The sequence below is a fragment of the Pseudoalteromonas sp. OF7H-1 genome, from assembly GCF_022347825.1.
GTDB classification, from domain to species: Bacteria; Pseudomonadota; Gammaproteobacteria; order Enterobacterales; family Alteromonadaceae; genus Pseudoalteromonas; species Pseudoalteromonas maricaloris.
On sequence record NZ_JAKRFX010000001.1, the window covers coordinates 403,701 to 461,371 of the forward strand.

Below are 57,671 nucleotides of genomic sequence, written 5' to 3' on the forward strand. Positions count from 1 at the left end.
CTATCGTAGTCAAGGTCAACATAGGCTGTATTATCTTGGCCATATGCATTCATTAGCTCCAAAATTAGCTTGCCATCGAGACCAAATAATTCTGTTTTGCGTTCAAAACGAATATCTAGGCGGTGATAAGTGTCAAAACGCTCTGAGAATGGGTCGCCATACACAGGCAAGTAGCGGTTTGCAAATTCAGGGTTCTCTTTTACACCCACAATTGGGGTATAGGCTTGACCGCTGCGAGCGGTAAAGTTAAAGCCTCCAGACCACTTTTCGCCAAAGTCATAGTGAAACACGGCATTCAAAATAAAAGGGGTATCGGCATAATAGTCACGCTTAATACCGGTTAGCTCATCCTCACGCTCACTTTTTGCAAGGCTTACTGCAATCCAACCATACCAGTCATCGGTTTTGTTTTTGTTAACAATAAAATCAACACCGTAGGCTGTACCGGAAGTCCCATTGATGTAGTTTACTTGAGATAAGGGGGCGCTTTTTGGCAGGTCATCCATGGTTTTATAATAGGTCTCGACGGAATATGACCACTCATTTTTCAACTCTTGTTTAAAACCTAAGGTATAGTGAGTTGAACGCTGTGCTTCAAGTTCCGGGTTACCAACAACAGGTAAAATGTATTCAAGGTCTTGAATGCGGCTGTAAGTGCCAGCCTTAGCTGAGATCACTGTGTCATCGTTATAGAAGTAATTGAGCGCAAGGCGTGGATGGACAATCGTCTCATCACTGTAGTCATAATATTCACCCACTATTCCTAGTTCACTTTGCCAGTTTGGTGAAAATTGCCAAACGTGATTAACCCCAATAAAGGCAGAATCTGTTCCAGCACTCGATGTGCCCTTAATCCTTTCACCTTTATTTAGGTCACAGTCGGGGTCAAACTCGGTGCAAACATAATTAAAAGCATCGTAGCGGTAGGTAGATTTTTTGTCGTAGTAGCCGGCATCTGCAATGACACGTTGCTCTTTATTTAGCTTATAACTGGCTCGTACTTTATAACTGAGTTGTTCTTCTTCAAAATTTTCAAAGTAGCCATTAGATAAAGTCGCGCGTTGACCGTAGCGCATAGTGGCTTGGTGGTTGAGATAACCGACGCCAGCGCGAATATGTAAGTCTTTGGCGTAGTGATCCCACAACATGTTCTGACTATTGAATTTACGAATATAGCGAGCATCGCCCTGATATTCTGGAGTTTTAAGGGCAAGATCTGACGCACCTGAAAACCCAGCCGCAACCGAATCCTCCGCGCCATTGATATTTACCGTTAAGGTATTATTTGCATTGATATCCCACAGCCACTTGGCTTGATAGTCGTGATCATCCGGTGGATCGTTAATGGTGATCCCTGTTGGCTTGCCATCATCGTCCTCAAGTTCCTCGCCATCACTGAAAAACAGCGGTAAGGTACTTTTTCTTGCTGACACATAGAATGCAGAATTTTCAGTTGCTTTACCTTCAACAAAAATACCTGCGTTAAACATGGTTAAATCAAGTGTGGTGGCAATATCTTGGTATTTTGGATTACGCAGCGTGACGTCAAACACGGCACCAGTGGCATTGCTGTAACTGGTACCAAACCCAGCAGAATTTAGCTGAAAATCTTGAATTGTATTGCGGTTGAAAATAGAGCTGCCGAAATCGTGAAAGATATATCCTGCGGGCATAAAGTCCACTTCAAAGATATTGTCGTCAGGAGAAGAACCTCGCACAGCAGGTGCGCCCATAGAGCCACCCGCTGCAACAACACCAGGTAGAGCAAAAGCTGCCCTGAGTGGGTCGCCCATGGCTCCTGGCATGTCTACAAGTTTCTGTGCATCTTCGGTAATTTCTGAAATAACTGAGCTGCGTTTATAGATAACTTCGATGTGTTCAATTTTCTCCTCATCGGCTAATGCATGATTGGCAAGGGTAGTGCAGAGCACGAGGAGTGAAATTTTACTGAGCGTAAAGTGTGGGGCGTGGCGCATGGTCGGCTTCCTATTCATCCTTTGTTAAGATGTGCATTAGCCTAAACGAAATAATTGTTGATTAATTTCAGAGAGTCGTAATTAACTGTAAGCGGTTTACTGAGGTTTCTTACAATCTCGCTCTGATCCCTATTTCGGATGAGTAACCAACAGAGCGCTCAGTTATTTTGAAGTCTTCATCAAGTACATAATATGTAGGGTAAGCCTGCACTTTATACGCTTGTGCCGTGCTCTGATTGCCGAGTAATACGGGCATGTCTAATTGTAGATCGCTGACAAACTTTGTTACTTCTTCGGTGGAACGATAATCCAACGCAATCGCCACTGCTTTGACTTTACCTTGCTGATGTAGTTTATCAATATTCGGCATGCTCACTCGACATACGCCGCACCAAGGCGCAAAAAAATACACGATACTTTGTTGACCTTTAAGCTGGATAGACGAATAAGTTTGCTTGGATTGTAAAATGGGTAGGTGAAATGGCGGCGCCGTTTGCTCTCCCGAGTCGGCAAGCATGTTTCTTTCTTGATAGGCTGAGACGGCGAAAAATACCAGCACAATGATGAAAGCTTGGCCAAGTAGCTTGAGCATACAAATGATCCCGTGATAACAGTAAGCAACAATAAAGACCGCAGTGTAGCGATCTTTATTGCAGCGGATCAATGTATTTGAGCTTAACCGTACGGGTTGTCGCCTAGGTAGCGTTTCGCTTTTTGCTCTTTTAATTTCGCTAAGTCAACGAGTACCAGACCATCGATACAGTTATTAAAGTCGGGATCTATACTAAAGCTCAGAAAGTTCACGCCTTGCTGTTCGCAAAGCTCCGTATATTGCTTAAATAATGTAGGAACTTGCGCACCCATATTAGCAAGAATATGTTTGAGCTCTGCGAAATCTTCTTTGATGTCATCGCCACTAAACATGTGTTGATAACGGTTAAGTTGATCATTACTTAGCTTCATTTCGTTGTTCGGTGTGGCGATACCTGCAAGGTTTGAAAAGTAATGTTGGTAGTGATACACCAACATGGCTTTTGCTTCATCCGGTAACGCGTTTGAGAGGCTGACTGCACCAAACATATAACGGTGTTCTGGGTAGCGCTTTACGAATGCACCGATCCCATACCACAGGTAATCTAGGCTCTTGCGACCCCAGTACTTGGGCTGCACAAAGCTGCGACCAAGTTCGAGGCCTTTTTCAAAGTATGGGGTCATGGCTTCACTGTACGAAAACAAGCTGTCGGTATAAAGCCCGGTTTGCCCGTGTTCTTCTATCACTTGCTTGGCACTTGCAAGGCGATAGGCACCCACCAGCTCAAGTTGTTTCGTGTCCCATAACAATAAGTGGTGGTAGTGCATATCGTACTTATCGATATCACGACGGTTACCACTCCCTTCTCCTACGGCCCTAAAGGCAATTTCTCTAAGGCGTCCAAGCTCTCTAAATATCACTGAGCTGCCGGTGTATTGGTAAACGTATATTTGCATGCCATCGGGTGTTTCACCGATACACTCGCACGCTTCCACTGCCTTTTTAAGTTCTTTGCGATTTTCTGGAACTGCAATCGGGGTTTGCGTTTTGAGTGGCAGTGGCTTTTTACTGGCAAGGCGATAAAGTTGCTTGCGAATAAGTGCTACTATCTCTTTGTCTTTTAGGTTATCAATAAGATAAGACTCTGGAGGAATGCTGGCGCCTATTTCAAATTCTAGCGATTTTTGCCTTTGTTTAAACATCTCTTTGACCAATAATAAACTGGCTAAAGGCTTATAAATCATACTGGTGCCGTAAAAGAGCGGACTGTTTTTCGCTTTGATAAAAATGGGTAAAATGGGGCAATTGGCTTTTTTAGCCATTCTTAAAAAGCCAGAGTTCCATTTGCAGTCTTTAATACCGGTTGGGCTTAAGCGAGAAACTTCACCTGCTGGGAAGATAAGTAGCGCCCCCTCAGATTTTAAATGCTTGTGAATGTTTGCCAGCTCTTGCTTTTTACTGGTTCCTGAGAGGTTATCAACAGGCAGTAATAGTGGATGCATTGGCGTAACTGACATCAACATCCGGTTAGCAACAACCTTTAAGTCAGGCCGTACTTGCGCCAGCACTTTGATTAGTGCCAGTGCATCTAAAGAGCCAATAGGATGGTTTGCGACGATCACCACCGGACCTTCGCTTGGGATATGCTCTATTTGCTTTGGTTTAAAGCGAGCATCAAAATCTAATTCATCGAGCACTTGTTCGACAAACTCTAGCCCTTGCAAATGGGGGTAGGTGTCAGCAAACGCGACAAACTCTTGCTCATGCAAGAGATAACCAAGCCCTTTTTTTACTAAACCTTTTACCTTTGGGGAGTTTTCAAGTTGTGGAAGATTTGCTTCAATGACTTTATCTACACTGATCATTTTTCATCACCTGTTGGCGCTTTTTTGCAAGAGTAAAAACTATTAATGACAAGCATGTTGCATTGGTATGTCATTTATTTTGCAGTGATAGCGTGTAGCGAGAATAAAGGAACAATATGGCTTTACTTATTTGTGTTACTGGTCGTAATAATGACAAGTTAGTTGCTAAGTTAGCAGCACTGTTGCCGCAGCAAACCTTGCTTGAATGGCCCGTTGATGATGTTAGCTTATTAAAGGAGGTTGAGTTTGTGCTGGCATGGAATGCGCCAGAGACGCTATGGTCACAGCTTACTAATTTAAAAGTAGTGCATTCCTACGGTGCTGGTGTTGATAGCATTCCGATGCAGCTATTACCACCACATGTAGAAGTTGCACGTATCGTTGACCCAAATTTAGCGGATGATATGGCTGAATATGTATTAGGCCAACTATTAAGCCATAAGCTTAGAGTTAGAGAGTACGGGGATAACCAATCTCAGCAAATATGGAAGCCTAGGCGCGCAAGAGCAGGTCGCACGGTTGGTATTATGGGGATGGGGCAACTTGGCCTTGCGGTCGCGCATAAGCTACACGTAAATGGATTTACCATCAAAGGTTGGTCCGGCTCTGCAAAACAACTCGACAATATTGAGCACTTCAGTGGGCAAGATGAGCTAGCTGCTTTTCTTTCAGGTATTGATTATCTTGTGTGCCTGCTACCATTGACTGAACATACCAAGGGGATATTGAACGCCCAGCTGTTTGCACTCGCGCCAGATCATTGCGTACTCATTAATGTTGCAAGAGGTGGTCATCTTAATGAGACGGATTTACTCAATGCGCTAGCGGCTGAGACGTTTGGCGGAGCTATTTTAGACGTATTTGACACTGAGCCACTCCCTGCATCACATGCCTTTTGGCAGCAGCCAAACATTAGTATTACTCCCCATGTTGCTGCATTAACCAGTTTAAATACGGCTGCTCAGCAAATTGCTAACAACTATTTAGCGATGCAGGAGGGCAAAACACTCGTTCATTTAGTTCAGAAAAAGCAGGGTTACTAATTGATTAAATGGTTGTAATTAACCACAGAGCAAGGTGTAAAGAGAATAGTATAAACTACTGTATAAAAAAACATCTTGAGTGTTTATGAATGATGCATTAATTTAACAAAAAAACAATAATAAAAAGGTCTAACCCATGAAGCAAAGTCAAGGTGGCGCGAAATTATCACTTGTTGTGGTTTCGGTTATTTTGTTAGGTGTATCGGCTTGGTTTAATCAAGCTAGTGCAAGTGAACTTCAGGGGACGACACCCACCGCAAATAGCAAATAAGCCGAGTATTTCTCGGCTTTTTGTTTTTTAGCGTTTAGCGTGACGCTCTCTATTTTCTTGTTTTTTCTCTTCACTCTTTCTTAGTAGTACGTAAGTAGAGCCGCTACCGCCATGGCATTTTAATGCAGAGTGAAATGCCAACACTTGTGGCATTTCTTGCAGCCATTTATTTGTATAGCTTTTCAGTACAGCGGGAAAGGGTTTACTGTTTAAACCGATACCATGCCTTAATAACAACACTCGGATGCTTTTTGCATGGCAATCTGTAACAAAGTCAAACAAGGCTTTACGGGCATCATGAAATGGTTTGCCATGTAAGTCTAAGGTAGCATCAACTTGATATTTACCTAATCTGAGATTTTTGTATACACCATCTTGGACGCCGCTTTTTTTATAGGCGAGTAGATCGTGTGGATCTAATAGATCTACGTACTCTGTAGATAAGTAATTAGGATCAAACTCAAGTTCTTGCTCGGCGGCCTCGCGTTTTGCGAGTTGCGAAATAGTAGGTTCGTTTTTGTGACGGCGTAATTCTGCTTTTTTGTCTTGGGCGAGCGGAGTGACGTCGCCCATTGAAGCTAAAAATAGCTCTTCATCAGTCATGGCCATACTGCTTCTCCATTAACAAGCAATGATGGCCATGATTTTAGCGCACCGAAGTGAAATAGGGAACTAGTCGCTGCGAACTAGTGAACTTCCAGCTGACCAAAGGTATAGACTTTGAATAGATAAAAAGTATTTATCAAAATCAAGCTAAGGTTAGAAATTACACTGGTGTTCATCAGATCAAGGCTAAACGAGATAAAAAGTACGCCACATGCGCACACAGCAGCTACTCTTAGTAGCGTTTTATGGTTAATAAAAAAGGCACCAAAACCTAAAGTAAGTAATATTAAGTTAAGTAGCCAGTCGAGCTCGTTTGCCATTGTCTGTTTGGTTCTCCAAATGCGTTTAAAGGATCGCCATTATGGTGATCATTTATGCTTCATTCAACTGATAAATTTTATGATTTTTACATTAGAAATTTTAATGGATTAATGGTGGCTGAATACTTATGTAGCAGCGCTTGCATAAGTCGTTACAAATACCCAGACGCACTTTTTATTTCTTTGTGAATAGTCTCAGCTATAGTTAAGTATCTTCATGATTATCATAAACAAGTTGATGAATCAGCGCAGATTAAGAAATGCATACCTATACTTAGTTACATATGTGCAAACCTAAGAGAGTTCCGCATAAGGCGATAATAAAAAGCCGTAGGCGACAAAAATAATTAAGGAAAGGCAATGAAAATGCTCAAGTACTACCTGTTTGCAAGTCTCTGTTTAGCCGCACTCACGATCCACAGTATTGGATCTTGGCTAATGTTGCCGCTTGCGTGGTTTACCGTCTCTATTTCTTTAGTTACTTTTGCTTATGCAACCAACTATCCGCACATATTTAGAAAGCACGGTACAGGCAAAATTCCTTGGTATATAACTTGGCTATTTTGGCCTTATTTAGGCTGTGTACATTTATACAATGCGATTGAAAGAGGTAGAGATGTTGTTGATGCATTTCAGCCGCTTACAGATAATTTATTTGTTGCTTGTCGGTTATTTCCAAGCGATGTGGATATGCTTAAGGCGGAAGGGATTGAAGCCATTTTAGACGTAACTGCTGAGTTCGATGGGTTAAACTGGTCGGCAGAACAGCAAGGCTTACACTACCTCAATATTCCAGTGTTAGATCATCAAGCGCCTACCTCAGAGCAGTTAGCGCATGGCATGGCATGGATAGCGGCGCAGCACGAATTAAAGCGAAAGGTTGTGGTGCATTGTGCGTTAGGTCGAGGACGCTCAGTGTTCTTTTGTACTGCTTATTTACTTGCAACCAACCCCGATTATACCGTCCGTGAAGCACTTGAAAAAATTCAAAACCGCCGTGAAACAGCGAGGTTAAACAAGCATCAGCTCAAAGGGCTGACAAAGCTACATCACAGTCAAAACTTTACCCATAGTGAGCAGGCGGCGTTAGTCATAAACCCTGTATCAGGATCGGGTAAATGGTTTACCTATGAAAATGACATTGTGGGTATGCTGACGGAAAAATATAACTTATCGATTCACTTTACAGAGAAAGAGACAGATGTCGCAGCTTTGGCTAAACAGATCATGTCTGATAAACAGCCAAATATCATCATCGCAGGGGGCGGTGATGGCACATTAGCAAGTGTTGCTCATGGTGTTCATCAACACGATGTACTGTTTGGTATATTGCCTTTAGGTACTGCAAATTCCTTAGCGACCGTGTTACTCGGTTCATTGTCAAAAATAGATCCCATTAACCGTGCCTGTGAAGCAATTTTAGCGGGTAAAACTAAGCCTATTGATATAATGAACTGTAATGGCCGCACCGCGCTTTTAGCGGCAGCCGTTGGCTTTGGTCAGGAAATGATAGAAAAGGCTGGGCGTGAAGAAAAGAATAACTCGGGGCAATTAGCCTATATTCGAGGCCTTTGGCAGGCGGTAAGTGAGAATAAGCCCCTTAATTTTAGAGTGAGCTTTGATGGCGCTGAGCAATCTCAAATAGAATGTGTTAGTCTGGTTGTAGCGAATGCAGCACCAAAAACCACAATTCTTGCTCAAGGTCATGGAGAGCCAATCTATGACGATGGCAAACTAGATATTACGATTTTACCGGTTGAGCCGGATGGTGCGCAGAATCTTACGGTAGCCGAACTTATTTTACCTAAATTAGACGGCAAACCTTCTAATATTCGCACCGAGCAGTGCGAAAAGATAAACATAGAATTTGAGCAAGAACAACACTTTGCACTAGATGGTGAAGTGCTTAGTGCAAAAAGTATTGAAATAGTGATCCAGAAACACGCGCTGAACGTAATGGTTCCGAATTAGGTATTTTGCGGCCATTCATTTAGTGTGTGAGATAAAAATCAAAAGTGGAAGCACTATTGGAGCATTGAGAGAGGGACTCAATTGAAAACCGTTTTATTAGTAGATGATGATCATGATTTTGCAGAGCTGGCCTGTCGCATTGTCGAATACTTAGGCCATGACGCGTGTTTAGCGAATGACTTGGCGTCGGCCAGACAATGGCTAGAAACGCAAAGTTTTGATCATATCTTTCTTGATTTTATGCTGCCAGATGGCAGTGGTTTACATCTAGTTGATGAAATTAGAGCCGCAGGGATCCGTACACCAATAACTATGGTCACGGGACATCCATCAGTAAAGTCTGCATTGTCGCAGCTTTGTCATGATGGGTTAAATTATCTCACTAAGCCCGTTGATGCAGACGATTTTAGAAACGCGTTAAGCCCTTCTAAGAACAAACCCAAGCGAACCGAGAGTCAAGCACATTTTGGTGTGTTGCTGGGCGAGTCTGCCAAAATGAAACATCTATATAAGATGATAGAGCGCGTGGCAGGTACCGACGCTAACGTGATGTTGATGGGAGAAAGCGGTGTAGGTAAAGAAATGTTTGCCCGCGCAATTCACAATGCCAGCACAGTGACAGGGGATTTGGTTAACGTAAACTGTGGTGCAATCCCGAAAGACTTGATCGGTAGCGAACTATTTGGTCACGAAAAAGGCGCGTTTACGGGAGCAAATGCTCAAAAAGTCGGAGTATTTGAGCAAGCAGAGAATGGCACTTTGTTTTTGGATGAGTTAACCGAAATGCCCATCGAGCAACAGCCAAACTTGCTACGTGTACTCGAAACACATACGGTGACACGAGTCGGTGGCACAAAGCCGATAAAAGTTAATTGTCGGGTAATATCGGCTACTAACCGTAGCGTCGAAGATATTGCTACCAATGACGTACTTCGAGAAGATATTTATTTCCGTTTGGCGGTATTTCCAATCCATATTCCACCGCTGAGAGAGAGAAAAGAAGACATTCCATTACTCGCCGAGCATTTTCTCCAGGGTTTGAATAAAAAAGGTAATAGTCAGTATGTAATTAAGGCGGCAGATATGAGCCGCTTGGTTGAATATGATTGGCCCGGTAATGTACGTGAACTCAAACACACAATCCATCGTGCCTATATTATGGCGGATCACGATGACCATAGCTTAGTATTTGATGCGAACTTCGCCTCACCATTCGCACAGGCGAAACGCATGGTGGAGCATGCGCAGTTAAATCGCGCTTCAATTCCACCACAGGTGGGCACGTCAAGCAGAGCAAATGCGATTCAAGTACCAACGCCTGAAATGAAGCCAGGTAAAACGATTGAAGAAGTAGAAAGAGAATTGATCTATCAAACGTTAGAATCAGTAGAAGGAAATAAGACGCTGGCCGCGCGAATGCTTGGGATCAGTACAAAAACGCTCTACAACCGTTTAAACGCCTATGAGGGAGAAACACAGTCATAATTTCGGGGAGGAACAATGACACAACATGATCAAGGTACGCTCGCGAAGTTAGTGCATGACGCACGCAAGCCTTTGAATCAAATTTCAATGAATTCAGAGTTGATCAAACTTATCGCTGAACAACCTGATTCTCAACAACAGATAATCGAGATAGCAAATACGATTATTAAAGCAACCAAAGAGTGTAGCGAGCTGTTACAGACGCTGGTGGAGCAAGGAAATGATGAGTGAACAATGAGTCCAAGTTTAGTTATTTTATGAACTTAAGTAATAAACTTAACTTTATCTGGTTTGCGGTTGTTGTGAGTGTTGGCCTTGTAGCGTCCAATGCCCTAATCGGTTTTAACAATGTTAAAGAATTAAACCAAGTTCAAGAGAGTATCCGAAACACCAGCGAAGTAATGATGTCTCTGGATCAGCTGCATATTGCGATGTTAAATGCGGAGGCAGGACAACGAGCATTTTTAATCTCAAATAAAGAAAGCGATTTAGCACCTTTTATAAAAGCATTGCAAAACCTTGATGAGAGCATAGCGAAAGTTGGTCAGAATCACTCTGAAAGCGATGTACAGCAGCAAAAAATTAATCGTTATATCGAAGGGGTAAAAGCGCGATTTAAAACTTTGCAAAGTACGGTGATTGTTGCACGTAATACCGATACAGGTAATGAAGCTTTATTACTTGACCGAGCTGCGGACTCTGGAGGGGATCTACGAGAAGAGTTCACTCAGATCATGGCCGCAGAAGTGGACATCCGGACTATTCAGCTGAATCAGTTAAAACGTGTCCGCAAAGAAGCGCAAGTTAATATCGTTGTATTTACTTTGCTGAGCGCCGTGATGATTTTTGCTATTTTGCTACTTTTAGTCGTCAATCTACGCAGCGCAAAGAAAGCAAAGAGCGAGTTAGAAGAAGCAAACGATCATTTAGAAGAAAAGGTGCAAGCGCGTACCGAAGCACTAGAACATTACGCTGAAGAGCTAAATCGTAGCAACCGAGAGCTCGAAGACTTTGCGTTTGTTGCCTCTCACGACCTGCAAGAACCACTAAGAAAGATCCGCGCTTTTGGTGATCGCATCGAAAAGAATTATGGCGAGCACCTTGATGACAAGGGCAAGGATTATTTGGCTCGAATGACGAGTGCCGCACAGCGGATGTCAACGCTTATCACTGACTTGCTTGAGTTATCCCGAGTTACCACCAGAGCAAAGCCTTTTGAAGAACAGGATCTCAACCAAGTTTTACAGTTTGTGTTGGACGATTTAGAAATTGCAGTTCATGACAGTAGTGCGAGCGTAAACTCGGACGTGTTACCGACAATAAAATGTGATGCTAGTCAAATACACCAGCTGTTTTTAAATCTACTTTCCAATGCTATTAAATTCAGAGTAGAAGGGCGCGATCCGATTATTACAATCACGGTTGAAAGCAGCCAATTGATGAGTCAAGATGCTTATACTTTTGTGGTAGAAGATAATGGCGTTGGCTTTGATGCTGAATATGCTGAGAAAATATTCTCGCCTTTTCAACGACTACATGACAGAAAAAAATATGCTGGTACTGGCATTGGTTTAACCGTGTGTAGACGCATTGTTGAGCGACACGGCGGAACGATTTCAGCGACCAGTGAAGATGGTAAAGGTGCTAAATTCACGATCACATTACTCGCTGAACCAACACCAATTATTCAGGAACTGAAGAATGAACTATAAAAAAACTCAGCCAATCCATATTTTGATGGCGGATGATGACGAAGATGATCGCTTGTTGGCTCAAGACGCTTTAGAAGAAAGCCGAGTACTCAATGCATTTCAGTTTGTTAAGGACGGGGTTGAGCTTTTGGAATATTTGAGAAATGAGGGAGAGTTTACTGATAAACAACGATATCCAAGACCGAACCTCATTTTACTTGACCTGAATATGCCAAGAATGGATGGTAGAGAAGCGTTACAAGAAATCAAAAAAGATCCAATACTACGTTCTATACCCGTGGTTATCTTAACTACTTCCAAAGAGGAAGAAGACAAACTGAGAGGGTATGACTCAGGCGCTGCATCTTATATTACTAAGCCCGTGGATTTTGATGGTTTAGTTGATTTGATGAAACATTTAGGCAAGTACTGGATTGAAATAGTAGAGCTGCCAAATTAATCCCATCGCGCTTGTGCAAACAAGCGCTACCTCACCGCAAGTCGTCCTATACTTGTTTCAACATAACGTGACGACCCAAACGAATTAATATCACTTCATTTGTGGAGGCTAGTATGACAAAGGAGTCGGTCAGTGAAGTCAATGTGCTGCTCATTGAAGATGACGAAGACGATTATATTTTAACCTTAGATTATTTACAGTCTATTCCTAACTTTAAATTTAATCTCGTTTGGCAAAGCCAATACCATCAAGCGCTAGAAGCACTGGAGAGTAATGGCTTCGATCTCTGCTTATTGGATTATCAATTAGGCCCACAAACCGGTTTGAGCGTGTTAAAAGAAGCCAGAGCAAGACAGGTTCATACGCCGATAATCATGCTGACGGGGCAATCAGATGAAGTGTTAGATAACGAAGCCCTAAAAGCGGGTGCTGAAGACTTCGTGCTTAAGTCAGAAATAAGCAGCGCTCGATTTATTCGTTCCATTCGCTATGCTTTGGCACGCAAAGAACTTGAACGTGAACGCCTGGAGCGATTGCGAGTCGAGTCTGACAGTCGAGCAAAAGACCGCTTTTTGGCACATTTAAGCCATGAGTTGAGAACGCCGTTAACGTCTATTCTAGGTTACACCAATCTCCTCCTGTCTCGGGAAGAGTTGCAGAATGTTAAGCCCGAGCTTTCTATAATCAATAACAATAGCGAGCACTTACTTAACTTATTAAATGATGTACTCGACCTATCCAAGCTAAATGAAAACCGGTTACAGCTAAATAAGCAAAGCACGTGTTTGAATAGCTTTCTAAGTGATTTATATAGTCTGTTTAAAATGGCCGCAGCCAAGAAAGGCTTGAGTTTTAGCATTGAAGCTAAAACACCACTTCCTCAAGATGTAAAGGTTGATAAAACACGACTAAAACAGGTACTTATCAACATTATTTATAATGCAATTAAGTTCACAAGCTCCGGTTTCGTGAAGGTTGAGATCACCTTACAGGCTGATGCAAAACTTGAGTTCAAGGTGATTGATACAGGTATTGGTATTCCTTGCGAGAAGCTTAAACGTATATTTAAACCTTTTGAACAAGTACAAAACGTCACAACGCGCACGGATGAAGGTGCTGGTCTTGGTTTAGCTATTAGCTCTGCACTCATTAAACTGATGGGAGGCGAGCTTGCGGTTGAGTCAACCTTGGGAGAGGGGAGTGAGTTTGGTTTTAGTATTGATCTTGGTGCTATCGATGAAATGACTCTGGCGCCATTGATGCTAGATAAAACCCAAAATGCGACCGATAACTCGCTTCCATCTGATTTGCAAGGGCATATCCTTATCGTTGAAGACATTAGTGAGATCCAGATGTTATTGCGCACCCTGATTGGTCAAACCGGCGCAACCGCTGAAATTGCGGGCGATGGCATTGAAGCGCTTGCGATGCTTAAGGATGATCCAGATAAGTATGACTTAGTCTTTATGGACTTGCACATGCCAAGAATGGATGGTCGAGACACTATTGTTGCGCTCAGAGAGCGTGGTATTGACTTACCTGTTGTCGCACTAACAGCGGCCGCTCAAAAAGGCACAAAAGAAGAATTAATGGCGCTTGGCTTTAGCGATATGATGAGCAAGCCTGTTAATGTCTCTGAGTTAGGAGAATATTTAGCTCACTACTTGAGTGACGAGTTGGCAACATCTAGCGATGATGTGGCGCAAACTACCGGTACTTTGCGGTTTTTAGTGGTAGAAGACGACGCAGATACACGCAACCTGCTTAAGCTGTTAATTAATTCACTGCAAGTGAATGTGGTTACGGCAGAGTGCGCGCAAACTTGTTGGCAGCATTTTGTTGGTCCTGAGCGCTTTGACACGATTTTACTGGATATAGGTCTGCCCGATAAGTCTGGGCTTACGCTTGCGCGAGAGATTAAAGCACAAGATCCTAATCAGCATATCGTGATTGCAAGTGGTTTTGATCCAGAGCCGGAAAAATTGGCCGAGTCACAAGTAGATGACGTGTTGTTAAAGCCTATAACACTGGTGGATCTGAAAGAAATTAAAGAAAAGCTGGTTTAGCTAAGAACCAAAGAATAGCGCAAGGAATTAAATGATACCTTGCGCTATTCTTTGTAGAAGTACGATTTTTCTTAGTGCACCAAACTTGCCATATTTAGCGCTGAGTGCGCCAAACATAAACATGAAGCCCAACCCTTGAGGAGAGCTAATCGCGCCGGTAAATACTTTTTTGGCTTTCACTTGGGTAAGGTGATTAAAATGTCTAGCGGTAATGAGCTTTTTCTTCTCTATCACCACTTCTTGGTGCAACTTATCAGTGATGAATTCAGCGAGCTTCGTCATTACTGGCCTCCTGCTTCGCAACTGAAGTATAAAACCCAGACGTCAGGTCATTTATGCTGTTATTAAAGAGCTTTAGCCCTGTGATGATCAGGTAATAAATCATTGCGATATTGATAGTAAGTACAATACCGGCCGATATAAACCAGCTTAGGCCTGCGTAGGTTAAGGCGTAAGCAAATAACACATGCAAGCTGCCCCATACCATTGCCGTTAAAATTAAAGAAAATAGAATTAACCCGAGCGCGATACATAAAGTTTTTAAATTAGCTCTGAACTTCGCACCTAATAGGTTAATTTGTGCTTCAGCGATTTGCTGATAACTGTCGAATAATAGAGACACAGAATCTTTAAGCTCAGCGAGCGCTGGCGTGCGCTCGTGAGCTGCTGCTTGACGGTCTCTTACTTGAGCTTGGTCTTGCATGATTACTTATTCCTTAACAGCATAGTTGCCAACATACCGAGTGAAAATGCGATACCAGCCGTTTTTACTGGGTTTTCCGTTGCATACTTTTTCACACCAGATGTATTCCACGCACGTTCCCACTCTTTACGCTTGGCACCAATGGCTTCGCTTGAGTTATGACCTTTTTCACGCAGCGAGGTTTCAGTGCGAGATGCTGAAGCGTGCAGTGAATCTACTGACGCATGTAATGTATCTGCAATTTGATCCGTAACTGGGTGACTAGAATCATGGCCATTTGACTGTGGTTTTGCTGTGTTACTTGTCTGTGTTTGGTTTGCTTGGTTACTCATAAACTACTCCTTATTCGTTTAGTTCACTGTATTCGTTGCAAACCCTTTGCCAACTTAAAAGTTGAGTAATATCAGTCTATTAGATTTATCTCATGTTTTGTGTCGGTAGATGCGATACGAAGGGTGTAAATGTTACATAGCAGAACCTACAGGGTGTAGAGTTTAAAAAAAGTGACAGGTTTTATTTCTAGCTGTGAATGGCAAATATTACATCTAGAGTTTTTCTATCTTTAAATGCTGTTTTCTGCAAACAAAGGAATCGCGAGAAAGCACTCACATTATTCAATATGAGAGCCATACGCTGAAAACAAAAAAGGCGCTACCAGTGGTAGCGCCAAAACCAGACTCTTGTGAAAGAGCCAGGACTGAGTCAAAGGGGAAATAATTGGGAGGCTATAAATTAGCCATCATTACTGCTTAAAATTGATACTCGATAGAGACCGCAGCTACGTCCATATCTGGATCGATATCGTCTTCAAGTTCGTAGCGCGTGTATTCTAAACGCATGTTAATGTTTTCGTTAAGGTGAAACTCTACACCGGCACCATAAAGCCAGTCGCCACCTTCAAGGTTAGATGAAACACGACCTACAGCTGGAATATCAGCATAGATATCTGCATCCCATTCAAGCCAACCACCTTTTGCGTAAACTGAAAAGTATTCGTTTAATGGGGCTGAGATACGAGTAGATAAAGAAATACCATCGATTTCAGCAGAGTTGTCTATGTCACTTGCTTCGTCGAAGTTTTCATAGGCCAGTTCAAAACTCCAATATGGATTAATTTTCGTACCCACATACGCTTTTAACATAGAAGAGTCATCGTCGAAAGAGGTGTCGTTCTCACGATCTTCCCACTGAAAAGAGTATTGGCCGTAACCGATACCTGTATAAATTTTATAATCTTCTAGTCCAAAATCAGACTCCGCGTGAGCAGCGGTAGATGCAAGACCTAGAGAAGCTAGTAACGCAGCGGCAATAGTTAATTGTTTCATCTTTACTCCTTAAATCAATATAAATATGGGAGGGGGGAGTGCCCCCTCAAATCAAAATTGCTTATGATTTTTTAGTAACGCGAAGGTTATCTTTTACATCTTTAACGTCATTGGCGTTTTTCGCGATTTGCACAGCAAGTTTGCGCTCAGCTTCGCTACCAACATGGCCGTTTAGTGTTACGACTAAACCTTCCACATCAACATCGATGTCAGTACCATCTACATCCGTGTCAAACAGGTAGCGAGACTTAATTACTGTTGCGATTTTTGCGTCAGTAAAGCCGCTATCGCTTTCGTAGTTACGCTCTTTTTTGCGTTCATCTGACATATCTACGATAGTCAGGTCGTTTTTCACTTCTTTTACGCCATCGATACCTAGTACCAGTTCTTCAGCTAGCTTTTTGTCTACTGAGTGTTCAACTTTACCAGTTAGCACTACAACGCCATTTTTCACATCTGTGTTAATGTCAAAGTTGTTCAGCTCACCGTTGAAAAGTAGCGTCGCTTCTGCTTTACCGTCTATCCAAGCATCGCTTGCTTCTTTTTCCCAAGAATTATCAGCAGCAAAAGCTGAAGCAGTAGTAAGTGAAGATACAAGTACAGTTGCGATTAATGTCTTTTTCATAATTAAACTCCTTTAATTTCGTAGTCGAATTACCTATTGCAGCTGTTGTGCCATGTTGTAAGTTGCTGAATTTTATATTTTTTTTATTTTGTTGGTAAGTTTTAAGGAAGAATTTACCGAGAAAATGTTTACATTACTTTGTAATAATTACCTTTTTCATGAATGGCTAATTAATATCAGTAGGAATGATTACTGCATTCGATCGTTGTTGCGTACTTATATAGGAGTTAGTAATTATGAATTTAGAAAAGTTTTGGACGTTAATTAATGATAAGTTAATCTCTTGGCTTGAATCCGGTGTGCAGTTACTACCGAATATGATCCTAGCCTTAATGATACTAATATTCTTTACAGCGCTGGCTAAAATATCATCTATTTGGTTTTCTAAAGCGATTAAAAAAGCAATAAAGACAGAACAAGTTGCTTCTCTTATTAGTTCCATATTTAAAGTCTCTATTATTGCCATTGGGATTTTCTTCGCTTTAGATATAGTAAAACTATCAGGTGCCGTAATGTCATTGTTGGCTGGGGCGGGGATCATTGGCCTTGCTATTGGCTTTGCATTCCAAGACATGACTGAGAACCTCATCGCTGGATTTGTGATGGGAGTCAGAAAGCCCTTTATGGTCGGTGACATTATCAGAACCAAGGATTGCTTTGGCACGGTAAGCAAAATCAATTTGAGAAATACCTTGGTAGAAAATTTTTATGGCCAGCTGTCTTATATTCCCAACAAAATTCTCTTTAAGAATGAGTTACAAAACTACACCAAGCTTGGTAAGCGAAGAATAGAAGTACCAGTTGGTATCTCATATGCGGATGACCCAGAACAAGCCCGCGAGGTGATTGTTGAGGCCATTAATAAGCTTGATTTCGTAGTAAACCAAAAAGAAACGGATGTCTATGCTGAGTCTTTTGGTGATAGTTCTATCAATCTATTAGTGTGGTTTTGGATAGACTACCCAGCGGATCCCGGCTTTATGGTGGTCAGGCACCAAGCAATTTGTACAATTAGCCGTGTTTTAGCTGATAACGATATCTTAATTCCTTTCCCTATTAGGACGATGGATTTCAATGCCAAAGGCAGTACGACCTTAAGTGCGCAATTATCACAGGAATAATTTACATCTAGTTTGTAATATTTTCACCGCTCTGAAAGTTCTTATATTAAAAATCCTTGTAAAATAATGGTTTATAATTTGGCATTTAATCTGCATTAACGAAAAGGACAGAAATAATATTTGCAAAATGCACTTATTAAATATTTAAGCGAAAGGAGTTATTTATGGCAGATTCAAATTACGACATGGAGCCGGTAAAAGAGCTCATTAAAGTATTAAATGGTGGTGTAGATTTTTACACCGAAGCTAAGAAGAAGCTAGATAATATCGAATTAAACCGCGTATTTGACCAAATGATTGTAGATAAAGCGCAAGCAATCTCGGATCTACAACCATTTGTTCTTATCGACGAGGGTGAAATAGAGACTGATTCAGCACTTAGCATCGACATTCGTGAATCGTACACCAAGTTGGTTAGTATGGTGAGCACCGATAAAGAGCACACCTATATTTCTCAGCTAGAAGAAGTGGAAGACAAAGTGTTGAGCAAGCTTGATAAAGCGCTAAGCAAAGATCTTCCACCTAAATGCAAGAGTGTATTACTGCAAATCCAAACCAGAATGCAAGCTTGTCACGATCAAATGAAGCAGTTGCAAGAGCTAACTGCCTAAGGAGAATGTTATGTTGAGTTGGGCTGTAATGTTTTTATTCCTAGCACTTGTCGCAGCCGTGTTAGGTTTCACCGGAATCGCGGGCGCTGCGGCAGGTATGGCGAAAATTCTATTCTTTGTGTTTATCGCCTTTATGATTATTTCGTTTATTTTTGGCAAAGCACGAGCTCCCAGGTAAAAGGGATTTAACGTACTAAAACGGTTTTAGGAGATAGATTATGAAATCAGCAATTACATTAGCGAAAGCATTTGGTTTTGTTTCAATTTTAGCACTTTTTGGTTGTAGTGAAGGTCCGGCGGAAGACGCGGGAGAGCGTTTCGATGAAACGGTTCAAGAAGTTGAAAACAGCGTAGAAGATGCCTGTGAAGATGTAAAAGAGAACCTGAACGCTGAAAACGAAGAGTGTTAAACACTAGCATTTTTGGCTAAAAAGTATGGTGTAAAAATTTTACACCATACTTTTTTGTTGTTTAAATAACCTGAGGTTTGGATAAGGAATGTTCCAACTCATTGTTTCTAGAGCACAACTTAGTTTTTTCCTTGTCTAGCCAGAGAGTTTTAGGGAAAACACCGCTTCCGCGTCCTGCTCTCGCTAAGGTACCTACATCCTGTAGGCAAGGCGAATTTACGCACCAATAGCTGGCTATTGGAAGTGAATTCAACGCAGTTAGCGCTAAAACTGGCTGCTAGAAAGGCATTAATTATCCGCAGCTCAGGTTAAATACAAACCGTCTGCGAAGAAATAGTAAAGCTAACAATGGCAATTGCCAAAATAAACTTCCTCCAGAGCCATCATCATCCACTCTATCACCATCTTTATCAGAAGCTTTCACATTGAAGGTAACTTCTTGACTGATAATTTCCCTATTCTCAAATGAGCCTATGAGCTTTACTTTTTGGTCACCAGCTTGGGTGAAAGTATATGTGATTTTCTTTCCTTTTTTAGCCGAACCGTCAGGCATATTCCATTGGTAATCAAGCGCTAATGGTTTAACGGATTGCAATTCGGCACTCAGGGTTGTTGGTTTGTTGAGCATAATATTGTTGGATGAAGCAATGTTTAACATTTTAACGAAGGGGGTAACCGCATCCACTTCGTGTGTCTTGCTATAACTAAGGTTCTGATTAGCAAAAACTTCCAGCTGAACTGTATAGAAACCAGGCTGTTTATATTGATACTGAGGCTCTTTTTCTGTGCTGCTTTGCCCGTCACCAAACTGCCACATATAGGAATACTCAGTAGCAAACCCATGATGACTGGATGAAAGAGCAAGTAACAAAAATATCCTTTTAAGGTACATGTTGAACTCCTGTCGATTTTCTTCTCGTTATATTAACCATGATTCAATGCTTAGTCGACAAGTTTGCTACATGTAGAAGGCGAAATTTGTTAATTTATTTGTTTCAATAATGTTTAAATGTGTTTATTTATATAATTAAAATTAACAAAATGTAAAATTAATTGTTGATTTTTTGTGCCTGATAGTGTTTATAATTTATTTAGTTTAATTACTCAAAACACGAATAACTCTTTACATTCACTAAAGAATCATTTGTGCATACTCAAGGAGAGGTAGGTGAACAAAAGGCATACACCCTTCGTGGTTGGGCTTGTTGCGGCGGCGCTATGTGCAATATGGCTCGTAAATAAAATAGACAATAACGCAGATGCAGCCAATGCTGCTGCAAACGTTAATACAGGGAAGCAAAGCAATATAATTGTGTTAACCGAATCTGATACGGCAATACCAAAAGAATCACAATCACTGGAACGCGAGCTTGCATTAGTTCCAAAAACATCAAATTCACTCTTTGATTTCCCGTTAAGGCCATTAGAAGAGCTGCACGATATTCGTGAACTTGAATCTGAATACGATTTTGTACGCGCACAACTTGAATCTAAGCAGGCGGTGGAGAAAGTAAATGATGATGCATTATCTACCGAAGATATCGCAGCCTTAAAGCGTGCATATACGCATTTAAATCAAGTTACTAGAAAACTAAGTGAGCTACAGGCAGAGCACATAGAAAGAGAGTTTACGCATACTTATGGAGAAAATGCGTTTGCTGAGGATATGCGCTTTGTACGTAATACCGTGGCTGAGACATTAGAAAAACGTAAGCAAGCAAGGAGGGAGTGGGAGCGGGAAATAGAGAAAATGGAAAACCAAGAAGTACATGAAGTAATAAACGAAGAAAATGAAGTTCGATAACTCACTAAATGAGTCTGGGGACTCAAATTAATTTATAAGGATGAAGACAGTGAAAAGAACGCTTATAGCATTAGCCATCGTGACGATTCCGTCCACAGCAATGGCGTTACCTAGTTTACGTGAAGACTGCCAATTTAGCGGTGGTACAGTAAATACAGGTGGGGCTGATGTAATGTTTAGCCAAAATTGTAAGACAGCTTATGTCGCTCCGCCAAATACGGGCAGAGCATCATTAGGTGGCCATGTTGAAACACAAGGCATTGAGTTTTGTTCAAATATGGACGTTGCCAAAGATGACTATGACAGTTCACAAGCGCGAGCAAAGGTATGGCGTGATAAGTCAGAAGCATTACTTCTTGAGCAAGCACCTCTTGAAGATGCAAAAATCGAGTCTCAAGTTGAACTGGATACGTTGAAAGCACAAATCGATTATTGGCAGTTTAGTGCGCTTAAACAAAGCTATGAAATTAACTTGATGGAATATAGTAACCGTTATAGTACATACAGTGCATGTTTAAACAATCCGATGCGTACTCGAGACGATTGTATCGCAGAAAAGCAAGGAATTGAGACTGCATATTTTGAAGCTCGTGATGCCTATAATAACTACCGCGCGGAAAACCGCACAAACCTTTATAAAATCGATCAGTTAACAGCTGAAATTGAAGGCTTAAAAGATCAAATCGTGGCGATTGATGACCGCATTATCAAGTACGATAACTATGCAGACGATATTGAAGATCGTTCAAAGTCAAATTACATCGAACTTGCGACCATTTATGGTGCAAATACCGAAATTGTATATGAGCTTGATTATGAAGCTCATGTAGATAATTTACGTCGTTTAAATGGCCATATCCCGCAAATTACTTCGTGGCGTCAAATGCCACTGGTAGCGGCTGAGTTCTTCACAAACATGAACCCTGCGTATATGCAGCAAGCCGATCCAGATGATGCAGTACTGAATAATCTACACCCAATTCACTCTGTGAATGTGGCTAAACAATTGATTAGTTTCCAGCCTAAAGGCTTCTCGAATCTGTTTGAATCTTATGACGGCGAAGATAAGTCAACCGAAGATGGCGCATACATGAATAACATCAACCCTAATGATGTGGATACATTGGTGTATGGTAGCTTTGGTTCTTCAAGTGCGAGTGTTGCAATGAACCTATTCGGTGCCTGTCAGCTTAAGAAGGACAACATTTCCGAAAGTGAACTTGCGTCTAAAATGGACTCTTATATTCAAACGGGTTTACGCCTACAGTGGCTGATTGAAGTGCCATTTGGCTATGAAGCAAAATATAAAGCACATAGTATCATTAGCCAAGTTTCATCAAATAAATCAAGTGGATTTTTATTCTGGAAGAAGCGTAAGAGTAGCTTCTACGAGTGGAGTAAAAACAGCGAAGATTTTGAAATCACATTCACAAATGCACCATATAGTAAGTTTTGGACTGAAGATATGAAAGAAACGGTCCGCGAAGCAATTGCTCGTCGTATAGCGTTTGGTGTGTTAGACAGTGTCTACCCTCGAATTTCAGCAGCTCCACTTAATGATGATGAACATCAGCGTTGGTCTGACGGTGCTAAACAAATTGGTTGTAGCTTCGGTCCTTACGGATGTGCGATTGGTTGGATTGTTGGCACGCTAGACAATCGTCGTAATTACAGCCGCTTCTACAGCGACAAGAGTCGCTTCTACACGGAAAAGTCTACAGAAATTACCTATATGCCAAAGGATAAATACCTAACCTTTGTTGCACAGTAATAATCTCTGATTTACAGGGCCATATAAACTGGCCCTGATCTCAAATTTATAAGGAAAGTTACTTATGTTGTGTAGGTGCTCATATCTATTGCTTGCGATTTGCTTCTCTTTTTCTATTCAGGCGATGGAAATCATCGGCCCGAAATATATTCAGCCAGGTGAAACGGTGATCCTATCTGTTCCAGACTATCAGCAATATGAAGATATCCAGTGGCAAACCTCGAGGTTTCAAGGGGATTTTATGCCAGGTGGTGAAATGCAGCATCTTATACAGCTACATTTAGATAGTCTAAGCCGAGACTCACAAATCTTATTGCGTGCTTTTGGTTTAAACGGTTGGAATTACGATATAGCAAACTCGGAGTTAATGGTTCGTACCGATAAGCCTGCGCTTTTAAATGCCACAATAGCTGGTGCTGATAATTTACGAAAAGGTGAAGCTAGCTATTTCAGTTTGCAAAATTTACCTTCTGATGCTCATGTGATTTGGCAAGTCGCTGATGAAAATGGAGAGCTGCGAGAAGTTATAGTTGAGCAAAATGGTACTCAGATTACATTGTTGGTAACAGATACATATTCGGGGAGCAGCACTTTTAAGTTGTATGCGTTTGTCACAACTCAAGGGTGGCAATATCAAGTTGATAAAACATTAAGCGTTGGGGGTAATCAGCCTAATCCGAAACTAACCTTGCAGCTAGACCCGAATTACACTGCATTAGTTCAGGGAAGCGCTACCGTGCAGCTTGAAAATATTCCCTCAGAGGCTGAGATTTCTTATTTATGGTCGGTGATTAAACAACCTGAAGGAAGTGTTGTCGAGCTGCAGGGGACAGCTTCCAAAACGGTAGGATTGGTTGCCGAGGATGTTGGTGCAAGTACAAAAGCCACGTTATCAATACAAGCTACGATAACCACTCAAACACAACAAGCTGTGTTAGAAAAAGAGTTTGATATAACAATTGAGCCTAACAGAAGTCCGGAAGTTAGTTATCAATTAGAAAGAAATGAGCTTTGGAGCACAGGTTCCGCTTTGTTGGATGTCACGGTTAGTGAGCCTGAGCAAGAAGCATACAGTATTGTTGTTATAAACCCGAATTCACAGCAGTTTTTATTAGAAAAGCTATCAGATACAAGTTACAAGATCACGGCTAAAGCTGATCATCCTCTGCAAGGTAACTTTGAACTTAGAGTTGCCGATATACACGGTCATGAGCGTCTCGAATATATCCCAATTAGTATAAAGGCATTACCCGAGATTCAATTTGAGCATCAATCTACACACTATGCAGGAAGTAACATTCCGTTGATTGCGCATTTAGCGGTTGAAGCTGGAGATATAAAGGAAATACATTGGCAGCAAATAGCGGGTAGCTCAAGAGAGCTATTAAGCTATGTTGAGTTGCAGTCAGGATTTGAATCCTTGCATCTACCTCAACAATATGAATTTGAAATTGCAGTAAAACTAAGTGGTAATGTTGTGGTTTCTGCTGTTACACAAATTCAGACCGTCGCAACTCAAGTGCTTAATGATACCGGTGATAAGCGCCATATCTCCGATCAAGGTGAGTGGACTTCAAATGGTTCTTCGATTTTTTTATTACCACGCTTAGACGCACAGATAGGTCGAGATGTTGATATTGATCTAGTGAAGCTAGGTAATGGCCCTGATGGCTTTGATTTTTCCTTTCTCTCAAGTGACGGTACGATTGTTCCTGACTTTTCAGATACTGCAAGATGTCTTCAAGATAACGCCACAGGCTTTGTGTGGTTAATCAAACACGCACAGCGCCACGCTATCACCCAGCAATTGCCATTAGCCTCTTCGTGTGAGGTGGCCGAGTGTAGTATTGAACAGATCCAGTTGCAACTCAACCGACAGCAGCAATGCGGCAAGTCTGACTGGCGGTTACCAAGCCCTGTTCAGTTGCTTTCTGTATTAAGTTTGAATCGTAATGCTTCGACACTTACTTGGTTGACGAATGACCTAAATGCAGCAATTCCATACCTACGCCTACGTACGACAGCCGTTAAAGATCAGAAGGTCTACACCGTGAATTGGTATGGCACTGAATTAAGCACGTTATGGCGGAGTGAACAGAGTGAATTGCACTTCTTACTGATGGCAGGACAATAGTATGAACAAATTGATGATTACCTTATTGACTCTCGTTTGCAGCAATGTATTTGCTAATTGTGATATCTCGCCTGCAGCACGCTTTCAATCTGACTCGCAGCAGGTAGTACATGATTTAAAGCATCGCCTTAGTTGGGTTAATTGTGTTGTTGGCTTATCACTTAACGAATGTGTGACGCCGACTTTAAACCGAATAAACGTATCTGGGTTTAGTGCAATTGAAACTGCCGCAGCGACAAGTATTGCGGGATATGATGATTGGAGATTACCAAACGTTAAGGAGTTACATGCTTTATTCGAAGATGAATGTACCGCGAGTCAACGTAATTCGGTTTTTGTATTTCCGAGTAATTTGAACCGTGTGTGGAGCGGGACCACAGGTGCATCGGGAGCTTCAGCAGGATTATTACTTCTGAATGTGGATAATTTACAGATCCAATCATGGGATCTTGAGTCTGCAGGGGCAGCAGTAATGCTCGTGCGGGACATGAACAGCCAAGGAATCAAGGAATAGAGATGGTGATAATTAGTTTCAGTGTTGCTATGACAGTCATAAACCCAAACTTACCGGAAAGCTTAGCGCAATTACCGTTTGAGATAAAACAGACTGCATTGATCTATCCGAGACAGTCTTATGACATTGCCAATTTTGTCAATATTCTGACGATTAATGAGCCTGTATTAGGTACGGGTGGGGACGATGTGCTTATCGGTAATAACGGCGATGATGAGCTTGTGGGATTAGCTGGTAATGACAAACTAGATGGTGGTCAAGGGGAAGACTTACTTATAGGCGGTGAGGGTAATGATGAGCTTATTGGTGGCAGTGGAAACGACACCTTAAATGGAGAGAGTGGTGATGATGTACTTCATGGCGGTCAAGATGATGACATTTTGCGCGCAGGACAAGGCCAAGATAGTTTGTTCGGTGAAGAAGGAGCCGATCGCTTATATGGTGATAGTGGAGATGACCAATTATTCGGTGGCCAAGGCTTAGATAAGCTTTATGGTGGGGAAGGAAATGATGTGCTCAAGGGCGGCTCTGAAAATGATGAATTGAACGGAGGCGATGGTGACGACCAATTATATGGTGAAAGTGGAGACGATATTCTTTTGGGCGATGAGCTTAGTTCCCAAATAGGTAATGACTATTTAGATGGTGGAGTTGGAAACGACCTACTTTATGGTAATGCTGGGCACGATGAACTCTATGGTAATGAAGGTCGAGATAAGCTTTGGGGTGGTAGTGGTAACGATACCTTAAAAGGCGGGAATGATGACGATGAGTTATTTGGCGGCGATGGCGAAGATACCCTATTTGGAGAGTCGGGACAAGATTACCTAGAAGGTGGGGACGGGAAAGACATACTCCGCGGTGGTCTGCACGATGATGTGCTTTATGGTGACGGTGGTGATGATCAACTCTATGGTGATGAGGGGGCTGATAGGCTATCTGGTAATGCAGGCCGAGACCATCTTTTTGGTGGTGCGGGTAATGATATCCTAAAAGGTGGTGATGATGATGACCATCTCTATGGTGAGCAAGGGGATGACATTTTAGAAGGTGGCTGGGGAGATGATACTTTCTATGATTCTGAAGGAACAGATCAGTTCGATGGTGGTGAAGGGAACGACTTTTTCTTATTAAATGATGCAGGACTAAATCGCCATCACATTATTGGAGGTAGAGGGCAAGATACAATTCAACTGAGCGGTGGCACGGACTTAATTGCACTCACAACATATATTCAAGACGTAGAAATGATGGTTGGTAACCATTTAGGGAACCGACTAGTTCCTGCAAGCGGTATAAGTAAAGTGATGGGCTTGGAAGGTGACGATCAAATCTATGACAGTAACGGAAATGAAACCTTGATGGGAGGGGATGGTAACGACCAAATTACTAGCTTTTCAGGTAAGGATACCGTGTTTGGAGGCAACGGTGATGATCTAATGTTTGCCCATGCTGGCCAAGGTAATTTCTATGGTGAAGCTGGCAATGACACTTTTACACTGAGTTCATCAGTCGACTTATTGGACGGGGGAAGTGGTGATGATCAAGTGGTATTAGCGGACGACGCCAGTACCTTTATTAATATCGCTCATATTAACGCTGTCGAAAGGCTCACCGGTAATTATAAACCTAACATTGTATCTATGAATGAAGTTGCAATTGGCAGCAACCTGCAGATAGATCTTGGCGCTGGGGTTGATAGGTTTGTGTCCGGTATAATCGCTGACGATCGCAACGGTCTTACATTTGAGCTCTATTACAATAATACCTCGGGAACCGATATCGAGCTAAAGACCGGTACGATTTCATATCAATTACTTAATGTCGAGTTTCTGCTTTATGAGCGGATCAGGCAGGGCTATCACGCTCAATTCTTACTGAATTTACGGACAAAACAACACTCAATTATATCTGAAATACCCCTGTGAAATATCTAAAAGGAGATTAAAGTGAAGTATTCTATTTGCGCTACTATGTGCGCACTTGCATTTGCGTCATCGAGTTATGCCGCACAATATAAAGCAGTGCCTGCTTTTACAGGTAGCGCTAAAATGGGCATTAATTGTGTTCATGCACCAACTGAGGCTGGTAATAATGGCATTGCATCCCAATGCCAGCAATTTATTCCACCCACCAATCCAAGAATAGAAGCGCAATTTCCTGTCCCGCCTTCTCAATACAATGTGATGTATCGAAACCCGAGTGCGAAGGCCTTTAGTGAGTTTTCGGGTTATCCCATGGTTGTAGAGATGTCGCAAGACACTTGTTACCTACGCAACCCACTCGTGAATACTATCTTAGCCGAGCGCAACGTATCGCCTGAGCTATTTAAAACTTATGAGTACGCTTGTTCTGAGGGGAATAGAGAGAGTTTTGATAATAGCTCAATGATCTATAAATATACTGTATCTGGCGCCTTCCAGCCACAAAATGACGCGCATTTTTATGCTGGTGTTACGATGCAGATGGCGTTGGATTATTATTCAGATCTTTTTCCTAACCAAGCGGAGTTATGCCCATCTTCAGGTTATTGTATAAAGCAGGTTCAACTTCGAGTGAACTACTCACATGAAGGCCAAGATTACAGCAGTAATTGGGATGGGGAGTATGTAAATCTCGCTCCTGGAGGAAATACATTTAGGCAATTTGCTCATGGTAGTGCATTAGATATTGTGTCACATGAGATAGGTCATGCCATTTTAAGTTGGAATAGTGATTTGTTGTATCAGGGGGGGGAGCAGTCAGCCATCCACGAGGCTTTTTCCGACATGACTGCTGTCGCTGTCCGAGATTATTATTTTAAACATCTACAAGTAACAGAGAGTAATTTTACCACCAGTCCGTTGGCTCTCGCGTGGCAACAAGACAATCAAAAAAAATGGTGGTTTGGTATTGATCGTAACTTTTCGCAAAGTCCAGTCCGTTATTTGAACTATCCTCGTTTAGATTTATATAGTGTTGATGATCATAGGGATCTGGCAGATGCTGTAGGACCTCATCAGCAGTCAGGTGTGCTAAATAAGTTTTTTTATCTGCTGAGCAACCAAAATGGCTGGGATATCGAACGAGCATATAAATTAGTGTTAACTGCGGCCAAAGATTGTTTCAACCGACAAAGCAGTATTGAACATGCTGGTTACTGCCTAATTCAATCTACAGTTGAAAAGCAGCTTGTAAGCCACTTGTTACAACAAGTAGGGATCGTCCCTTCTAACGCAAATGTAGATAACCTAGACTTTAGTATTGATAGGTTACTTGATGAGGCTAATTATCAAATTATTGATAATAGTTTCTACAACAGCCAAGTTCAGTCTTTAAACGTAAAAGTAAACGGTGAATCTCAGCTCTATTGGCGCAAAAACAACGGACAGGGTAATTACCAATCTGTTAAGGGGGGTCGAGTAATACTTCAGCAGGGGGCAAATACATTAGCATTAGAACTGGAGTTGAAAAATGGCCAAATAAAAACAGGTTATCGTCTACTGTATGGTGCATCAGAGCCAAGATGTATACCAAACTCAACGACTCCTGCACTGACTGATATTCGCATAAACGGTGAACTGTTTAGGCTGGATAATAGTTATGAATTCGTCGAATTAAATACTCCTATTCACTCTTTGGATGAACTAAAAATAGATTTTTTGACGGCGCTGAACAATCGTTATGTTTCATTATTTAGTGATAGCAATCGTAATCGAGTATTTGAGGTGTTCTCGGATCCATTAAGCAATGAACTTATTTTTGGTCAACCAGATGTAGCCAATAGTGTCGCTGTTCGTTTTGAGTATCCTGACTCAGTTATGGCTGGGCCGCTACTAATGCGCATTCGAATTGATGACCAACAAGAGTCTGCATGCAATGCGATTAATTCCGGTCAGGTAGTTGACTTTCTTGTTAATTTCAAACAAGGGGGAAGTAATCTTGCCGTCGACTTTAGCCATTCTCAAGTAAATAACGATGTCACATTTAAAGCTAATGGAACAGGTGCAACTGATTTAAGTTATAACTGGTATTTTGATAGTCACTTAGTTGCAGAAAATAAAACTCAATTTACTAAAGTCTTGTCAGGCGCAACATTAGTGAGAGTTGATATGCTCTCTAAAGGCCAAGTGGTAGCAAGTGAAGAGCGTGTTGTTTCACCAGTAGCAAATCCTAATTTAGCTATCCAATGTCAGGTAACAGGTAGCAGTTGTGAATTTAATATTTCTCATGAGCAGTTGCCAGCTAGTGCGAGATATTTCTGGACATTCGGTGATGTAAATAACACCAAAGATACTCGCTATAACGCTAACAGCTTTAACTTCGATTATAGACAGCATGGCCAATATGAAGCTGTACTTGAGCTATTTATTGATGAGTTAAATACTCAATTCAAAGCAACGACTATGGTCAATATCAGCACGTCTACTCCTGATTTCAACTTCGATTATCGTGTTGATGCAAGCAATAGTCAGCGACTTATATTTACGCCAGATTTAGCTGGAGTGGAAGTGACTGATATTAGGTGGAATATCGAACAAAGTTGGGTGCGTCAATCTGACTTATCCGGAACATGGACGCATACGTTTAGTGAGCCTGGTGTACATACAGTTTATATGGCGATTACTGATATTCATGGAAGTATCCATACCACAAGCAAGAGCATCAATGTAAAAGCAAATACCCAACAGCCAAAAGCAACCGTTAACCAAGCTCAAGTAATGATGAAATATGGCTCATATAGTATGTGTTATCACTCTCAGCTTCACCAATTGGCAAAAGGCGATAGTGAGCTCAATTCATACTGGAACTTTCCTATAGCGTGTGTTTCGGAAATCACTGTAGATGGCTCTAGCAGTGATGGTAGCACTGTTCTGAGTGAGTATTGGGTTGATCTTAATCGAGATAATCAATTTCAAACGAATGAAAAAAATATAACGTCGACATTTAATTTGTCTGAGGGCGCTGTAAATGTATGTGTAGTTGCGTATACAGAGGCTCAAGGACCTTCGGTAGTACCATGTGACCCTACTCAAGGAAGGGACAGCATGCAATTTAAAATTGTGCAGTAATTTCTAAATATAACTTTAAGGAAAATAAAATGAAAATTAAGCTACTTGCGTTCTCAATCGGAGCTACTATTGCTTTTGGTTCTTTACCTGCTCACGCTCAAACTGTTCTTGATGCAAAACTTGCTCAGCAAGAAACTAAACAAGCTAGAGATGGAGTGCAATACCTTGATCCAGATAGTCCTGCAGCTATTGCAGAGCTGAAAAGCATTTTCAATGACGCTGGTTGGAATGAAAAAAATAGCCCTCAGTTATTTAAGCAACTTCATACGCCACAAAACAAGAGCACAAAAATTGCACCTCTAGCGATGGTGAAAAGCCTCGGTACTGAGGAAATGGAACTGGAATCTTACTTTAGCCATTTAGGTTTTAATATCATTGGAACAGGTGATTCCAAACTATTTAAAATTCGACTTTTAAATTCAGAGCCGCAATTAACAAAAGTAACGACATTGACCATAAAACTTGTCAATGAGAAAGGCGAGCAAATTACAACGCAACAGACAAGACGCTTCTTTGGCGCGGAGACTCCGGATGACCATCGCGATGTTTTAGGTGGGGAAGCGACTTTGTCTTCAGCATATGAGCATGTTAGTCGTTCTAAAGAGGTTTATGCAGAAGGCTCTGCTTTTGTTATTTTTAATGACGACAGCAAAGTATTCAAAAAAGTCAGAGTGAAGTACGACCGTAATGCACTGCTAGGCATGCTCGGTAAAGAGCTTGGTCTTCCGCTTAGTAACAAAGCTGCTACGATTGCATCTTATCCACTTGTTGCGAATAAACTTGAACAAGCCAACCAGCTAGCACAAACTCAGCACTTTGGGACGACAAGTGTTGGTGATTTTTTTGAACATACGGTTGAACATCCTAAAGATTGGAGAAAGTCAGCGCCAGATCAGAAATATAGTGTACCAGGTGCTGATGGTAAAATTATGGTTTGTTTAAATCGTGATTATGGTGATTGTGACTACCCGACGGTATTAGCTGGAGGGGATTATAATGATATCCCTCATGTAACTATCCCATTCAAGGGCCAAATAACGCTACCAACATATATCTCAAGAGTGTTGTTTAAAGAGGATGCAGAGCTTGAAAATAACAACGTTACGCCTACTGATATTTTAGTCCAAGGTAAGGACAGTTTTATTGATAGGTTGTCTTATAACAATACGAATATGAAAAGCATTTTTGCTAAATACTTTAAAGTTGAGTATCACTTTAATGCGGCAGATTGGATGCCTGTTTCCGTGCTGTCTTGGGACATTCCAAGAAACGCAGGCATCTTTGCTAAGCCAGGGATCTTCACAAGGCGGGCTGATGCTTTTTGGATCATGAATATTGGCCTAGAAGTTAACTGGATGGGGAACTTAGAAGACGCGAAAACGTACTTTGGGGTTTCTGAGGCAGAGTACAATGACATAACTGGCTACACTTCCTATATTATTGCTTCATCTCAGGCACCTGAATTGCCCAAAGATAGTGCTGTATATAATCAGGCACCATTACAATTTAGCTATAGTTGCTTAGCAAAAGGTACGCAAATCCTTATGCCGAATGGGCAGTCTCAATCAATTGAGCAGTTTAATGTTGGCGACTTGGTGATGGGTTCTAGTGAGTTTTCAACCAAGAAGAAAGAAGTGTTAAGAGTAGTTGATATGTCTGTCGGTGTGGAACATTTACCGATGATAAAAATTACTACGGATAAGGGCCAAACCCTGACGTTAACTGAATCGCACCCGTTGGTACGTGAAGGCGGAATGGCTGCATGGGCTTTGAATGTGCAGCAAGGTGATGTTATTCAAACCGAACAAGGTCTTGCGACAATCACTTCTTATGAAAAAGTTGATTATAAAGACAATGTTTATAACCTTAAGTTAGCCCGCGTAAACGGTAAGCAAGAAGAAGGAGAAACGTTTGTGATGTATGCAAATGGAATCTCGGTCGGGGATCTTGCGATGCAAACTGAAAATGAAGTCAATACTAGCAAAGAGTCTGTTGAAGATGTATTAAAGCGCCTTCCTCAAGAATGGCATGCTGATTATCTAAATAGCTTAGAGATTGATAAGAAGTAAATTTATAGATGCGTTTTAAGCAATAAAAAAGCTGATCATACGATCAGCTTTTTTATTATTGCAATCAAGCGCAACTTAATGGCAGTTATTCTAAGTGCTGCAATAGGAAGATTAAAAACTGGATTGAGTTTCAAAATTATGTAAAATATTTGTATTGCATATTAAGGAGAAAACACTATGCGAATACTGGGAAGTATATGTGCATTGTTATTGAGCTCAACTCCCGCACTAGCTCACACTTCATTGCTTGAGCATTCTTATTCAGGCGAACAGAAACTTCAGGCGCACCCTAACGTAACCACATCAGCTTTTAGCTATCACGCTGTAGCGACGATGACCGGAAATTATAAAATTGGCTTAAATTGTCATCAAGCCCCAAATATGCGAACGCAATTGTGTGAAAACGCAGTACTCCCATTAGATCATCCAATGACAAAAGCGCGGTGGCCCGACCCCCCAATAAGAAGCAAGCTGTTTTTTAGACCTGATAGTTTTGGTGCATTCGAAACATTTTCTGGCTATCCAATGATTGTCAAGCTTGAGCAAGGTAAGTGCTTATATGAAAATGAATGGATCACTACCTATGATGTAGACACAGGTAGTGATCCTTATAGTTATCCTTGTCCGAGTGGGGTAGTAGAAAGTCATGGTATAGATAGCGACCCTTATCTATATTACAGTCGATTTGGTGTATTCAAACCGGTCAATGATGCACACCTATTTGCCGGTGTAACTGTACAGACAATTCTCTCAAAGTTTAAAGAATTGTATCCCCAGCAATCACAGTTCTGTGAGGACAATGGTTATTGTGTAAATCCTTTTAAAGTAAGGCTTGGAGGAGACTCAGACTATTCAAGTAGCTGGGACGGTGAATTTATTAATTTAGCACCAAATCAGAATGCTAATCTTAGTCGTTTTTCTCATGGTACGTCTTTGGATATCGTAGCTCACGAAATGGGGCATGCGATTTTGGAGTGGAATACCAATAACATTGTTTCGGATGTGAACGCTGAACCGCTTGAGACGAGAAGTCAGAGGTTGGCTTTTCATGAAAGCTTTGCTGATATTTTTGCGATGGGTGTAAAAGACTATTATGCACGCCATCTGTCAGCAACACCACCAGAGGGTAATTGGAAACAGAGCGACGCATATCAAAAACTATACAGTGATGATGAAAATATGTGGGGAATTGGTTGGGATGCATTCGTCAGAGATCTTAGCTTGCGTAATGTTAAACAACCGCGACTAGATGGTGTTAGCATCGATGATTATAGGGACTATGACGATGTTACACAGTCGCATTTCCGTGCCGGTGCGTTAAATAAATTTTTCTATTTACTCGCCAGCCAATCTGGTTGGGGAGTTGAACGCGCATTCTCTTTAGTTATTAAAGCGATGATATCTTGCTTTGATGAAAGCACGGATATGGCGCATGCTACTCAATGCATTATTGAGAGCGCAGATGAACAGGATAAAACTCACCTCCGACAGTTGGCTCAAAAAGTAGGTTTCCATTCGCAGAAGATGGGAATTGAGCCACTAAAAGTAGATATGTCAAGGTTGTTAGAGGAAGTACATTATCAAATTACAGATCCTCGAATTCAGGAAAGTAGCGTTGAAACACTCATAATACATGTAGACGATGAGCTGTATTATTCGTGGAGTGAAAGCAGTGGTATTCCTTGGGAAGCAGCCCACAAGGCCACCTTAACGCTTAGTGCAGGAGAGCACTCTATTAGGTGGCAGATCATTGATAAAAATGGAAATCAGTTTACCAGTGAACGCATAGCATTTTTAATAAACTCTGCTTTGTGTGTGCCTGAGAATGTTGCAGCAAGCAATGCGGAGCAGCTAAAGCTTAACGGAGAATCTTTTGATTTAGAAAATGGCTATACAAGCGTTGTTCTGCAAGATGATATCTTCATAGATAATCCACAGATACTTAAATTTGCAAGGTTTACCTCAGGTCGATTTATCAAAGTACTACTTGATAAAGATAGAAATGGATTTTTTGATGAACAATCAGAAACTGTCCTATCAAGAACTGAGTTAGGCAACAAGTTAACTTTTTCGTTAGAGGCACTTGATGCGCTACAACAAGGACCCGTTTTATTAAGGGTTATCATAGAGGAAGCGGAAGGAAGTAGTACTTGTTTCTTGAATGAAAGTGCTCAGGTAATTGATGTTAAGTCTTCAGTTAAAGGTGGGACATATCAGCCACCATCAATAAGTTTTTCTTATACTCAGTTAAATCAGTTAATTACTTTGAATATTCAAGAGCAATTCAGTGATGCATACAGCTTTAAGTGGACAATAGGTCGAGAAACTATTGAAACGCGTTCTTACACATTGACTCGTGAATTGGATGAAGGGATTGAAGTAAAGCTTGATCTAATACGGGATGATGTAACGGTCAAAAGCATATCAAAAGTTGTTGTGCCAACCAATGTACCGAACATTGCAATCCAGTGCCAACAAAATGAGAGGCGTTGTTTGTTACAGAGCGTACATAGTGAAATAGTTGGTGCTTTAAAGTATCGTTGGAATATTGATGGGGAAATTATTGAGCGCAGTAATAATACGCCGTTTGAGTATGAATTTGCGGATTATGGTGAGCATAGTGTGAAGCTGTCATTATTGTTAAACAACGATAATGTTCAGTTTGACCATAGCCAGGTGATTGAATTACATCAGGTTCCTACGGTAGATGTGGTCATTAAACAAACGAATGATTTATTTAGTTTTACTTTATCCCAGCTGCTTCCAGAAGGATATGAAATTATTTGGGTTATCGATGGTGTTGAGTATCGTGGGGTAGATAAGACACTTAACTTGAAACTCAAAGAAAACGTGGATTCGGTAAGTTATCGTATATTAAAAGGAGACGTTGTAGTTAAACAACAAGACGTTGCAATAGTCAAAGTCCCGGATCCAAACTTGAAGTTCAAATGCAAAAAAGCCGAAGGGTTGAGATGTTCTTTTACGGTTGAGCATGACCAAATACCATCAGAACTTACCTATTATTGGAGTTTTGGGGATGAAGCTACTTTGGAAAGCACAGATCCGAATGTGTCCCATGCCTATAATCAGGAAGGTATTTATGCGGTTAAATTAAGTTTGAGAGTAGATCAACATGCTGATTTTACAGCAACCAAGTTAGTCAATATTCATCCTACCCAGCCGCCCTTAGTTGAGCCGAAAATCAACTTTAGTCAGTATAATAATGTGATTAAATTACAGGCTATAGGTGAAGGAATTGAAAGCTTAGAATTTAAATGGCTGATCAACGATGTAGCGTTAGAAGGGAAAGAAGTCGAGCAGGCGTTGGCTAACTTAGGTGAAGATTATGATATTTCACTGCAGATATTCTATGGTGGCCAGAAGTTAATGACTTTAGCGCAACCTATTTATATTCATAAAGATATTGCTCTAGAATTTGATTGGGAACTGGTTGCGAAAGATGGCGGGCTACCCGTATTCGACTTTAGTGTTAGCCATCTAGAAGCTAAGTAATGTTGAGGTAAAATTATAAAAGGGGATGTAGTACAGCGTCCCCCTTTAATTTAGGGTTGAAGTCGGTCTGATTTTATCACCCTTAAGGTAAATATAGAGAAAAATAGTTCTCACTTTGTTTTGAATAGCTTATTGCAAAAACCTTTATAAATTGACCTAGAGCAACAAACTATTGCGCAATCTAAAAATTAGAGTTGTAAATCCAAGACTTTGAGTAATACTTTATTTCAGTGTCTACCAAAATATAAATCAGATTATGCTAAATAGGGTTTCAGTTAAAAGCAGATTGTTGTCGCTTTCAGGCATACCTGCTGTGTTTTTTATTCTTGCAACCATCTTCACAATCGGAACATTATCAAACCTTATCAATTACATTGACCGTATTTATGACGACAGAGTTGTACCGCTTAGACAAATAAAAGTGGTGTCAGATAACTATGCGGTGGTTATTGTGGATACGTTTCACAAGTTACGAGGCCATCAACTATCCAATGGTGCTGCGTTAAAGCAAATCGAAGAAGCTAAGAATATCGCTGAAAAAGAATGGAATAGCTATTTGTCCACGGACCTTACGAGCGACGAGCGAAGCTTAGTAAAGCAAGTTGAAAAAGCAGAGCTAAGTGTCAAGCAACTGCTGTCTAATTATATTAATCGAGTTAACGCAAATACCTTTGAAGAAATTCCTTACGATAAATTTGTACATGACCTCTATGCGGCTTTCGATCCGCTTAGCGAAAGCTACAATGCACTCATTGAGTTACAGCTTACTGAAGCAAGTGCGCTTCGAAATATTGGTCACTCCGAGGCCAGTGCGACTAAAACGGCGATGATTATCTCTTCCGTTGTTATTGTGATCGTAATGGTACTAATTGGCATGTTGATATTTAGGTCAATAAATGAACCGCTCAGCCGCTTGCGTATGCGTATTGGTAATATTGCAAGAGATGCAGATTTAACACAACGAGTGGTAGTTGAGGGGCAAGATGAGTTAAGCCAGATAGGGAATGACTTCAATACCATGGTGTCTAGCTTACATGAGCTAGTTACCAATCTAGTCACAATCGTGAATAGCCTTTCTACGACCTCTAACGAGTTGAATGGTATCAGTCAATCGATTGCGGGTACTTCACAAGAGCAAGAGCAGCAAACAGTGATGATTGCAACCGCAGCAACAGAAATGAGCAGTGCGATACAAGAAGTGGCACATAATGCGATGAATACCGCGAACAAAGCTGAGATGTCCGGTAAGCTTGCGAAACAAGGGATGGATGTTATTTCGCAAAATATTCAGGCCATTGAGCGCCTAGCTAGTGAAGTAGGAGATAATGCGCAGTTAATTAAAGCGTTGAACGATCAGTCTAATGAAATCAACCAAGTGGTGTTAATGATCCAAGGTGTGGCTGAACAAACAAATCTTTTGGCATTAAACGCTGCAATAGAAGCTGCGAGAGCAGGGGAATCGGGCCGAGGTTTTGCAGTTGTTGCCGACGAAGTCAGGCAATTGGCACATAATACGCAAAAAGCCACAGAATCGATCCGAGATATGATCAGTAAGTTACAGGGCATGGCACAAAACGCAGTATCATCGATGGAGAACGCGCAATCAAGTGCTGCTGCAGGGGTAGATAGGGCCAATGAGTCAGCTCAAATAATGACCGATATTGATAAGGCGGTGGATGAAATCGTTGGTATGAATATTCAGGTTTCAACGGCGACAGAAGAACAAACAACGGTGGTTGCGGAAATCAGTGAAAATATTAATGATTTCAGTAGCAGTATTTCTGAAATTACCCGAAATGCGCAGAGTAATGCCGATGTAAGTAATGACTTGGAAGCGTTGGCTGAGCAGCTAAACAGTCAAGTGCTAGTGTTTAAAGTTTAATATTATTAGGGCCGGGTCTGTTTAAATCAAACAGCAAAGATCAACAGGCTCTAGAATTAAAGAAATAAAAAAACCTCGTCATTGCGAGGTTTTTTTACTTATGGAGCTGTTGTTACACCAACGGATATTACACAACACCACGAGGTAAGCGGCAGTCGTGATCTTTTGCTGCTAGTTCAGCAATCCACTGTTCTTCCGCTTTGAAGCCTTCTTCGTTTTCTGTAACGATAGTAAAGCTCGCTGATTTTACAGCTGCAGTCTTAGGCGCTTTCTTAGTCGTTTTCGCTTTTTTGGCAGGCGCCTGCGTTTTCTCACTTGCTACAGCTGACCCTGAAGTTAGCTCTTCTGTTAATTCAGCTACCTCAGCAAGACGCATGTTTTTGCCACCATCGATGCTATACCAACCTGGCTTTGCAGTGATCTCAGGCTTTTTGCCATGTGCAGCTTCGTACGCAGCTTCGAAAGCGCTTAGTACTTCAGTTTTATCTAGTTTACTCATCGTAGATCCTAGTCGTGTTGTACGCGGATACGCGGGTTAAGATTAAACTCTATTTATACCCATATTTGCGCAAATTTTCAATTTTTTACGTTTTTCAGCGCTAATTTATCGAACTTTAGCCTGATTTTGGTGCCTTTTTCGGCGCTTAAAGTGCCTCGGGGTCAATAACACGACGGATCGTGATCCACATACTACCAAGCTGTTCATGCCAAATCCGAGTGACTACTTCTAAGGCCTTATGGTTCGGAATAAATTGTCTGCTCAGTGGGTATTGCTTGAAGTTATAGAACTCCGTCGGTGCAGCGAACACTTCTATGCCTTGTGCTTCAAATAGGTTTTTTGCTCGCTGTATGTGCGAAGCCGATGTGACCAATACGACGTCATAATCGACTAGTAAAGGTGCTAGCATTTTTGCTTCGTCCGCGGTGTCTTTGGCATTGGGGTTTTGCTTAATACGTGTAGTGGAAATACCTAGGCTCTGTGCGGTTCTTGCCATGAGTCCCGCGCTTGTTGCATGGCCATAGCCGTAACCTGAGACATACAGCTGGGCCTTTGGGTAAATATTAGCAAGTCTTACGCCTTCAACTAATCTGGCTAGACCGCAGCTGCCAAGTTGGGCGTTGCTGGGGAGAGATTTATCTGGGTATAAATCACAGCCAAGTACCACGATTTTATCTATATTGTTGTGCTTGCTTGGATTGAATGCGGCGAGAGCGCCTGTATCCCACTCAATAATATGTTGTGCGACATAAGGAGTCGATAACGCCCATGTCGTGAGTAAGACGAACCAGCTTGCGATGTAAGGCCCTTTACGCGTTTTGGCGATAAAAAGCATAAGCCCCATAAGCACCACTAAAGATAATGGTAACGGCATCATAAGTTGACCGATAACCTTTTTGACTTCAAACATTTAAACATGTCCTAGATTAAGATAAGCCTAACGCAATGCTAGCATGAGATGGGAGTTGTAGAAATGTCTAACAGTTAGGGCTCAAAAAAGAGCCCAGTCATCTATCTTGCAGTGGTTTTTCGGCAAGTATTGAGGAAATGACGATAAACAGGGTTATCTTTCATGCTTTTCTTCATTGCTAAATACATTGGACGATTTAGCCCAAGTGCGCCTAGAGGAATCGATTTAATTAGCCCTTGGCTCTCATAAGGTGTCACTAACCAGTCCGGTAATGCTGCAACCCCCATACCTGCGCTCACCAGTTGGAAGATTAATAAACCTTGATCGACGGTTTTTAACGTGCCGTCAAAGCGTGCATTTTGAATAAAGTGCTTAAATATGTCCTGACGCTCGCGAGGAATAGGGTAAGAAATGATGGTTTCATCTTTTAGGTCGAGTGCTGTGACATAGGCCTTCTTGGCCAATTCGTGATCTGGTGCAACGATTAACTTTAACTTAAAGTCAAATAGGTGCGCGTATTCCAGTTGCTCTGGTTCGCGAATGTCTGAGGTAAGCACTAAGTCCAGCTCATCTTCAATAAGGTCAGGAATCGCGTCGTAGCTAAAGCCACGTTCGTAATCGACTTTAATGTCAGGCCAAAAGGTATTGAATTCTTTAATTGTTGGAAGCAACCAGTGAAAACAAGCATGACATTCCACGCTTAATCTGAGTTGCGAGATAGGCTGATTAAGGCTTTCCTTCAAACGGCACTTTGTTGCTTCAACTTTAGGCAAAACATCGTTGGCAAGTTCCAATAATAACATCCCTTGAGGGGTAAAACGTACTGGCTGCGTTTTGCGCTCAAAGAGTTGGCAGTCGAGTTTGCTCTCAAGATCTTTGATCTGATGTGATAAAGCAGATTGAGTCAGGAATAGCTCTCGTGCTGTATTCACAAGAGAACCAGTTTCTTTCAAGGTGGAGATAGTCTTTAGGTGCTTTATATCAATCATTATCAACAATTCTCATATTTGAAGTGAGCAAATCTCAGCATTACTCAATATTACGATTCTATTTAGTTATTATCAATGTCTAGACGTCTAAATACCTACGGTGAATTGTTCAAAAATTCACAAATCCACTATAACACTAAAAATGACAGCGTTGTCACTACTTCTGTAAAAATTTTGCAAAAAATTACAATTTAATTTTATTCATATGAAATCTGAGAAAGCATCAATTGTTGTTTTTGAGCATGAGAATTATATTTCAGACATCTAAACATCTAGATGGAATTGAAATCATGGCATTAACACATAACTTGGGTTTTCCACGCGTAGGCAAAAAGCGTGAACTTAAATTTGCAGTAGAACGCTATTGGTCAGGCGACTTAACGCAAGTCGACTTAATCGCGGAAGGAAAGCGCATTCGTGCAGAAAACTGGGCATTGCAAGCTGACGCTGGTGTTGACCTTCTCCCTGTAGGCGATTTTGCTTGGTATGATCACGTGTTGAATACTTCATTACTTGTCGGCGCTATTCCCAGTCGTCACAAAAATGATGAGTCGGTAAATCTTGATACTTTGTTTAGGATGGGCAGAGGTCGAGCACCTAGCGGCTGTGCGTGTGCCGCAAGTGAAATGACGAAATGGTTCAACACCAATTATCATTACATCGTCCCTGAGTTAACACAAACGCAAGAATTCTCCCTGACTTGGACGGAGTTGTTTACTCAAGTAGAAGAAGCACAATTACTTGGCTACCAAGCAAAGCCCGTATTGGTCGGCCCGGTAACCTATCTCTACTTAGCTAAATGCGTTGGTCAAGAGTTTGATAAATTGGCTTTATTAGATAAGTTATTGATTGTATATCAGCAGGTACTCGGCAAGCTTGCAGAGCAAGGCGTTGAGTGGGTACAAATTGATGAACCTATTTTAGCATTGGAAATCGACGATGCTTATCGCAACGCGCTGCGCCGGAGTTTTGATGCGTTGAGCGGCCAAGGAGTAAAAGTGTTGTTGGCCAGTTATTTTGACTCCATACAAGCGCATGTTGAAGATATCCAGTCTTACCCCGTAGAAGGCGTGCATTTTGACTGTGTAACGGCAAACTACGACTTGGCTGCGTTAGAAACAGTAGTTGGGCAAGATAGCGTACTGTCTCTTGGGGTTGTGAATGGTCGTAACATTTGGCGCTCGGATCTTGAAGGTGTATATCAGCAACTTGCTCTGGTTCATGAACGTCGCGGTGATAATCTCTGGCTCGCTCCTTCATGCTCATTATTACATACGCCAGTCGACTTAGATCAAGAGCAAAAGCTTGATGGTGAGTTAAAGTCTTGGCTCGCATTTGCCAAACAAAAAGGGCAAGAGCTGGCATTATTGAAAAATGCATTGGAGCAGCGTGATATTACCCAGTTGGTCGAATATTCTAAGCCTGTAAAAGCGCGTTTAACTTCTACTCGCGTGAATAATAATGAGGTGCAGCAGCGTGTTTCAGCGCTTACAGCAAAAGACGGCCAACGCAATAGTGAATTCGCAACCAGAATTAAAAAACAAGCACAGTCGCTAAATTTACCCTTATTGCCAACCACAACGATAGGCTCCTTCCCACAAACCCAGGCTATTCGTAAGGCGCGACGTGATTATAAAGCGGGTACGTTGAGTGCTGATGCTTATCAAAGCCAGATGGAAGCGGAGATCCGTTATGCCGTTGAAGAACAAGAAGCGCTTAACTTAGATGTGCTGGTTCATGGCGAAGCAGAGCGCAATGATATGGTTGAGTACTTTGGTGAATTACTCGAAGGTTTTGCCTTTACTCAGTTTGGTTGGGTGCAAAGTTATGGTTCGCGCTGTGTTAAGCCCCCTGTGGTTTGGGGGGATGTCTCGCGTGCGGCACCAATGACAGTTAATTGGACGAGTTATGCACAGAGCTTAACCAAAAAACCGATGAAGGGCATGCTAACAGGACCTGTGACTATTTTATTTTGGTCGTTTGTCAGAGATGACTTAGACAAGCCGAGCATCGCGAATCAAATTGCATTAGCACTGAGAGATGAAGTGGTAGATTTGCAAAATGCAGGGATTAAGGTGATCCAAATCGATGAACCTGCTTTTAGAGAGGGGATGCCACTCAAAGCCAGTCAGTGGCAAACCTACTTAGCGTGGGCGGCGTATGCGTTTAGGGTATCAGCAAGTGGTGTGAATGACGAAACACAGATCCATACGCATATGTGTTATTCGGATTTTAACGATATTATCGCCGCCATAGCGGATATGGATGCGGACGTGATCACAATTGAAACGTCACGTTCAAATATGACCTTACTCGACGCCTTTGAAGACTTTGACTACCCCAATGACATCGGGCCTGGTGTGTATGATATTCACACGCCAAACGTCCCTGAGGTGGCATGGATAAAAGACTTAATTCACAAAGCAGCGAAGAAAATCCCAGTAGAAAGATTATGGGTGAATCCAGATTGTGGGCTAAAAACCCGAGCATGGCCAGAAACCCGAGCTGCACTTGAGAATATGGTGACAGCAACCAAGGAGCTTAGAAGCGAATTAGGGGAAAGTTAATCTAAACCAGCCCACATATTTCATTGTTTATATAAAATGAAATATGTGGCGAGTGTATCTAGTTTCTACTCAGTAAAAATGCCATCGCTTGATCTGCGGCGAGTGGTTTAGAAACAATATAACCTTGGCCAAACTGACAACCTTTTTGCTTTAATAGCTGCCACTGGGTTTCGAGCTCGATACCTTCAGCGACAACGGTCAGGTTAAGTGATTGTGCAAGTTTCAAAATCGCATCAACTAGCGGGTTTTCTCTTTCAGTTAGTTGGTCAATAAAGCTCTTATCAATTTTAAGCACATGAATGGGGAGCTGGTGCAAATAACCTAAAGCAGAGTAACCAGTGCCAAAGTCGTCAAGATAAAGCTTCACTCCAAGGGATTCTAATCCTTGAATAATTTTGGTTGCGAGGGCGAGGTTTGCTATCAATCCAGATTCTGTGATTTCCAAACATAAAGAGCCAGGTGTAAGCTCATAATGATGATAAAGTTGCTGAATTGTATCAACGAACTCTAAGCTTGCGAAATGTCGCGATGACACATTTACGGTAACACGAGTCTTCGGCAGCTTTTGCGCTTTCCAACGTTTGAGTTGTTTGGCAGCCAATTCCAACAAATGTAAGTCAAGCTCAATGATCTGTCCGGTTTGCTCTGCAATTGGAATAAAAGCATCTGGAGAAACAAGCCCGTTTTTGGGGTGAAACCAACGGACGAGGGCTTCAAAGCTCACAATAGCGCCAGTCGTGAGAGAAAATATCGGTTGATAATACAGCGCAAATTCATTGTTTTTTATGCCATGTTGCAGATCATTTTCAATATCTGCTTGCTGTTTTAGGCGCTTGCGCATGGCATTATTAAAATAGCAGACTTGACCCCGACCCGAAGATTTTGCTTCGTACATGGCAGCATCTGCTTGCTGCAGTAAATTAATAGCGCTATCGGACTCGTTATCAGTGAACGCAACGCCAATACTGCCTGAAGCTTGCAGAACATGACCATCTATATGAAGGGGCTTGGTTATAGCCGTGGTGATCCTATCAAGCAGCAGAGTGACTTGTTGCCTGTCTTGGACATTTTCCATAAAAATCGCAAACTCATCACCCCCGAGCCGCGCAAAGGTGTCGGTTTTGCGAATACAGCCATTTATCATCTCGACAATAGCAATCAAGAAATGGTCGCCAACATCGTGGCCAAGTGAGTCATTAATGCTTTTAAATCTGTCTAAATCGAGATAGATCAGGCAGTGCAAATTAGAGGACTCCACTCGCGCTAGTCTTAAAATGGCATGTTTGATCCGCTCTAACAATAAATAGCGATTGGCAAGACCCGTTAAATCGTCGTGCAAGGCTCTATGTTCTAGCGCCTGCCTTGAAAGCTGTCGGTCTATGGCCATGCTGACTTGACGACTTATATAAGTCAAAATAGATAAATCATGATTCACGAAAGCTTGGTCGTTGTTATAGCTTTGCAGCACAATCACGCCCTGATATTGATCATTAACCAAAAATGGTACGCCTAACCAAGAGCGTGGCGAGCGACCCACCATTTTAAAATCACCCCGCGTAATGTGCATTCTAAATTGATCGTTATCACACAGCAGTGGTCGTTGGTTCTTCAGAATATAGTAGGATGCAGTATGCTTAATCTGATCTTTTGATACTTTTTGGTGTGCATTACATTTTTCGCCTCCCTCAATCAAATAATCGATTTCTAAAATATCCTGTTGAGTATCGTAAAGGCCGATAAAGAAGTTCTCGGCGCAAAGCTGAGAGGCAATGATTTTATATAAGTCATCATAAAAAGCCTCAAGGTTCTCAAAGCGGTAAGTGATGTTCGCAATTTTAAGCAGGGACTTTTCTAAATTCTGTGCTTGGTGTAACTGGGCAATCGTGGTTTGGAGGTTTTCTAAGGTGCGTAACTGATGGATTTTGGCACTGAGCAGATGTGCGACCGTCGATAGTATTTGTAAATGCGCGGAGGTAAAATAATCGGCCTCTGGATGCTCACAGTCAATCACACCGATTAAGTAACCATCATACTCCAGAGGTACGCAAAGTTCTGACATGGCTGGACGTAAATCTGCAATGTACATAGGGTGAGCGGCGACGTTTCCAGAAATAAAGGGCTCTCTAGTCGTTGCTACTTGCCCGGTAATACCTGAACCAATCTTTATCTTAGTTTGTTCAACACGATAATCCCCATTAGCATGGGAAACGCCCATACTTGCTGCGACTTCTAGATACTCTTGATAAGGATCAGCGAGATAGATAACACAATCGACAAACCCCAGTCGATTAACGACCTGTGTCGTAACGTATTCAAATAATTCGTCAAGTTTGGTTAGATGCAGCAGCGACGACGAAAACTGGTTGATGATGCTAAGCTGCTCAGTTTTTGATTCTAATTTTTGGTTCTCAGATAGCATACATATTTCTCATGAAAAGATGCTACTAAGTTAACTTAAAATGTACATATTTACCAATATTGTGAAAAATGAAAACGAGCTAAAAGTAAACTTACAAAATGAAATAATCTGCGGTTGGCCTGAAAAACTTTACTAACACCCATGTGCAGCCTATGATCGGGCAAATTCAGCAGTGGAAGAGAGCAATGACGAGCAAACAAACGCTAACGATTACACGACCAGATGATTGGCATGTGCACCTACGTGATGGTGATGTCTTGGTCGACACGGTAAGAGATATTAGTCGCTACATGGGCCGCGCGATTATCATGCCAAACCTTGTACCACCAGCAACTTGTACAGAGACTGCTTTGGCTTATCGTGACCGCATTATGGCCGCTAATCCTCAAGGTAACTTTCAGCCTCTAATGGTGTTATATCTTACCGATAACACGACTCCTGAAGAAATCAAAAAAGCGAAAGCAACTGGTCATATTGTTGCTGCTAAATTATATCCAGCCGGTGCAACGACAAACTCAGCATCGGGTGTAACGGATATTGAAAATGTATATCCAGCGCTCGAAGCGATGCAAGAAGTTGGCATGTTGCTACTCGTGCATGGTGAAGTGACGGACTCTTCTATTGATATCTTTGATAGAGAAAAAGTATTCCTTGAGACGAAACTAGCCAAAGTCGTTGATAACTTCCCAACGTTAAAAATTGTACTTGAACATATCACAACAAAAGACGCAGTTGATTTTGTTAATCAAGCGCCTGACAACGTTGCTGCAACTATCACAGCTCATCATTTGCTTTATAACCGTAATCATATGTTGGCTGGTGGCATTCGTCCTCACTATTATTGCTTACCTATCTTAAAGCGGAATACGCATCAACAGGCGTTAATTGAAGCGGCGACAAGCGGAAGTAAAAAATTCTTCTTGGGCACAGACTCAGCCCCTCATGCGAAAGATAAAAAAGAAGCTGCATGTGGCTGTGCCGGTGCATACACTGCACATGCCGCAATTGAGCTATATGCAGAGGCATTTGAAGATGCTAATGCACTTGATAAGTTAGAAGGTTTTGCGAGTTACTTTGGTCCGGACTTTTATGACTTACCGCGCAATACGGATACCATTACGCTGACTAAGTCTCCTTGGCAAGTGCCTGATACATACAAATTAGGTGAAGGGACGGTTGTGCCAATTAAAGCTGGGTCGACAATTGATTGGAAAGTTGAATAAGATTTAAACAAAATGTAATTAAATCTTCTTAATTCTAACTAAAAAAGCGCCATTATGGCGCTTTTTTAGTAACAAAACTAAAATTCATAGAATACAATTTGTTTTTTATTAATTTTAATATAGTATTCAATATAAATATTAAAACTAAGCTTAATTGAGAGAGTATCAATGCGTGAGATCAAGTCTTTTATTAAAAATGCGAGCTACGGTGATTTGGAAAAAGCGTTAGAGCTTATTCAAAAAGCACTGGACGAGCAAAAGGAACAGCAGCAGGCTAAAGAAGAAGTATTGGCTATGCTGAAAGAAAAAGGACTTACGCTTGATGATTTAGTAGGCACTACGCCAGCTGACCGTCGTTCTAAAGTAAAAGCAAAATACCGTATTGAAAAAGACGGTGAAGTAATTGAGTGGACTGGCCGTGGTAAAACACCTAAAGTATTCCAAGGTGTTAACCTAGATGATTATCTAATCTAACAAGACTTTATTATGAAAGTTGTTCGGTATTGAACAGCTTTTTTAAAATAGCCTAAATAAAAGGCGTATCTTATGGATACGCCTTTTTTGACTTAATTATTTATATCCTGAGGTGCTTATTTACGTTTTAAGACCTTACCAACAAGAAGCGGTACAAAATACGCTGAATCACTTTCGCAAATCAAGCGAGTCAGCTGTCATTGTGTTACCTACAGGCGCCGGAAAGAGTCTCGTGATTGCGGAGCTTGCACGGCTTGCGAAGCACAAAATATTAGTATTGACTCATGTTAAAGAGCTGGTAGAGCAAAATGCACAAAAATATAAAAGCTATGGATTACAAGCGAGTATTTTTTCTGCTGGATTAAAAGAAAAGTCGTTACAGCACCAGGTGACTTTTGCCAGTGTGCAATCATTGTCTCGAAACTTATCACAACTCAATCAATTTTACTCATTAGTTATCATTGACGAATGTCACCGAGTGAGTGGGGAAGATAATAGTCAGTATCAGCAAATTTTAAACCAGCTGGCTCAGTTTAATCCTGAACTAAAGTTACTAGGCTTAACAGCAACACCTTATCGTTTGGGGATGGGGTGGATATATCATAAGCATTACCACGGTTTTGTTAGAGGAAAAGCTGATTCACCATTTAAGAAGTGTATTTACGAATTACCACTTAGATATATGATAAAAAATTCGTATCTGACGCCGCCTAATAAAATTGATCCTGCCGTTGAGAATTATGATTTTTCTAGTTTAAGTACAGATTCATTTGGACGTTATTCAGAATCTGATATGAATACATTATTACAAGCACAAACTCGTGCAACAAAGAGCATTATCACTCATTTACTGGCGCTCAGTGAAAATAGGGCGGGAGTAATGATTTTTGCCGCGACGGTTATGCATGCGAAAGAAATTCTCGGCTATTTACCTAAGCAATATAGTGCGCTTATCACGGGTGAAACCAAATCTGCCGAGAGAGATGCACTTATCGTCCAGTTCAAAAATAGAGAAATTAAGTATTTAGTGAATGTTTCTGTGCTGACTACCGGGTTTGACGCGCCCCATGTTGATGTTATCGCTATCTTGAGACCCACGGAGTCCGTGAGCCTCTATCAGCAGATTGTAGGCAGAGGACTTAGGTTAGACGAAAACAAAGAAGATTGCTTTGTCATTGATTATGCAGGCAATGATTTTGACTTATTTGCACCTGAAGTAGGAAGTAAAAAGCCAAATTCAGACAATGAGCCCGTACAGGTGTTGTGTCCAGGTTGTGGCTTTGCCAATATTTTCTGGGGCAAGGTAGACGAGCAAGGCAAGCTTATTGAGCATTTTGGTAGGCGCTGTCAGGGATTGCTTGAAGACGATGAAGGTCACTCACAGCAATGTGATTATCGTTTTAAGTTTAAAGAGTGTGAGCAATGCGGTGCGGAAAATGATATTGCTGCAAGGCAATGCCATCAGTGCGGCGGAATAATGGCAGACCCAGATGATAAGTTGCGTGCAGCACTGAATTTAAAACATGCAATGGTGCTACGCTGCAGCGGACTCTGTGGCGAAGTGCTCAGTGGCAATAAATTAAAAATTACTTACTTTGATGAGGATGGGGCAAGTTGTAGTGAAGTCTATGACTTTTCTAATCAAAAGAGTCTATTTATATTCCACCAGCAATTTGCAAAGCGGCGAAAATCTACGTCGGCACCTGCAAAATGGCAGTCAGCTGAAGAAGTGATAGATACTGATTTGATTGCACCGGATTTCGTGATTGCTAAATTACACAAGAAGTTTGGTTGGCAGGTTTCTGAAAAGTTGTTTGATTATCAAGGTAGCTACAGAAAGGCTGACAAAAGTTAGCCTTTCTGTATAAAAATCGGATTTTCTGTGGCGGTTTATTCTTCCGAGGCCATTAAGCCCCAGCCATCACCATATCCTTCATAACCATTGGCTATGCTTTCTAGGTATTGCTCAGTCTGACTCAGTAGCTCGTGCATCGGGACCATAGTCACCGTGGTGATCACTTCCCAAACGCCTGTGTCAGGACATTGTTGTAACTGGGTTTTCGGTGCTAATTCGTCTTTCTCAATCGCGCCAATGAAACGCTTAGCATCATCAGCTTGCTCGAAAAGAATATAAAAATCGATATTCTGCATTTGCGTCAGATCAACGCCAGCAGCGGCAATCTCAGCTAGAAGCTCACCGTTATCATCATTTGGGAATTGCATAATTTCACTCTGCAGGTTCAATTGCTGCTATTGTCCGTCATCTGCAAGAAAATAAAAAGGATGAATGTAAATAAATGTGCGATAAAACCCACTGCGTTACAACAAAATACACCCTATGTTCAGCTTAAGCTCAGTAAAATTGCACTTTCTCTGAAAAGTCGTTTTACAGTATCAATTTTCACAAGCACAATGGCGTTATCGATGCCCATAAGTCGCGATATTTAGGTCGTTTTATTTTAATGAAGCCGTATTTCTCTTGTTTAACACTAGCGCTTTTTTTGTGCTGCTTTTCCTCGTTTAACGCAGGTGCTGAGTCTCGTCCTGCATCAGTAAAAATCTCCAACATTGAAGTCAAAGTCGAAAACGGCGATGTAGAAGACAACATCACTGGTTTTTTAAAATCTTACAAAGGTAAGCCAAAAGTCCCTCGGGTGATGAAAGAGGTGCGTGCGGACATACGTCGCGCTTTGCATGCTTTAGGCTATTATCATTTTGATATTCAACTCAGTGGAGAAGGGCAAAACGTCATAGCCGAAGTCAAACTTGAAGCACCTCTGAAATGGAAAGATATTAATATTGAGCTTGTGGGTGCGGGTAGGGACAATGCGGATTTAGTTTCGCTTATCAAAGATGTGCCGATCCAAGTTGGCAAGCAAGTCAATCATAGTGATTATCAGGCAACGAAAAGTCGCTTTGAAAGCGAGCTACTAGAACTTGGATATTTTGATTATCAATGGCAAGAGTCCAAATTGCTTGTTCACAAAGCGAATCGCTATGCTGGCGTGCGACTGCTGCTCAACACTGGTAAACGTTATCAATTTGGCGACCTTGCTATAGAGGGAAACACCAAAGCGGCTAACTATATACGTTCGCTAAGCCCATTTTCGAAAGGGCAGCCGTTTGAAGCGAGCCTTTTGTCCGATTTTAATCTGTCTTTAAATGCCACTCCTTATTTTAGTGCAATAAAGGTTTATCCGCTGTTAAAGGACCGGACGAGCGATCAGATCCCAGTTCGAGTGAGTGTTGAAGACAAACCCGCAAATAGCTTTGAAGTGGGTGCTGGCTACAGTGATGATGTGGGTGCAAAAACCCGTTTTAAGTGGACTAAACCTTGGATCACCGAGGATGGCCATTCCTTTGAGTCCAATCTGAGGCTGTCGCAAAAGCAACAAGATATCACTGCCAGTTATACCATTCCAGTAGACAATCCTAACGACGATTTGTGGCGTGTGTTAGGCGGTTATAAGGTGCAGGATGAAGTAACGGAAGGGATCAACAGTCGGATTTGGAACGTACAGGTACAGCGACAATGGCTAACGGATGACGAGTGGGTGAGAACGGCGTTTTTGAAACGTGAACACGAAACCACGGAACAGCTGGGCGAAAAACAGCGCACGGAAATGTTGATCCCTGGCATTAGCTACTTAAAGAAAGAAAGTAAAGGTGGCGCGCTACCGTATTGGGGTAATGAGCGCCTGATCTCCATTGAAGCCGCAGCAGATTCTGTACTATCGTCTGCAAATATGTTGAAAGTGAGATGGAACAATGAATGGCTAAGAAGCTTTGAAACCAAGCACTTGTTTTTTGGTCGCTTAGACTTAGGGGCGATCGTGACAAAGGATATTGACCAAATTCCGTTTACCCATCGTTTCCTTGCTGGGGGAGATCAAAGTATCCGTGGTTTTGCCTATGAATCTATCGGTCCTCGCGATGACGAAGGGCGCATACTTGGCGGCAGATATTTAGCCACTGGCACAGTGGAATATAACTATCAATTCCACCCAAGTTGGCGAGCAGCTTTGTTTGTTGATGCGGGTACTGCAACGAACGATTTCTCAGACGCTTGGGAAGTTGGAGCCGGGTTTGGATTTCGTTATTTAACCCCCGTTGGTCCAATCCGGCTCGATCATGCTTGGGGGTTGACCAAAGAAAGTAAAAGCACCCGTCTCAGTATTGTTATAGGACCTGAAATCTAATGCAGTTCAGAAGCTTAAGAATAAAAATCATTACTGCCATTATTAGCCTATTTTTACTTTTGGTTTGTTTATGTTTTACCTTGCCGGGGCAACAGTTGCTGGTTTGGGTAGCGAATAAAACGGTTTCAGGGTTAGAAATCGATGGCTTAGACAAGCGCTTATTATCTGGCGCCAATCTTACGTTGCGTTATCACAATGATGATATCGATATTCGCCTTAGAGACACCAAAGTCACTGTTGAGTGGTTGACCTGTGCCAGCGTTTGCATTGCGCTAGACGCAAAAGAGATAGCGATTGTACAAAAGCAGAAAAGTGTCAGCGAAGCGGAAACTACGGAAAGTAGCCAAGTTGAGTTACCACTGCCAATTGCAATAAAACGTGCACAAGTTCAGCAATTTTCGTTGGAAACGCCGGATATTACAGTGCAATTGCAAGGCTTAGACACGCAGCTTTCAGGTTCTGGCTCACATTTTAATATCCCATTTTTGCTGTTAGACAGCGTAAAGTTGACCACAAAGGCAACCGTTCAGCCAGTGCCGGCAAAATCGCCAGCACCACTTAATGCATTAGCGCCACTCCAACTACCTAAGATAGACCTGCCGCTAACCGCTGAGCTCGGCGAGTTAAAGATTAACAACCTCGCGATAGATGAGCAGACGCTTGAGAATATCAAGCTTTCTCAAGTTGTAGTGGATGAAAATGTGGACGTGGAGCAGGTTCAGCTTAACTATCAAGAATGGTTTATATCAGCAGCGGCAGAAGTCTTGCTTAACGACTGGACGATTGATCTTAGGTCAACCTTGAGTGCGCCACAGGGGTTAGCCAGTTTAACACTGGCGGGTCGCCCTCACGATCTTACGCTTACTTTGAATACCGAGGGAATGGCGTTTGCAAAACTGCAAGCCCATGCGGATTTGACAGCGATAAACTGGCCTTTTGATTTACAGGGTCAAATAGATAAATTAGTTATTCCTTCAGAGCCCACGACTTTAAAAGGTGCGACACTCGGCTTGAGCGGGGATGCCTCAAAATACCATTTGTCAGGCTCATTCGCTGTTAATACTGTGCAGTTTGGTGATGTTACCGCGACACTTGAAGGGCTAGGTGGACTACAAGCGTTTACATTAGCTAAAGCAAAGTTTCAGCTAGAAAAGGCGCAAGCGCAAATAGCAGGACAAGTGAACTGGTCGCAAGGGCTGAAGGGTAAAGTGAGCGGGGACTTTTCTCAGCTACCAGTCGATAGATTGCTAGGGCTAGTACAATACGATGCAGGCCTGACGGAAAACGATATGCTGGCAGGGCAATTCGCGCTTGATTTTATCAGTCGAGGTGAGCAGTGGCAGGTTAATGTTGAGCGCTTTAAGCTCGATGGTAAAGTAGCGGGGACCCCGCTTGATGCGGATGTTAAGGTCGTTGTGGATGAGAGCCTACTAGGTGAGTTTAGCCATGCACGCCTGAATTATGGCAAAAATAGCCTGACGGTAAGCGGTGAGCTTGGTCAGCAGTTAGATCTCGATATTGACTTTCAGTTTGAGCAGGCGGCAAATACGCTTATTCCAGCCGACTTAAAGGGCAGTGGTGAAATCTTTATTCAGGGCGACCACCTTAAGCCGAGTATTCAGACCGATATTAAGTTTGACTCTGTGCGTTACCAGAATATAGCACTACATGGCTTAACGACGAAAGGCACGGTTGATATTGCCAATGAAGTGACTGGGCAAATTAAACTGGCACTAGACCGTTTGATTGTTGACTCTGAAATGGTTGAAGACATTCGTTTAGCTGTGAAAGGCAACCAGCAGCAACATAACGCGACATTGGATATTCGTGATAAGCGAGTGGTTGCAAGCTTTGAAGTCAATGGCAAGATGCAGCAGTCAACTTGGCAGGGAGAATTGTCGTCTGGTGAGGTAACTTCTCAAGGGCAAACAATTGCATTGCAAAATCCTGCCGCAATCGTGATCAGTGATGTCAGCCAGCGCATTGCAAAGCAGTGTTGGCAGATGGATGATACTGATTTGTGTTTTGCAGCCGAGCAAAAAGGCACACAAGGGCAAGCCGATGTTAAACTGGAAAAGTTGGCACTGGCTAAACTACAAACTTGGTTGCCAGCAGAGCTCAAAGTAACCGGTGAAACCCAGGCCATGGCTAAACTTGCGTGGCAAAACGGCCAAGTAACGCGAGCCGATGGCGAGCTGAGCATTGTTGATGCCGGCATTACGACTCATGGGCAAACATTTTCAATTTCTGAATTTAAAGCGTTATTAAAAACCAATAACAAGCAAATCCACGCTGATTGGCGCATGACCTCCGATACCTTAGGTAAGTTCAGTGGCGATACGCGTGTGCCGCTAGATAAACACTCTCCCCAATTAGCTGGTAATGTAAAAATAGAGTCAATTGAGCTGGCTAAGTTGTCAGCGCTACTAAACCGAGTAACGGAACAAAGCTTTGACCTGCAAGGGGAAGTGTTAGGGGATATAAATATCTCAGGTAGCCTCGCAGCCCCTGAAGTGAACGGTAAACTAACTGCTCAGCGCTTATTTATGTCTTCTGACTCTTTGCCTGTTGAAATCGATAAAGGTCATATCAATCTTGATTTTAATACCACTTCCGCTCAACTAGAGGCTGAGTTAACTGCAGCTAAAGGTGGCAAGGTGGCACTCACCGGCGAAGCCTATTGGTTGCCCGAGCTCTCTGCTGAAGTCAAAATAAAGGGCGAAAATATTTATGTGCAACCAGACTCGCAGATTGAACTAACCGCAAGCCCGGATTTAACTCTTGCCTATAAAGATAAGATTGCGCGTGTACTCGGAGAAGTTGTGGTGCCGTTTGGCCGAGTAAACATTGAATCTCTGCCTGAGGGAGTCACCTCGCCAAGCGACGATGAAGTCATTGTTGATGCCAAGGTGCAAAAGCAGATGTCGGTGCCAGTTCAACATGAAATAGATTTAAAACTGACCGTTAAAGATAATTTTAGGGTGAAGGCGCTTGGGCTAGATAGCTTTGTTACCGGTGCAATCGAAATTGATAAGCAAGTTGAGTCGCCAATGTTAGCAACAGGTGAGTTGCAATTGCGAGAGGGGAAATACCGTGCATTTGGCCAAGACTTGTTGATCCGCACAGGACAAATTGGCTTCAATGGTGCATTAGATAAACCTTATTTGAACATTCGAGCTATTCGAAATCCAGCGACAACCGCCAATGATGTGATAGCCGGTGTTGAGCTCACGGGCAATATTGCTAAGCCGCGTTTGACTGTGTTTTCAGAGCCAGCAATGGACCAAGCCAAGGCACTGTCATACCTACTTAACGGTCAGCCTTTAGGGGAGTCTGAAACCTCTAACAACGCGCTACTCACACAGTTTTTACTCTCACAGGGAATTGACCGCAGTGAAGGATTCTTTAGTAAGGCGGGGGAATCGCTTGGACTTTCGGATGTTAACCTATCAGCAAAAGGCAGTGGTGACGATACACAAGTTGAGGTGTCTGGCTATATCACCCCCAATGTTCAGGTCAGCTATCGGGTTGGGGTATTTGAGTCTATCAATGAAATTGCGCTGCGTTATCGTGTTTTTTCGAAGTTTTATGTTGAAGCCACGAGCGGTTTGTACAACAGTATAGACTTCTTATACAAGTTTGATTGGGATGACAAATGAAACTGCTCTGGCTCGCTCTAGGTTTTGTGATATTTCCTCTCAAAGCACAAGAAACAACGGAAATTAGAATCAGCGCAGGTGCCGATCCGTACATTATAGAGCTGCTTACTTTGAGTTTGTCATACCAGGTAGAGTCAGCGAGGCTCGTATCAGTGAGAAGTATTCCTTCTCAAGACAGAGCGGTGCGCTTACTTGGAGAAAAAGGGGGGCTGGATGTCAGTTGGTTAGTGACTAACTCACAGCGCGAAAAGGCCGCGAGCGCAATTCGCATTCCCCTAGTGAAAGGGATTTTGGGTTATCGCATTCCTTTAGTGCACAAACATAATCAAGCCTTACTGAGTGGAGTACGCTATATTGGCGACTTGCGCCGAGTTACTTTTGGTTTACGCAGAGATTGGCCAGACCATCAGATTTTTGAGCGTAATGGCCTCAGTGTGACTTCTTTTTCACAAGAAGACAGTGGTTACGACATGTTGTTGAAAAAACGTTTTGATGTGTTGCCAAGCGATTTAGTGAGTATTGAAGCTGCACTGAGTGACACGGACTTGGTCGCAGATCAGCACGTGGTGTTTTACTACCCTTCGGCGGTATACTTTTTTGTTTCTCACGACAACCCGTTGCTCCATAGCCAAATTGAGAAAGGCCTCAAAAGCGCACTACAAGATGGCCGATTTGAGGCGTTATTCTTAAAACACTTTTCCGCTCGTCTTGAAAAGCTAGATCTTAAAAACAAAACAGTCATAGAATTAGACAATCCAAACCTGCCACCCAGTGCGCCGTTGGAGGTGCCATTTTATTGGTATAAACAAGGAAAATAAGAATGAAAAAAACCTTACTACTTATTGCGCTTGCCATAAGTACATCCCCTGTCTTAGCAAAACCTTATACAAAGTCACCATCGGAAGTCGTTGCTGAGGCCAAAAGCAGCGACTGGCAGCAGCTGGACCCTGAAAATATTCTTAAAATAGAATTACAAACAGGACCGGTCTATATCGCGCTTAACCCTGAACTTGCGCCTAATCATGTGGCAAATATTAAAGCGTTAGCGCGAGAGGGGTTTTACACTAATTTGAGTATGTATCGGTTTGTGGAAAACTTTGTGGCCCAAGGCGGCGATATGTTGGACAAGAAAGTGCCGCAAAAAGGAAAAAAGGCGATTGCCGCCGAGTTTTATCATCACTCGGATTCAACCTTGAAGATCACATCGCTAGATGCTGTGGACGGCTACGCGCCACGTACCGGATTTTTAAATGGTTTTGCCGTAGGACAAAATGAAGCTGGAACCAAAACCTGGATGACACACTGCGTTGGTTCGTTTGCTATGGCCAGAATCAACGATGTTAATAGTGGTGGTACCGAGTTTTACATCACGTTGACGCCGCAGCGATACCTAGACAAAAACACCACCGTGTTTGGACAGTTATTATCGGGAATGGAGCATGTTCAGCACCTAGATCGTAAACCTGTTGCGGGACAAGCGTTCAATGTTATCAAAGGGGTTACGGTACTTGCTGATGTAAAAGGTGCACCTTCTTTTAAAAGGCTAAAGACAAATACGCCGATTTTTGAGTCGCTAATTGCTGCGCGTAAAAATAGAGCGGGAGATTGGTTTGTTGATACACCAAATCACACCGACATATGTTCGGTCCCCGTCCCAGTTGAAATGGAAGACACGACAGGGGAATAAATAACCTGAGCTGCGGATAATTAATGCCTTTCTAGCAGCTAGTTTTAGCGCTAACTGCGTTGAATTCACTTCCAATAGCCAGCTATTGGTGCGTAAATTCGCCTTGCCTACAGGATGTAGGTACCTTAGCGAGAGCAGGACGCGGAAGCGGTGTTTTCCCTAAAACTCTCTGGCGAGACAAGGAAAAAACTAAGTTTTGCTTTAGCAACAATGAGTTGGAACATTCCTTATCCAAACCTCAGGTTAAATAGCAATACTTAGATGTGATAAAAAGCCAAGCCATGTGAGAACATGGCTTTTTTACGTTTTACTGTCGGTTAGTTCTTACCTTATACGGAGTTTGATCTTGTTCACTCGAACGATATGGATTGATATCTAACCCGCCGCGGCGAGTATAGCGCGCATAAACCGATAATTTTTCAGGGTTAAAGGTGCGCCAAAGCTCACAGTAAATGCGTTCCACACATTGCTCATGGAACTCGTTGTGGTCACGGAATGAGATCAGGTACTTAAGCAGCGCTTCTCGGTCGATTTGCTTACCACGGTAACTTATCACCACGCTTGCCCAGTCTGGCTGTGAGGTGATCAAGCAATTTGACTTGAGTAAGTGGCTGTGAAGCGTCTCATCAACCACATCCTCAGAGGCAAGTTGTAGTAAGTCACTATTTGGTGTGTAGCTATCAACTTCAATATCCAGCTCGTCGATACACTCACCTGGGAGGCGCGAGAAAGGAATACAATCGAATTCGTCTGCGCCAAATAATGTCACGCTAACTTGGCTATTTGATGCCGTGGAAAGATCCGCAGCTAGCATTTGGCGTACGGTTTCCATCGTATCAAAGCGACTTTGGTTAAAGCTATTCAAGTAAAGTTTGAACGATTTTGACTCAATGATATGTGAGCTTTGGCAAGGAAACACAAAAGTGGCAACCGCAACTTGAGGTTTACCTTTGTTATTGAGCCAAGACAGTTCGTAGCCTGTCCAGGTATCTTCACCTTTGAATGGTAAAGCGGACTCATCAACATTGATTTGGTCACGATTAAGTTTACGTGCAATTGGGTGCAGCAGGCTTGGAGTATAAACACTGGCGTATTCTGTGGTTTTACCAAGCACAGAAGATTGCAGCTCTGGCGAGTTACTGTAGTCTGTCATGTTAATTCAAATCTCGTTACAATGCGGTCATTATAACGAATGTTTACCTCGGGATTAATAGCATTTTGCTTAA

46 protein-coding genes (1 of these 46 only partly in view) are annotated in these 57,671 nt (G+C 42.1%); 29 read left to right on the plus strand and 17 right to left on the minus strand.

Annotated features, from left to right (window positions below; genetic code table 11):
• The 3 genes from MHN30_RS01835 to MHN30_RS01845 form a co-directional block, all read right to left on the minus strand.
• Positions 1-1,976: the 5' portion of a TonB-dependent receptor gene (locus tag MHN30_RS01835; RefSeq protein WP_130163676.1), read on the minus strand. The gene continues 88 nt to the left of window position 1, outside the view; only the first 1,976 of its 2,064 coding nucleotides appear in the window; its start codon is at positions 1,974-1,976; the stop codon falls past the left edge of the window.
• 109 nt (positions 1,977-2,085) lie between these two features.
• Positions 2,086-2,568 (minus strand): TlpA disulfide reductase family protein, encoded by a 483-nt coding sequence (locus tag MHN30_RS01840; protein ID WP_069020178.1) that lies wholly within the window; start codon positions 2,566-2,568, stop codon positions 2,086-2,088.
• An 83-nt stretch (positions 2,569-2,651) separates the two neighbouring features.
• A complete protein-coding gene (locus MHN30_RS01845) occupies positions 2,652-4,373 on the minus strand; it encodes a lysophospholipid acyltransferase family protein (protein WP_130163677.1) in 1,722 nt (573 codons plus the stop codon).
• A 116-nt stretch (positions 4,374-4,489) separates the two neighbouring features.
• On the opposite strand from MHN30_RS01845, the gene MHN30_RS01850 reads away from it, so the two are divergent.
• Positions 4,490-5,416 (plus strand): glyoxylate/hydroxypyruvate reductase A, encoded by a 927-nt coding sequence (locus tag MHN30_RS01850; RefSeq protein WP_239357618.1) that lies wholly within the window; start codon positions 4,490-4,492, stop codon positions 5,414-5,416.
• Positions 5,417-5,552: 136 nt separating this feature from the next.
• A complete protein-coding gene (locus MHN30_RS23770) occupies positions 5,553-5,687 on the plus strand; it encodes a hypothetical protein (protein ID WP_010378895.1) in 135 nt (44 codons plus the stop codon).
• A 27-nt stretch (positions 5,688-5,714) separates the two neighbouring features.
• Here MHN30_RS23770 and smrA read toward each other — a convergent pair whose 3' ends face one another.
• Together smrA and MHN30_RS01860 are read right to left on the minus strand one after the other, a co-directional pair.
• On the minus strand, positions 5,715-6,296 hold the full coding sequence (gene smrA, locus MHN30_RS01855) for a DNA endonuclease SmrA (RefSeq protein WP_010606588.1): 582 nt from the start codon (positions 6,294-6,296) through the stop codon (positions 5,715-5,717).
• Between the two features lie 77 nt (positions 6,297-6,373).
• Positions 6,374-6,613 (minus strand): hypothetical protein, encoded by a 240-nt coding sequence (locus MHN30_RS01860; protein WP_010378899.1) that lies wholly within the window; start codon positions 6,611-6,613, stop codon positions 6,374-6,376.
• A 360-nt stretch (positions 6,614-6,973) separates the two neighbouring features.
• Between MHN30_RS01860 and MHN30_RS01865 the strand changes: the two genes are divergently transcribed.
• The 6 genes from MHN30_RS01865 (at position 6,974) to MHN30_RS01890 (ending at position 14,286) form a co-directional block, all read left to right on the plus strand.
• The gene (locus tag MHN30_RS01865; protein ID WP_039496862.1) at positions 6,974-8,584 is read left to right on the plus strand and encodes a diacylglycerol kinase family protein; all 1,611 of its coding nucleotides are present in this window, start codon (positions 6,974-6,976) and stop codon (positions 8,582-8,584) included.
• A gap of 81 nt (positions 8,585-8,665) precedes the next feature.
• Positions 8,666-10,069: a sigma-54 dependent transcriptional regulator gene (locus tag MHN30_RS01870; RefSeq protein WP_239357627.1), complete on the plus strand. Its 1,404-nt coding sequence runs from the start codon at positions 8,666-8,668 to the stop codon at positions 10,067-10,069.
• Between the two features lie 15 nt (positions 10,070-10,084).
• Positions 10,085-10,300 carry a histidine kinase gene (locus tag MHN30_RS01875; protein WP_010378905.1) on the plus strand — a complete coding sequence of 72 codons (216 nt, stop codon included), beginning with the start codon at positions 10,085-10,087 and terminating at the stop codon, positions 10,298-10,300.
• Entirely contained in the window at positions 10,297-11,781 is a 1,485-nt protein-coding gene (locus MHN30_RS01880) for a sensor histidine kinase (protein ID WP_130163680.1), read from the plus strand. The genes MHN30_RS01875 and MHN30_RS01880 overlap by 4 nt, the downstream gene beginning before the upstream one ends.
• Entirely contained in the window at positions 11,771-12,220 is a 450-nt protein-coding gene (locus MHN30_RS01885; RefSeq protein ID WP_010378908.1) for a response regulator, read from the plus strand. Before MHN30_RS01880 ends, MHN30_RS01885 begins: the two co-directional genes overlap by 11 nt.
• 113 nt (positions 12,221-12,333) lie before the next feature.
• Entirely contained in the window at positions 12,334-14,286 is a 1,953-nt protein-coding gene (locus MHN30_RS01890) for a response regulator (protein WP_239357639.1), read from the plus strand.
• Between the two features lie 27 nt (positions 14,287-14,313).
• Here MHN30_RS01890 and MHN30_RS01895 read toward each other — a convergent pair whose 3' ends face one another.
• The 5 genes from MHN30_RS01895 to MHN30_RS01915 form a co-directional block, all read right to left on the minus strand.
• Entirely contained in the window at positions 14,314-14,568 is a 255-nt protein-coding gene (locus MHN30_RS01895) for a hypothetical protein (RefSeq protein WP_010378914.1), read from the minus strand.
• Positions 14,552-14,989, minus strand: a complete 438-nt coding sequence (locus MHN30_RS01900; protein WP_222241071.1) for a hypothetical protein — start codon at positions 14,987-14,989, stop codon at positions 14,552-14,554. The genes MHN30_RS01895 and MHN30_RS01900 overlap by 17 nt, the downstream gene beginning before the upstream one ends.
• A gap of 2 nt (positions 14,990-14,991) precedes the next feature.
• The gene (locus MHN30_RS01905) at positions 14,992-15,321 is read right to left on the minus strand and encodes a hypothetical protein (protein ID WP_130125970.1); all 330 of its coding nucleotides are present in this window, start codon (positions 15,319-15,321) and stop codon (positions 14,992-14,994) included.
• A gap of 417 nt (positions 15,322-15,738) precedes the next feature.
• Complete coding sequence (locus MHN30_RS01910) at positions 15,739-16,314, minus strand: outer membrane beta-barrel protein (protein ID WP_130163684.1); 576 nt, start codon at positions 16,312-16,314, stop codon at positions 15,739-15,741.
• Positions 16,315-16,375: 61 nt separating this feature from the next.
• Positions 16,376-16,939, minus strand: a complete 564-nt coding sequence (locus tag MHN30_RS01915; RefSeq protein WP_010378923.1) for a BON domain-containing protein — start codon at positions 16,937-16,939, stop codon at positions 16,376-16,378.
• A 236-nt stretch (positions 16,940-17,175) separates the two neighbouring features.
• On the opposite strand from MHN30_RS01915, the gene MHN30_RS01920 reads away from it, so the two are divergent.
• The 4 genes from MHN30_RS01920 to MHN30_RS01935 all read left to right on the plus strand — a co-directional run bounded on the left by MHN30_RS01920 (position 17,176) and on the right by MHN30_RS01935 (position 19,081).
• Positions 17,176-18,060 carry a mechanosensitive ion channel family protein gene (locus MHN30_RS01920; RefSeq protein ID WP_211858110.1) on the plus strand — a complete coding sequence of 295 codons (885 nt, stop codon included), beginning with the start codon at positions 17,176-17,178 and terminating at the stop codon, positions 18,058-18,060.
• A gap of 164 nt (positions 18,061-18,224) precedes the next feature.
• On the plus strand, positions 18,225-18,671 hold the full coding sequence (locus MHN30_RS01925; RefSeq protein ID WP_039496879.1) for a PA2169 family four-helix-bundle protein: 447 nt from the start codon (positions 18,225-18,227) through the stop codon (positions 18,669-18,671).
• 10 nt (positions 18,672-18,681) lie between these two features.
• Positions 18,682-18,849, plus strand: coding sequence for a DUF1328 domain-containing protein (locus MHN30_RS01930; protein ID WP_010378934.1), 168 nt, complete (start codon positions 18,682-18,684; stop codon positions 18,847-18,849).
• A 40-nt stretch (positions 18,850-18,889) separates the two neighbouring features.
• Entirely contained in the window at positions 18,890-19,081 is a 192-nt protein-coding gene (locus MHN30_RS01935) for a hypothetical protein (protein WP_010378936.1), read from the plus strand.
• 292 nt (positions 19,082-19,373) lie between these two features.
• Here MHN30_RS01935 and MHN30_RS01940 read toward each other — a convergent pair whose 3' ends face one another.
• Complete coding sequence (locus MHN30_RS01940) at positions 19,374-19,973, minus strand: PKD domain-containing protein (RefSeq protein ID WP_222241067.1); 600 nt, start codon at positions 19,971-19,973, stop codon at positions 19,374-19,376.
• Positions 19,974-20,249: 276 nt separating this feature from the next.
• Here MHN30_RS01940 and MHN30_RS01945 point away from each other — a divergent pair, with 276 nt between their 5' ends.
• From MHN30_RS01945 to MHN30_RS01985, 9 genes are all read left to right on the plus strand, one after another.
• A complete protein-coding gene (locus MHN30_RS01945) occupies positions 20,250-20,885 on the plus strand; it encodes a hypothetical protein (RefSeq protein ID WP_239357641.1) in 636 nt (211 codons plus the stop codon).
• A 49-nt stretch (positions 20,886-20,934) separates the two neighbouring features.
• Positions 20,935-22,656: a hypothetical protein gene (locus MHN30_RS01950; RefSeq protein WP_130163688.1), complete on the plus strand. Its 1,722-nt coding sequence runs from the start codon at positions 20,935-20,937 to the stop codon at positions 22,654-22,656.
• A 64-nt stretch (positions 22,657-22,720) separates the two neighbouring features.
• A complete protein-coding gene (locus tag MHN30_RS01955; RefSeq protein ID WP_239357648.1) occupies positions 22,721-24,790 on the plus strand; it encodes a DUF1566 domain-containing protein in 2,070 nt (689 codons plus the stop codon).
• A gap of 1 nt (position 24,791) precedes the next feature.
• Positions 24,792-25,304 carry a DUF1566 domain-containing protein gene (locus tag MHN30_RS01960; RefSeq protein ID WP_130163690.1) on the plus strand — a complete coding sequence of 171 codons (513 nt, stop codon included), beginning with the start codon at positions 24,792-24,794 and terminating at the stop codon, positions 25,302-25,304.
• 2 nt (positions 25,305-25,306) lie between these two features.
• Positions 25,307-27,232, plus strand: a complete 1,926-nt coding sequence (locus MHN30_RS01965; RefSeq protein ID WP_239357657.1) for a calcium-binding protein — start codon at positions 25,307-25,309, stop codon at positions 27,230-27,232.
• Positions 27,233-27,253: 21 nt separating this feature from the next.
• A complete protein-coding gene (locus MHN30_RS01970) occupies positions 27,254-30,355 on the plus strand; it encodes a M4 family metallopeptidase (RefSeq protein WP_239357662.1) in 3,102 nt (1,033 codons plus the stop codon).
• Positions 30,356-30,384: 29 nt separating this feature from the next.
• A complete protein-coding gene (locus MHN30_RS01975) occupies positions 30,385-32,424 on the plus strand; it encodes a Hint domain-containing protein (protein WP_130163693.1) in 2,040 nt (679 codons plus the stop codon).
• Positions 32,425-32,601: 177 nt separating this feature from the next.
• Entirely contained in the window at positions 32,602-35,937 is a 3,336-nt protein-coding gene (locus MHN30_RS01980; RefSeq protein ID WP_239357664.1) for a M4 family metallopeptidase, read from the plus strand.
• Between the two features lie 256 nt (positions 35,938-36,193).
• Positions 36,194-37,819 carry a methyl-accepting chemotaxis protein gene (locus tag MHN30_RS01985; protein ID WP_275446432.1) on the plus strand — a complete coding sequence of 542 codons (1,626 nt, stop codon included), beginning with the start codon at positions 36,194-36,196 and terminating at the stop codon, positions 37,817-37,819.
• A 127-nt stretch (positions 37,820-37,946) separates the two neighbouring features.
• Here the strand turns inward: MHN30_RS01985 and MHN30_RS01990 are convergent, their stop codons facing one another.
• The 3 genes from MHN30_RS01990 to MHN30_RS02000 form a co-directional block, all read right to left on the minus strand.
• Positions 37,947-38,318 (minus strand): hypothetical protein, encoded by a 372-nt coding sequence (locus MHN30_RS01990; RefSeq protein WP_130163696.1) that lies wholly within the window; start codon positions 38,316-38,318, stop codon positions 37,947-37,949.
• A gap of 145 nt (positions 38,319-38,463) precedes the next feature.
• Complete coding sequence (locus MHN30_RS01995) at positions 38,464-39,228, minus strand: ElyC/SanA/YdcF family protein (RefSeq protein ID WP_239357667.1); 765 nt, start codon at positions 39,226-39,228, stop codon at positions 38,464-38,466.
• Positions 39,229-39,329: 101 nt separating this feature from the next.
• Positions 39,330-40,217 carry a LysR substrate-binding domain-containing protein gene (locus MHN30_RS02000; protein ID WP_010370874.1) on the minus strand — a complete coding sequence of 296 codons (888 nt, stop codon included), beginning with the start codon at positions 40,215-40,217 and terminating at the stop codon, positions 39,330-39,332.
• Positions 40,218-40,507: 290 nt separating this feature from the next.
• Here MHN30_RS02000 and metE point away from each other — a divergent pair, with 290 nt between their 5' ends.
• Positions 40,508-42,784, plus strand: a complete 2,277-nt coding sequence (metE, locus tag MHN30_RS02005) for a 5-methyltetrahydropteroyltriglutamate--homocysteine S-methyltransferase (RefSeq protein ID WP_130163698.1) — start codon at positions 40,508-40,510, stop codon at positions 42,782-42,784.
• A gap of 58 nt (positions 42,785-42,842) precedes the next feature.
• On the opposite strand, the gene MHN30_RS02010 is transcribed toward metE, so the two are convergent.
• A complete protein-coding gene (locus MHN30_RS02010; RefSeq protein ID WP_130163699.1) occupies positions 42,843-45,203 on the minus strand; it encodes an EAL domain-containing protein in 2,361 nt (786 codons plus the stop codon).
• 185 nt (positions 45,204-45,388) lie between these two features.
• On the opposite strand from MHN30_RS02010, the gene pyrC reads away from it, so the two are divergent.
• The 3 genes from pyrC (at position 45,389) to MHN30_RS02025 (ending at position 48,755) form a co-directional block, all read left to right on the plus strand.
• On the plus strand, positions 45,389-46,426 hold the full coding sequence (pyrC, locus tag MHN30_RS02015) for a dihydroorotase (protein ID WP_239357672.1): 1,038 nt from the start codon (positions 45,389-45,391) through the stop codon (positions 46,424-46,426).
• A gap of 168 nt (positions 46,427-46,594) precedes the next feature.
• Positions 46,595-46,900 carry an H-NS histone family protein gene (locus MHN30_RS02020; RefSeq protein WP_010370885.1) on the plus strand — a complete coding sequence of 102 codons (306 nt, stop codon included), beginning with the start codon at positions 46,595-46,597 and terminating at the stop codon, positions 46,898-46,900.
• A gap of 112 nt (positions 46,901-47,012) precedes the next feature.
• Positions 47,013-48,755, plus strand: coding sequence for a DEAD/DEAH box helicase family protein (locus MHN30_RS02025; protein WP_239357682.1), 1,743 nt, complete (start codon positions 47,013-47,015; stop codon positions 48,753-48,755).
• 35 nt (positions 48,756-48,790) lie between these two features.
• On the opposite strand, the gene MHN30_RS02030 is transcribed toward MHN30_RS02025, so the two are convergent.
• Positions 48,791-49,123: a ribonuclease E inhibitor RraB gene (locus MHN30_RS02030; RefSeq protein ID WP_039496902.1), complete on the minus strand. Its 333-nt coding sequence runs from the start codon at positions 49,121-49,123 to the stop codon at positions 48,791-48,793.
• 239 nt (positions 49,124-49,362) lie between these two features.
• Between MHN30_RS02030 and MHN30_RS02035 the strand changes: the two genes are divergently transcribed.
• From MHN30_RS02035 to MHN30_RS02050, 4 genes are read left to right on the plus strand one after another with little or no spacing between them, the layout of a single operon-like run.
• Positions 49,363-51,099: an outer membrane protein assembly factor gene (locus MHN30_RS02035; protein WP_239357684.1), complete on the plus strand. Its 1,737-nt coding sequence runs from the start codon at positions 49,363-49,365 to the stop codon at positions 51,097-51,099.
• On the plus strand, positions 51,099-54,758 hold the full coding sequence (locus tag MHN30_RS02040) for a translocation/assembly module TamB domain-containing protein (protein WP_239357689.1): 3,660 nt from the start codon (positions 51,099-51,101) through the stop codon (positions 54,756-54,758). The genes MHN30_RS02035 and MHN30_RS02040 overlap by 1 nt, the downstream gene beginning before the upstream one ends.
• The gene (locus tag MHN30_RS02045) at positions 54,755-55,576 is read left to right on the plus strand and encodes a transporter substrate-binding domain-containing protein (RefSeq protein WP_130163704.1); all 822 of its coding nucleotides are present in this window, start codon (positions 54,755-54,757) and stop codon (positions 55,574-55,576) included. The genes MHN30_RS02040 and MHN30_RS02045 overlap by 4 nt, the downstream gene beginning before the upstream one ends.
• 2 nt (positions 55,577-55,578) lie before the next feature.
• Positions 55,579-56,445 carry a peptidylprolyl isomerase gene (locus MHN30_RS02050; protein ID WP_130163705.1) on the plus strand — a complete coding sequence of 289 codons (867 nt, stop codon included), beginning with the start codon at positions 55,579-55,581 and terminating at the stop codon, positions 56,443-56,445.
• Positions 56,446-56,752: 307 nt separating this feature from the next.
• On the opposite strand, the gene queF is transcribed toward MHN30_RS02050, so the two are convergent.
• Entirely contained in the window at positions 56,753-57,598 is an 846-nt protein-coding gene (queF, locus tag MHN30_RS02055) for an NADPH-dependent 7-cyano-7-deazaguanine reductase QueF (RefSeq protein ID WP_239357692.1), read from the minus strand.
• Positions 57,599-57,671: the final 73 nt, after the last annotated feature.

Bases quoted from the DNA above. Each gene is read 5' to 3' on its own strand.
- MHN30_RS01935 (WP_010378936.1), top strand. From the start codon at position 18,890: ATGAAATCAGCAATTACATTAGCGAAAGCATTTGGTTTTGTTTCAATT.
- MHN30_RS02000 (WP_010370874.1), bottom strand. From the start codon at position 40,217: ATGATTGATATAAAGCACCTAAAGACTATCTCCACCTTGAAAGAAACT.
- MHN30_RS02050 (WP_130163705.1), top strand. From the start codon at position 55,579: ATGAAAAAAACCTTACTACTTATTGCGCTTGCCATAAGTACATCCCCT.
- MHN30_RS23770 (WP_010378895.1), top strand. From the start codon at position 5,553: ATGAAGCAAAGTCAAGGTGGCGCGAAATTATCACTTGTTGTGGTTTCG.
- MHN30_RS01965 (WP_239357657.1), top strand. From the start codon at position 25,307: ATGGTGATAATTAGTTTCAGTGTTGCTATGACAGTCATAAACCCAAAC.
- MHN30_RS01875 (WP_010378905.1), top strand. From the start codon at position 10,085: ATGACACAACATGATCAAGGTACGCTCGCGAAGTTAGTGCATGACGCA.
- MHN30_RS01985 (WP_275446432.1), top strand. From the start codon at position 36,194: ATGCTAAATAGGGTTTCAGTTAAAAGCAGATTGTTGTCGCTTTCAGGC.
- smrA (WP_010606588.1), bottom strand. From the start codon at position 6,296: ATGGCCATGACTGATGAAGAGCTATTTTTAGCTTCAATGGGCGACGTC.
- MHN30_RS01995 (WP_239357667.1), bottom strand. From the start codon at position 39,228: ATGTTTGAAGTCAAAAAGGTTATCGGTCAACTTATGATGCCGTTACCA.
- MHN30_RS01960 (WP_130163690.1), top strand. From the start codon at position 24,792: ATGAACAAATTGATGATTACCTTATTGACTCTCGTTTGCAGCAATGTA.
- MHN30_RS01910 (WP_130163684.1), bottom strand. From the start codon at position 16,314: ATGAAACAATTAACTATTGCCGCTGCGTTACTAGCTTCTCTAGGTCTT.
- MHN30_RS02020 (WP_010370885.1), top strand. From the start codon at position 46,595: ATGCGTGAGATCAAGTCTTTTATTAAAAATGCGAGCTACGGTGATTTG.
- pyrC (WP_239357672.1), top strand. From the start codon at position 45,389: ATGACGAGCAAACAAACGCTAACGATTACACGACCAGATGATTGGCAT.
- MHN30_RS01990 (WP_130163696.1), bottom strand. From the start codon at position 38,318: ATGAGTAAACTAGATAAAACTGAAGTACTAAGCGCTTTCGAAGCTGCG.
- MHN30_RS01895 (WP_010378914.1), bottom strand. From the start codon at position 14,568: ATGACGAAGCTCGCTGAATTCATCACTGATAAGTTGCACCAAGAAGTG.
- MHN30_RS02035 (WP_239357684.1), top strand. From the start codon at position 49,363: ATGAAGCCGTATTTCTCTTGTTTAACACTAGCGCTTTTTTTGTGCTGC.
- MHN30_RS02040 (WP_239357689.1), top strand. From the start codon at position 51,099: ATGCAGTTCAGAAGCTTAAGAATAAAAATCATTACTGCCATTATTAGC.
- MHN30_RS01940 (WP_222241067.1), bottom strand. From the start codon at position 19,973: ATGTACCTTAAAAGGATATTTTTGTTACTTGCTCTTTCATCCAGTCAT.
- MHN30_RS01920 (WP_211858110.1), top strand. From the start codon at position 17,176: ATGAATTTAGAAAAGTTTTGGACGTTAATTAATGATAAGTTAATCTCT.
- MHN30_RS01975 (WP_130163693.1), top strand. From the start codon at position 30,385: ATGAAAATTAAGCTACTTGCGTTCTCAATCGGAGCTACTATTGCTTTT.
- MHN30_RS01925 (WP_039496879.1), top strand. From the start codon at position 18,225: ATGGCAGATTCAAATTACGACATGGAGCCGGTAAAAGAGCTCATTAAA.
- MHN30_RS01915 (WP_010378923.1), bottom strand. From the start codon at position 16,939: ATGAAAAAGACATTAATCGCAACTGTACTTGTATCTTCACTTACTACT.
- MHN30_RS01845 (WP_130163677.1), bottom strand. From the start codon at position 4,373: ATGATCAGTGTAGATAAAGTCATTGAAGCAAATCTTCCACAACTTGAA.
- MHN30_RS02045 (WP_130163704.1), top strand. From the start codon at position 54,755: ATGAAACTGCTCTGGCTCGCTCTAGGTTTTGTGATATTTCCTCTCAAA.
- MHN30_RS01885 (WP_010378908.1), top strand. From the start codon at position 11,771: ATGAACTATAAAAAAACTCAGCCAATCCATATTTTGATGGCGGATGAT.
- metE (WP_130163698.1), top strand. From the start codon at position 40,508: ATGGCATTAACACATAACTTGGGTTTTCCACGCGTAGGCAAAAAGCGT.
- MHN30_RS01890 (WP_239357639.1), top strand. From the start codon at position 12,334: ATGACAAAGGAGTCGGTCAGTGAAGTCAATGTGCTGCTCATTGAAGAT.
- MHN30_RS01955 (WP_239357648.1), top strand. From the start codon at position 22,721: ATGTTGTGTAGGTGCTCATATCTATTGCTTGCGATTTGCTTCTCTTTT.
- MHN30_RS01850 (WP_239357618.1), top strand. From the start codon at position 4,490: ATGGCTTTACTTATTTGTGTTACTGGTCGTAATAATGACAAGTTAGTT.
- MHN30_RS02010 (WP_130163699.1), bottom strand. From the start codon at position 45,203: ATGCTATCTGAGAACCAAAAATTAGAATCAAAAACTGAGCAGCTTAGC.
- MHN30_RS01905 (WP_130125970.1), bottom strand. From the start codon at position 15,321: ATGAGTAACCAAGCAAACCAAACACAGACAAGTAACACAGCAAAACCA.
- MHN30_RS01980 (WP_239357664.1), top strand. From the start codon at position 32,602: ATGCGAATACTGGGAAGTATATGTGCATTGTTATTGAGCTCAACTCCC.
- MHN30_RS01865 (WP_039496862.1), top strand. From the start codon at position 6,974: ATGAAAATGCTCAAGTACTACCTGTTTGCAAGTCTCTGTTTAGCCGCA.
- MHN30_RS01900 (WP_222241071.1), bottom strand. From the start codon at position 14,989: ATGCAAGACCAAGCTCAAGTAAGAGACCGTCAAGCAGCAGCTCACGAG.
- MHN30_RS02030 (WP_039496902.1), bottom strand. From the start codon at position 49,123: ATGCAATTCCCAAATGATGATAACGGTGAGCTTCTAGCTGAGATTGCC.
- MHN30_RS01860 (WP_010378899.1), bottom strand. From the start codon at position 6,613: ATGGCAAACGAGCTCGACTGGCTACTTAACTTAATATTACTTACTTTA.
- MHN30_RS01840 (WP_069020178.1), bottom strand. From the start codon at position 2,568: ATGCTCAAGCTACTTGGCCAAGCTTTCATCATTGTGCTGGTATTTTTC.
- queF (WP_239357692.1), bottom strand. From the start codon at position 57,598: ATGACAGACTACAGTAACTCGCCAGAGCTGCAATCTTCTGTGCTTGGT.
- MHN30_RS01930 (WP_010378934.1), top strand. From the start codon at position 18,682: ATGTTGAGTTGGGCTGTAATGTTTTTATTCCTAGCACTTGTCGCAGCC.